36 protein-coding genes and 1 other RNA gene are annotated in these 45040 nt (G+C 42.7%); 23 read left to right on the top strand and 14 right to left on the bottom strand.

Annotated elements, in window-relative coordinates:
* Positions 1–418: 418 nt before the first annotated feature.
* The 6 genes from L1D51_RS06080 to map form a co-directional block, all read right to left on the bottom strand.
* Entirely contained in the window at positions 419–1495 is a 1077-nt protein-coding gene (locus L1D51_RS06080; protein WP_239963201.1) for an efflux RND transporter periplasmic adaptor subunit, read from the bottom strand.
* 11 nt (positions 1496–1506) lie between these two features.
* Positions 1507–4617, bottom strand: a complete 3111-nt coding sequence (locus tag L1D51_RS06075; protein WP_239963200.1) for an efflux RND transporter permease subunit — start codon at positions 4615–4617, stop codon at positions 1507–1509.
* A 192-nt stretch (positions 4618–4809) separates the two neighbouring features.
* Entirely contained in the window at positions 4810–5085 is a 276-nt protein-coding gene (locus L1D51_RS06070) for a hypothetical protein (RefSeq protein WP_239963199.1), read from the bottom strand.
* 312 nt (positions 5086–5397) lie between these two features.
* Positions 5398–6225 carry a 2,3,4,5-tetrahydropyridine-2,6-dicarboxylate N-succinyltransferase gene (gene dapD / locus L1D51_RS06065; RefSeq protein WP_054553126.1) on the bottom strand — a complete coding sequence of 276 codons (828 nt, stop codon included), beginning with the start codon at positions 6223–6225 and terminating at the stop codon, positions 5398–5400.
* 9 nt (positions 6226–6234) lie between these two features.
* A complete protein-coding gene (gene glnD, locus L1D51_RS06060; RefSeq protein ID WP_054553125.1) occupies positions 6235–8853 on the bottom strand; it encodes a [protein-PII] uridylyltransferase in 2619 nt (872 codons plus the stop codon).
* Positions 8854–8865: 12 nt separating this feature from the next.
* On the bottom strand, positions 8866–9675 hold the full coding sequence (gene map, locus L1D51_RS06055) for a type I methionyl aminopeptidase (protein WP_228482666.1): 810 nt from the start codon (positions 9673–9675) through the stop codon (positions 8866–8868).
* Between the two features lie 247 nt (positions 9676–9922).
* On the opposite strand from map, the gene rpsB reads away from it, so the two are divergent.
* The 14 genes from rpsB to L1D51_RS05985 all read left to right on the top strand — a co-directional run bounded on the left by rpsB (position 9923) and on the right by L1D51_RS05985 (position 23307).
* Entirely contained in the window at positions 9923–10651 is a 729-nt protein-coding gene (gene rpsB, locus L1D51_RS06050; protein ID WP_054562046.1) for a 30S ribosomal protein S2, read from the top strand.
* 103 nt (positions 10652–10754) lie between these two features.
* The gene (gene tsf / locus L1D51_RS06045; protein ID WP_054562045.1) at positions 10755–11606 is read left to right on the top strand and encodes a translation elongation factor Ts; all 852 of its coding nucleotides are present in this window, start codon (positions 10755–10757) and stop codon (positions 11604–11606) included.
* Between the two features lie 151 nt (positions 11607–11757).
* On the top strand, positions 11758–12507 hold the full coding sequence (pyrH, locus tag L1D51_RS06040) for a UMP kinase (RefSeq protein ID WP_054553317.1): 750 nt from the start codon (positions 11758–11760) through the stop codon (positions 12505–12507).
* A 14-nt stretch (positions 12508–12521) separates the two neighbouring features.
* Complete coding sequence (frr, locus tag L1D51_RS06035) at positions 12522–13079, top strand: ribosome recycling factor (RefSeq protein WP_054553121.1); 558 nt, start codon at positions 12522–12524, stop codon at positions 13077–13079.
* A gap of 104 nt (positions 13080–13183) precedes the next feature.
* Entirely contained in the window at positions 13184–13963 is a 780-nt protein-coding gene (uppS, locus tag L1D51_RS06030) for an undecaprenyl pyrophosphate synthase (RefSeq protein WP_054553120.1), read from the top strand.
* Between the two features lie 22 nt (positions 13964–13985).
* Entirely contained in the window at positions 13986–14852 is an 867-nt protein-coding gene (locus L1D51_RS06025; RefSeq protein WP_054553119.1) for a phosphatidate cytidylyltransferase, read from the top strand.
* A complete protein-coding gene (ispC, locus tag L1D51_RS06020) occupies positions 14849–16048 on the top strand; it encodes a 1-deoxy-D-xylulose-5-phosphate reductoisomerase (protein ID WP_055021936.1) in 1200 nt (399 codons plus the stop codon). Before L1D51_RS06025 ends, ispC begins: the two co-directional genes overlap by 4 nt.
* Before the next feature lies 1 nt (position 16049).
* On the top strand, positions 16050–17402 hold the full coding sequence (gene rseP, locus L1D51_RS06015) for a sigma E protease regulator RseP (protein WP_054562043.1): 1353 nt from the start codon (positions 16050–16052) through the stop codon (positions 17400–17402).
* 106 nt (positions 17403–17508) lie between these two features.
* Positions 17509–19980: an outer membrane protein assembly factor BamA gene (gene bamA, locus L1D51_RS06010; RefSeq protein ID WP_054562042.1), complete on the top strand. Its 2472-nt coding sequence runs from the start codon at positions 17509–17511 to the stop codon at positions 19978–19980.
* A 12-nt stretch (positions 19981–19992) separates the two neighbouring features.
* The gene (locus tag L1D51_RS06005; RefSeq protein ID WP_054553115.1) at positions 19993–20511 is read left to right on the top strand and encodes an OmpH/Skp family outer membrane protein; all 519 of its coding nucleotides are present in this window, start codon (positions 19993–19995) and stop codon (positions 20509–20511) included.
* A gap of 9 nt (positions 20512–20520) precedes the next feature.
* On the top strand, positions 20521–21561 hold the full coding sequence (lpxD, locus tag L1D51_RS06000) for a UDP-3-O-(3-hydroxymyristoyl)glucosamine N-acyltransferase (RefSeq protein ID WP_239963198.1): 1041 nt from the start codon (positions 20521–20523) through the stop codon (positions 21559–21561).
* Positions 21562–21571: 10 nt separating this feature from the next.
* Positions 21572–22024 (top strand): 3-hydroxyacyl-ACP dehydratase FabZ, encoded by a 453-nt coding sequence (gene fabZ, locus L1D51_RS05995; RefSeq protein WP_054562040.1) that lies wholly within the window; start codon positions 21572–21574, stop codon positions 22022–22024.
* A gap of 2 nt (positions 22025–22026) precedes the next feature.
* On the top strand, positions 22027–22797 hold the full coding sequence (gene lpxA / locus L1D51_RS05990) for an acyl-ACP--UDP-N-acetylglucosamine O-acyltransferase (RefSeq protein WP_054553112.1): 771 nt from the start codon (positions 22027–22029) through the stop codon (positions 22795–22797).
* 141 nt (positions 22798–22938) lie between these two features.
* Positions 22939–23307 carry a septal ring lytic transglycosylase RlpA family protein gene (locus tag L1D51_RS05985; protein WP_239963197.1) on the top strand — a complete coding sequence of 123 codons (369 nt, stop codon included), beginning with the start codon at positions 22939–22941 and terminating at the stop codon, positions 23305–23307.
* Here the strand turns inward: L1D51_RS05985 and cydC are convergent.
* The 5 genes from cydC to L1D51_RS05960 are packed head-to-tail and all read right to left on the bottom strand — an operon-like array spanning position 23304 to position 29694.
* Positions 23304–25064 (bottom strand): thiol reductant ABC exporter subunit CydC, encoded by a 1761-nt coding sequence (cydC, locus tag L1D51_RS05980; protein ID WP_239963196.1) that lies wholly within the window; start codon positions 25062–25064, stop codon positions 23304–23306. The two genes, L1D51_RS05985 and cydC, sit on opposite strands and share 4 nt — an antisense overlap.
* Positions 25057–26817, bottom strand: a complete 1761-nt coding sequence (cydD, locus tag L1D51_RS05975; protein WP_239963195.1) for a thiol reductant ABC exporter subunit CydD — start codon at positions 26815–26817, stop codon at positions 25057–25059. Before cydD ends, cydC begins: the two co-directional genes overlap by 8 nt.
* Positions 26807–26959 (bottom strand): cytochrome bd-I oxidase subunit CydX, encoded by a 153-nt coding sequence (gene cydX, locus L1D51_RS05970; RefSeq protein ID WP_054553108.1) that lies wholly within the window; start codon positions 26957–26959, stop codon positions 26807–26809. The genes cydD and cydX overlap by 11 nt, the downstream gene beginning before the upstream one ends.
* A gap of 12 nt (positions 26960–26971) precedes the next feature.
* Positions 26972–28111 carry a cytochrome d ubiquinol oxidase subunit II gene (gene cydB, locus L1D51_RS05965; RefSeq protein WP_055021939.1) on the bottom strand — a complete coding sequence of 380 codons (1140 nt, stop codon included), beginning with the start codon at positions 28109–28111 and terminating at the stop codon, positions 26972–26974.
* On the bottom strand, positions 28108–29694 hold the full coding sequence (locus L1D51_RS05960; protein ID WP_054562035.1) for a cytochrome ubiquinol oxidase subunit I: 1587 nt from the start codon (positions 29692–29694) through the stop codon (positions 28108–28110). The genes cydB and L1D51_RS05960 overlap by 4 nt, the downstream gene beginning before the upstream one ends.
* Positions 29695–30116: 422 nt before the next feature.
* On the opposite strand from L1D51_RS05960, the gene lpxB reads away from it, so the two are divergent.
* The 6 genes from lpxB (at position 30117) to L1D51_RS05930 (ending at position 38072) form a co-directional block, all read left to right on the top strand.
* Entirely contained in the window at positions 30117–31274 is a 1158-nt protein-coding gene (gene lpxB, locus L1D51_RS05955) for a lipid-A-disaccharide synthase (protein ID WP_054553105.1), read from the top strand.
* Entirely contained in the window at positions 31264–31869 is a 606-nt protein-coding gene (gene rnhB, locus L1D51_RS05950; RefSeq protein ID WP_054562034.1) for a ribonuclease HII, read from the top strand. The genes lpxB and rnhB overlap by 11 nt, the downstream gene beginning before the upstream one ends.
* Positions 31869–35360 carry a DNA polymerase III subunit alpha gene (gene dnaE / locus L1D51_RS05945; RefSeq protein WP_055021942.1) on the top strand — a complete coding sequence of 1164 codons (3492 nt, stop codon included), beginning with the start codon at positions 31869–31871 and terminating at the stop codon, positions 35358–35360. Before rnhB ends, dnaE begins: the two co-directional genes overlap by 1 nt.
* A gap of 16 nt (positions 35361–35376) precedes the next feature.
* Entirely contained in the window at positions 35377–36333 is a 957-nt protein-coding gene (gene accA / locus L1D51_RS05940; RefSeq protein WP_054553102.1) for an acetyl-CoA carboxylase carboxyl transferase subunit alpha, read from the top strand.
* A gap of 91 nt (positions 36334–36424) precedes the next feature.
* Positions 36425–37735, top strand: a complete 1311-nt coding sequence (gene tilS, locus L1D51_RS05935; RefSeq protein ID WP_054562031.1) for a tRNA lysidine(34) synthetase TilS — start codon at positions 36425–36427, stop codon at positions 37733–37735.
* Entirely contained in the window at positions 37728–38072 is a 345-nt protein-coding gene (locus L1D51_RS05930; RefSeq protein ID WP_054562030.1) for a hypothetical protein, read from the top strand. The genes tilS and L1D51_RS05930 overlap by 8 nt, the downstream gene beginning before the upstream one ends.
* 25 nt (positions 38073–38097) lie before the next feature.
* On the opposite strand, the gene L1D51_RS05925 is transcribed toward L1D51_RS05930, so the two are convergent.
* Entirely contained in the window at positions 38098–38994 is an 897-nt protein-coding gene (locus tag L1D51_RS05925; protein WP_054562029.1) for a GGDEF domain-containing protein, read from the bottom strand.
* A 139-nt stretch (positions 38995–39133) separates the two neighbouring features.
* Here L1D51_RS05925 and L1D51_RS05920 point away from each other — a divergent pair, with 139 nt between their 5' ends.
* On the top strand, positions 39134–41107 hold the full coding sequence (locus L1D51_RS05920; protein ID WP_239963194.1) for a monovalent cation:proton antiporter family protein: 1974 nt from the start codon (positions 39134–39136) through the stop codon (positions 41105–41107).
* A 7-nt stretch (positions 41108–41114) separates the two neighbouring features.
* Here L1D51_RS05920 and L1D51_RS05915 read toward each other — a convergent pair whose 3' ends face one another.
* Positions 41115–42260 (bottom strand): patatin-like phospholipase family protein, encoded by a 1146-nt coding sequence (locus L1D51_RS05915; RefSeq protein WP_054562027.1) that lies wholly within the window; start codon positions 42258–42260, stop codon positions 41115–41117.
* A gap of 134 nt (positions 42261–42394) precedes the next feature.
* Between L1D51_RS05915 and L1D51_RS05910 the strand changes: the two genes are divergently transcribed.
* Positions 42395–43258, top strand: a complete 864-nt coding sequence (locus L1D51_RS05910; protein WP_239963193.1) for a DUF3014 domain-containing protein — start codon at positions 42395–42397, stop codon at positions 43256–43258.
* A gap of 136 nt (positions 43259–43394) precedes the next feature.
* Positions 43395–43491: signal recognition particle sRNA small type (gene ffs, locus L1D51_RS05905), an RNA gene on the top strand.
* Between the two features lie 442 nt (positions 43492–43933).
* Here the strand turns inward: ffs and L1D51_RS05900 are convergent.
* Positions 43934–44908, bottom strand: a complete 975-nt coding sequence (locus L1D51_RS05900) for a transposase (RefSeq protein WP_239963192.1) — start codon at positions 44906–44908, stop codon at positions 43934–43936.
* Between the last annotated feature and the right edge of the window lie 132 nt (positions 44909–45040).

Genomic DNA, 45040 nt, shown 5'->3' with positions numbered 1-45040 from the left:
ATATTTATTGGATTAATCTTATTGTTTAATTTTACCTTTATTAGGTTTGAGAAAAAGAAAAGTGATAAAGGGTCAACTAAATAGGTCGCCTCTTATAATTCAATTCCATTAAATCTAAAGTGTTGTTTACAAAATTATCGTCATAACGTTTACCAAATTATTTATCATAAAATTTGGCAGGGTTATGACGGTTTTTCCCACGCTTTTATCGAACGATTTTTTAGTCAGGCCAAATTTCCACTATACGTTATCTCATACCCGGTCATAACATTTACCAAAAAATAAAGGGGTCTTGTCTTGCTTTTTGCTTCCTAGAAAGTCAAAAACAAGCGCAACTCTTAATAATCATTACTACCCTTTATCATAACTGCCAGCTCTTAAAATATTAAATAGCTGGCAGTCATCTCAAGCCTTGCAGTTATTGCTTTACCTGAACTTCGACTTCTTGCCCGGTTTGTAGTTGCTCGGCGCCGCGTACTGCCACTTTATCGCCTGCATTTAAAGTGATGTTAGAAGTCGGGGTGACTTCAACCAGTTTATCTTTGCCATTACCGACTTTTACGGGAATTTGCAGGGCTTTGTTGTCGTTGTCGATTTTGACGATATGGGTGCCTTTTTTGCGTAAAATCAGCGCATCGCGATTCACCAGTAGTACGTCCCCTTTGCTTTTTAGTGGCACGGCTACATCAACCAGTTGGCCAATTGCCCATGTTTGCTCGGCATCATTTGCTAGTAGGGCACGTACTTCTACGGTTTGTGAACGCGGATCGGTTGATGGGATCACCGCTGTTATGGTGGCTGTTGTCATATCAGGGGCTGATAAGTCGCCGGCTTGAATTGGTAACTCTATGCCTTTGTGTAAAAACTTTAAGTATTTAACAGGTACATACAAACGCACTTCTAAGTTATTAATATCGAGCAGAGTGACCAGTTCATCTGCGCGATTTATTTCGCGACCAGCGCGTTTAAAACGCTCGCTGATCACGCCATCAAATGGGGCGCGCACTGTTGCACGCGAAAGCTGATCGTCTATTACTTTTAATTCAACCTTAGCCAGTGCGATATCAGATAACGCAAGATCATGCTTATTTTGCATATCATCGACTTGGCTTGCTGCAGCACTGCTGGCTTTGGCGAGTTTTTGTAAACGAGCGAGTTCTTGTTGATATAAACGTAAGTTTATTTTGGCGCGATTGAGCATTTCTTGTTGGCGTGCTTTTTCAAGTTCAAGCGGTAAGGTATCCATACGAACTAGGGTGTCGCCACTTTTAACCAGAGTACCTGGCTCAACAACATATAATAAACGGCCGCTTACGCCTGCTGTTAGGGTTACATCATCTTTGCCATACAAAGTGCCGCTTACTTCAATTTCGCTTGTCAGCGGGGCTTGTGTGACGGTTTCTACTGTAACAGGTACGACTGCAAAGGCGTTAAATGCGATAAGGCTGAATAGCGCACAAAAGCGAGCGGTTAATTTACGAAAAGGTGTGTTCATTGTTTTAATACTCATTGATTCGATACCAAGCTTAAAGGCGTTTTTTCTGGTTGCTGTTTGTTATTAACGGGCGGCAGCTGTCTGCCAACTTGTAATAAACTTGGCATTAATATCAGGGTGAATAGGGCGCTAATGGCCATGCCGCCGACAATCACAGTGGCAAGGCCACGGTAAATTTCTGATCCTACCCCCGGCATTAGCATCAGTGGCAGCATGCCAAATAAGCTGGTTAAGGTACTTAAGTAAACGGGTCTTGCGCGCAGCAGAACTGCTTGGCGAACTGCGTCTTCTCGACTGAGTCCTGCGGCCATCGCAACGCGGCTTTGGTCAACCAATAAAATGGCATTATTTACCACCAGACCCAGCAAGATAATAAAGCCAATCATGGTTAGTAAGTCGAGCGATTGGAAGGTAAATAAGTTAAGTACAAATAAAGCCAGTACACCGCCTGCAATTGCCAATGGCATGACAAGTAAAACTAACGCGCTGTCTTTGGCTGACTTAAACAATGCGGTCATTAGCAAGAATAAAATAAACAGAGCCAAGATAAAGTTGATAGTCATTTCTTGCATGGCTGAATTCATCTTTTGTGCGTTACCCGCCAAAATCGCGCCAGAGCTGTCAGGCAAGCTTGCACGAACTTTTGGCATAACTTGCTCTGAGAGAATAGTTTGCGCTTGTTGCAAGCTCATGTCTGCTGGTGGCGTGACAACAATACTCACGGTACGGCGGCCATTAACACGTCTAAGTTGGGTTGGGCCTACGGTGCGCTCAATATTGGCAAGTTCGCCTAAAGTTTGAATACCTGATTGCGGGGTTACAATAGGCAGTGCTTTAAGCTCCTCTGGAGTTTGCCACGGTATACCGCGCAAAATCACGTTCATGCGTTCGTTGCCATCAAAGTATTCATTAACAAATAACCCACCTGTATAGGCTTGCACTGCTTGAGATACATCACGACGAGTTAGCCCTGCTTGGGTTATACGGCGGTCATTAGGTGTGAGCCTAAGTTCTGGCTCTGCCATATCGAGTCGTGGTTGTGGCCTTGCAGTGGCATTCGGCATTGCGTCGGTGACAGCTTGCAGCGCCACATTAGCACCGGCTATTAGCTCGTCCATATTCGGACCCGTTAAATCGATATTGATATTGCGACCATCACCGCCATTAGCAACTTGGATCATCGACCCTCTAAAGAAGAATACTTGGGTGTCGGGCAAATCAATGAAGATCTCTTCTCGGGCAACCTTCATTAATTCTTCAACACGTTGCGGATCGGCAGAATAAATAAAGCCGCCAGCGTTCGAACCAAAAGCATAAAAGTTAAAATCTTTAATTCCCGGCTCTTTTTCACCTGTGTAATAAGGCATTAAACGCTTTTTAATACGCATCAGCAGCTCTTCTTCCATAAACTGCACATTGCCGCCAGGCGGGGTATTTAAGTTAAAGAAAAAGCCATCGGTTGGTGCGCGCGGCATAAAATCAGTTTTCGGGAGCATGGTCATGGTCGCGACGAGTGAGCCACCCAATAACGACACTATCCATACTATTTGTTTAACGCGGGTATTGGTAAGCGCCATGATGAAGTTAGTTAGCTTCTGCCAATATTCACGATAAGGATCCGCTTTTAGCTCTTTGTCTGGCCAAAAATGGTTAGCCAACGGAATAAGTGTAATTGCGCAAATCATAGAGGCAATAACAGCAATAGATAAGGTGAGCGCCAAATCAGAGAATAACTGCCCCTCAATACCTGCCATAAATAAAATTGGCAAGAAGATAGCAACGCTAGTGGTGGTTGAAGCAAATAAAGCGCCAGTTACTTGAGCTGCGCCTTTTAGCGCGGCTTTTTTACTATCAAAGCCTTCACTTCTGAGCCTTGCGATGTTTTCTTGCACAATGATGGCGGCATCAAGTACTAAGCCAACCGCAAAGGCAAGACCCGCCAGTGAAATAACATTTAAACTGCGGTCAAAAATATTTAACGTTAAAAACGCGACTAATAAAGAAACAGGAATTGTCGCTGCAATGACAAACGTGGCCTTTAAGCCCCTAAAGAACAACCACAAGATTAAACACGACAGCAGAACACCTAGGCCTAAGTTACTTTTAACCAACGACAAAGCATTACGAATATGCACTGAGGCATCAAAACTTAATTCAATCGATAAGCCATTCTCAGCCAGCGGCCCTTCGTTTAGCTCTTTAATGGCAAGGTTAATTTCGTCGAGTAGGGCAACGGTATTGGCTTCGTTAGCGCGCGAAATACGAATGTAATACGCGGGTTTACCATTTCGACCACTCATCCCTAAACGGTCAGAAAAAGTGCGCTCTACACTTGCGATATCGCCAAGGTAAATGGGTCTATCGCCTGAATAACCAACGCGCATTTGTGCCATGCTTGATAAATCATATTGCCCAGTAAAACGTACGGTATATTGACGACGGCCAACATTGGCAAGGCCACCAGAGGTATCGCGTGAGCTGGCTAATACGTTACTGATTTGGTCAAGGCTGACACCAAGTGCAGCGGCTTTGTGAGGGTCAAAGGTAATACGTAATTCTTTTGGTCGCTCACTGGCTAAGTCAACGCGGGCAACACCAGGAATACGTGCCAAACGGGGCTCAACAAATTCATCGATTTGTTTTTGGAACTGCGCCATGTCTAAATCAAGGCTGTCGCTATTAAAATCTTTTGGGGTGACCAGTAACGTTGCTGCGGCTTCACCATTATTACCGCCAGCAAACACCACAGGATCAAATGCATCTAACGGCAGGGGCGGCGCTTGGTTAAGGCTTGTTAACACATCAAGCATGGCCTGTTGCATGTTTTGCCCAACAGCAAAAGTCAACGTGATCGAGCCATTGCCACGGTTAATGTAAGTATTAACCTCTAGAGCACCCGGAGTGTTTTTTACTGCGTTCTCGAGCGGCTCAATGATCACCGATTCAATCTCTTCAGGTGCAGCTTGGCGCCAGCCAGAGAAAATAGTGATCTGCGGTTGCTCAATATCTGGTGTGAGCTGAATTGGCAGCTTAAAAATACTCAACATGCCAAACAACATAATCAACACCAAGATGACAATAACACTCGCAGGGTTTTTCAGCGAACTACGTGTCAGATTCATTGTGTGTGTTCCAAAATCAGTTTGTGTGCATTGTAGTGCGATGTAAAAAAAGTGCCAGTGAGGTAAATGAAATGTGTTTCAGAAGTAACGCTGAATAGCCGTAATTAAGCGATAAAATGTGTATTTGAAATAAGATGTAACAATTTAGCTGAGGCGCTTTAAGTTTTAAGCATTAAGTAATAGCGCCTGAAACTAGTGAGCAGTATCTTTTCGGCTAAGGGAAGCCACATTTTGCTCAAACACACGTTTTACTTCTGCACTGTAGTGATTGTGGTCGTTAATGGTGATAAATGGGTTCGTAAAACTAACATCACAGAAAACCGTATAACACTGGATTTTAACTGCAACTCGATCTGGGGTTGCAAGGCCATCTAAGGTTGTTTGCAATGCTTCAAAAACATAATCTTTATTAACCTGCGATGTTAAAGCAACTTCAAGTTCTTTAACTTCTATGCGATGTGAATTCATATCAGTTACAAAAAATTCGTATAGGTAACTACGTGATACAAACAGCAAGATTGCCACAAGGTAGAATAACCCTGTGTAATAAAATAACTCCGTGTGGGTAAAACTCCGAAAAGACTTAAACATTTTCACTATTGATTTGTTTGTTTTTTATACTAAAACATATTTGCGGGTATATCTCAACAAACTAGCTAAAAATCATTGCATTACAGATAATAAAAAAGCGCGAAACTAGCTAGCATCGCGCTTCTTAACCTCTAAAACTTAAAGCTGACGGCTGACGGCTGACGGCTGACGGCTTAAAGCTCAGTCTTGTTATTCATCAATCGAGCGAAGTAGGGCATTAATACCTACTTTTTCGCGAGTTTGCTGATCTACTTTTTTCACGATGATGGCAGCATATAGGCTGTGTGAACCATCTTTTGACGGTAAAGAACCAGGAACAACAACTGCACCAGCTGGTACTCGGCCGTAATGGATTTCGCCAGTTTCACGGTCATAGATACGTGTGCTTTGGCTGATGTAAACACCCATCGAGATAACGGCGCCTTCTTCAACTACAACACCTTCAACAATTTCAGAACGTGCGCCAATAAAGCAGTTGTCTTCAATAATAGTTGGGTTAGCTTGTAGTGGCTCAAGCACACCACCAATGCCTACACCGCCCGATAAGTGAACGTTTTTACCAATTTGTGCACATGAGCCAACCGTTGCCCATGTATCAACCATGGTACCTTCATCAACGTAGGCGCCAATGTTGACATAAGATGGCATTAACACCACATTTTTACCTACAAAGCTGCCTTTACGTGCCACAGCATTAGGCACAACACGCATGCCGCCCTGTTGGAATTGCTCTGGAGTATAGTCGCTAAATTTAAGTGGTACTTTGTCGTAAAACTGATTAACACCATCGCTCATTGGTTGGTTATCACGAATACGGAAAGACAGTAGCACCGCTTTTTTTAACCATTGATGTACAACCCACTCACCACTGATTTTTTCAGCAACACGTGCAGCACCGCTATCAAGTAATTCAAGCGCGTCGATAATAGCTTGTTTTACTTCACTTGATACCGTGCTTGGGCTGATGCTATCGCGGTTGTCCCAGGCGTTTTCGATCATGGTTTTTAAATCTGACATAAGATCCTCTTATTCGGTTTCTGCGTTGAGTTTTTTACGCAATGCTTGATGAATTTTAGCCTGTTCTTCGTCTGTTAATGCTTGGTATTCGTTATTTGATACCACGAAGAAATCTTCTGCACGCTCACCAACTGTGGTGATCCGTGCGGCATGAATATGTAATAAGTGCGCTTGAAATACTTCCGCAATTTTTGTTAATAGACCCGGAATATCCACCGCTTGAATTTCAATTAAGCTGCGATCTTTACGGGCATGCGGTCTAAGCACAATTTTTGGTTTGATATTAAAGTCTTTGAAGCGCTGAGAGCGATTCTTTTTAAGGCGAATTTTCTTTTTCGGGTCGCTAATTGCAAGATCTAAAGCACGTTTAATGCCTTGCGAACGGTTACTCGCAATCGGGTCACCATTGACCTCTAAAATAACAAAGCTAAATAGCACGTAGCCATCTTTTGTGGTCAGTACCTGCGCATGTTGAATCTGTGCTTTTTTCGAACCAATCACACTAACTAAACGTGAGAATAAACTGCCCGAGTAAGGGCTATAAGCAAATACTTGTGTACCACCATGCATTGCGGTGTTAGACACGGCAACGCTAGGCTGGCTTAAATCGTCACAGCTTAGTAAGTGCTCTGTGTGCCACGAAATCTGTTGCTCGCTAAAAGCAGTAAAATAATTGGCTTTAAAGCGACTCCAAATTAAGTCGATTTGATCTTCGTTACAACCATGGTTCAGTAAGCGCTGTTTGGCTTGCTGTTTTTTATCACGTATTTGATCACGTTGGTCCATTGGGTTTTCAAGCCCTAAACGAAGCGCGCGCTGGGTGTGTAAATACAGCTCACGTAGTAGGGTATTTTTCCAATCGTTCCATAGGTTATCGTTAGTTGCGCGAATATCGGCCAAGGTTAAGCAGTACAAGTAATCAAGTTGACGCTCATTTTTCACCTTACTTGCAAAGTCTTTAATCACATCTGGGTCATTAATATCTTTGCGCTGCGCTGTAACCGACATAAGTAAGTGATTAGCCACTAACCACGAAATCAGCTTGCCATCTGAGGCTGGGAAGCGGTGTAGCTTAGCAAACGCGATTGCATCAACTGAGCCAAGCTCAGAGTGATCGCCACCACGGCCTTTAGCAATATCGTGGAAAATACCGGCTAAATAAAGTAACTCAGGCTTGTCCATGCGAGTGACAATTTCACTACATAACGGAAATTCGCTGACTTTTGATTTATCAAAGTACTTATAAATATTGTTGATGAGTTTATGGGTATGTTCATCCACGGTGTAGGCATGGAATAAATCAAACTGCATTTGCCCAAAAATATTACGCCACTGTGGTAAGTAGGCAGCAATAATGCCGTGCTTGTGCATCAGCGTAAATGCGCGGCCCATACCGTTAGGGTGTTTGATTAAACGCAAAAATGCTTCGCGACAGGCGGCGTAGTCTTGTAAATCACCCAATAAACGACGGCGAACTTGGCGCATTGTACGTATGGTACTTGGGTAAATATGGGTGATCTCTGGGTTATCAGCAATATGCTCGAACAACACAAATAGCTGATCACGGCGGAAGAACACCGATGGATTCTTAACACGAATTTGATGGCCAATACGCTCAAAGTTACGGTCAAGCTCAATCACAGGTAACTCACCGGCACCCGGTAAAATGCTTTGCTCAAAGTATGAAAGCAGCATTTGGTTAAGCTCACGTACGCGGCTCATGATCCTAAATAAGCGTTTCATCATGCGCTCGACCGAGGCTTTACCGTCACTACCAAAGCCAAGAATTTCAGCGGCGTTAGGCTGATGATCGAACAATAAGCGGTTTTCAGAGCGACCCGCAGCGATGTGCAGCGCAAAACGAATGTTCCATAGGTTTTCTAAACACTCAGACAGCTCTTGGTATTCTTCGTGAGTAAGATAGCCGTGATTTATGAGTTCTTGTAATGTTTCGGCTCTAAAGTGCTTTTTAGCAACCCAAATAATGGTCTGTAAGTCGCGCAGGCCACCCGGGTTTTCTTTGATATTCGGCTCAAGGTTATAAGCCGTACCATGGCATTTTTTATGGCGTAAACTTTGTTCTTGTACTTTTGCCAAAAAGAATTCGTCTGAGCGCCAAATAGGCGTATCTATTAAATGATTTTTTAATTTTTCGAATTCGATATGGTTACCGAAAATTAATCGGCTTTCGAGTAAGCTGGTGGCAAATGTCACATCTTCGCGTTTTTGTTCTAATGCTTGTTCTATAGTGCGAACGCTGTGACCAATTTCTAAATTTAGATCCCAAAGCATGGTAACGAACTGGCCAATTTTTTCGCACACGGCTTCACTTGGCTGCTCGCTTACTAGCAACATAAAGTCGATATCGGAATAGGGGTGTAGTTCGCCACGACCATAACCACCCACAGCAATCAGGGCAAGATCACTTTCGTGAGCAAGATCGTAATCGTGAAACAGTTTAATTAATAAGCGGTCGATAAACTCAGCGCGGGCATTAATTAAGTTGCTAACGGGTTGTTTTGAGAATTCGTTCTGTAGCCATTTATAAAAATAACTAGAACAGTCGCGATAATCGCTAAGTTGCTCAGCTTGGCTGAGCAACTTTTTTACTTTATTGGGTAATGCCACTGGGGCTGGCTCCTAGTGTTCGATGATCCTGTCAATAGTATCATCTGATCGGAGCGTTAAAATTTCAACACCATTTTCAGTCACTAACAGTGTATGTTCCCACTGTGCAGACAGTGAACGGTCTTTTGTTACGACAGTCCAGTTGTCTTTTAGTAGCTTACATTGGCGTTTACCAGCATTAACCATAGGCTCGATTGTTAAGCACATACCTGCTTTTAATACTTCGCCAGTACCTGCTTTACCATAGTGCATTACTTGTGGCTCTTCGTGGAACTCAGCACCAATGCCGTGACCACAATATTCACGAACGATTGAATAGCTAAAGCCCTCTGCGTATTTTTGAATTGCAGCACCAATATCACCTAAGCGTACGCCTGGTTTTACCATTTTAATCGCAAGGTAAAGGCTTTCTTGTGTGATATCAGCAAGACGCTTGCCTTGAATGTTAGGCGTACCAACGTGGAACATCTTCGATGTATCACCGTGATAGCCATCTTTGATCACAGTTACGTCGATATTTACGCTATCGCCTTCTTTAAGTGGTTTGTCATTTGGAATACCGTGACAAATTACATGGTTCACAGAGGTGCAAATTGATTTTGGGAAACCGTGATAATTAAGCGGTGCTGGAATAGCATCTTGAACATTAACAATATAATCATGACAAATTGTATTTAGTTCATCTGTGGTTACACCTGGCACCACATGCGGTTCTATCATTTCTAGTACCTCGGCGGCTAAGCGCCCGGCAACACGCATTTTTTCGATTTCTTCAGGGGTCTTGATCACAGCACTCATTGAGGCTCCAAAGTTGTTTTTCAGGTCAGTTTTTAGTGCACAAATTTTGCACTAGACGTTGAGTTTTCAATTTTAATATGGTATAAAGCGCGCCGTCTTTTTACAAATAAATTCTTAACTGATTTTTTGTATTTAAGGCAAACACAATTTTATTTTAACACACACACGTATCGTCACATACACTTGGGTGCACTTAAGTTACAATTTAACTACGGTGTTGGTGCTATGGGATATGTGGAGGCCTAACCCTAAATTATAGAGGATTATACAAATGGCAAACGTTTCAATGCGCGATATGCTTCAAGCTGGTGTTCACTTTGGTCACCAGGCACGTTACTGGAACCCTAAGATGAAGCCTTTCATCTTCGGCGCTCGTAACCGTGTTCATATCATCAACCTAGAGCAAACTGTACCAATGTTCAACGAAGCACTTAAGTTCTTATCGAACGCAGCTTCTAACAAAGGTAAAGTACTTTTCGTTGGTACTAAGCGCGCAGCAAGCGAAGCAGTTAAAGAAGCAGCGATCCAAAGCGAGCAGTTCTACGTAAACCACCGTTGGTTAGGTGGTATGTTGACTAACTGGAAAACAGTTCGTCAATCAATCAAGCGTCTTAAAGACCTTGAAGCGCAAAGCCAAGACGGTACTTTCGAGAAATTAACTAAGAAAGAAGCGTTAATGCTTACTCGTGAAATGGAAAAGCTTGAAAAGAGCCTTGGTGGTATCAAAGACATGGGCGGTCTTCCTGACGCGCTTTTCGTTATCGATGCAGACCACGAGCACATCGCTATCCGTGAAGCTAACAACCTAGGTATTCCAGTTGTTGCTATCGTTGATACTAACTCTAACCCAGACGGTGTTGATTACATCGTACCTGGTAACGACGATGCGATCCGTGCTATCCAACTTTACACAGGCGCTGTATCAGCTGCGATCACTGAAGGTCGTGAGAACAACATCGTTGCTCAAGCTGAGAAAGACGACTTCGTAGAAGCTGAGTAATTAGCTGTCATCAAGTCTTCATCTATTTAAGGTGAAGACTTGTTATTCTTGTTAAGCGGCCTATACCGCTTCCCTATAACAGAATTCAATTGAGGATATTCTAATGGCTGTAACTGCTGCCCTAGTTAAAGAATTACGCGAGCGTACTGGCGCTGGCATGATGGATTGTAAAAAAGCGTTAACTGAAACTAACGGTGACATCGAGTTAGCGATCGAAAACATGCGTAAGAGCGGTGCTGCAAAGGCTGCTAAAAAAGCAGGTAACATCGCTGCTGAAGGTACAATCTTAATCAAAGAAGGTAACGGTTTCGCTGCACTTCTTGAAGTTAACTGTCAAACTGACTTCGTTGCTAAAGACGCTAACTTCCTTGGTTTCGCTAACCAAGTTCTTGACGCTGCTGCAGAAACTAAAGCAGACATCGAAGCACTTAAAGCACAATTCGAAGAAACTCGTGTTGCTCTAGTTGCTAAAATCGGTGAAAACATCAACGTTCGTCGCGTTGAGTACATCGACGGTGACAAGCTTTCTTCTTACCGCCACGGCGACCGTATCGGTGTTGTTGTAGTTGGTGAAGCTGACGAAGAAACACTTAAGCAAGTTGCTATGCACGTAGCTGCGTCTAAGCCTGAGTTCGTAAACCCAGAAGACGTACCAGCTGACGTTGTTGAAAAAGAAAAAGCAGTTCAAATCGATATCGCGATGAACGAAGGCAAGCCTGCTGAAATCGCTGAGAAAATGGTTATCGGTCGTATGAAGAAATTCACTGGTGAGATCTCTCTTACTGGTCAAGCTTTCATCATGGAACCTAAAAAATCAGTTGGCGAAATTCTTAAAGAGAAAGGCGCAACTGTTTCTAACTTCATCCGTTTAGAAGTTGGTGAAGGTATCGAGCGTAAAGAAGAAGACTTCGCTGCTGAAGTAGCTGCTCAAATCGCTGCTGCAAAAGGCGAGTAATTTTCTAACTTAGTGACGTAGGGCAATAAGATGAAATTAATCTGCTATTAGCTTTTGCGTCACTGATGAAAATTCTTTAAAATAACCGCGTTTTATGTGTAACCATAGCGCGGTTATTTTTTATCTCATTACTAAGGCTGGCCCAAATATTATGACTATCAATCGTAAACCTATTTTTAGACGTGTTCTTCTTAAACTTAGCGGTGAAGCATTAATGGGAGACGAAGGCTTCGGCATCGACCCAAAAGTACTTGACCGTATGGCTCAAGAAATTAAAGAACTTGTAGAGCTCGACGTAGAAGTAGGTTTAGTTATCGGTGGCGGTAACTTCTTGCGTGGTGGTTCATTAGCAGAAGCGGGTATGAACCGCGTAGTTGGCGACCACATGGGTATGCTTGCGACTGTAATGAATGGTTTAGCAATGCGTGATGCACTGCACCGTGCATTTGTAAATTGTCGTTTAATGTCTGCTATCCCACTTAACGGTGTGTGTGATGCTTACAACTGGGCAGAAGCTATCAGCCTATTAAAATCTGGCCGCGTTGTAATTTTCTCAGCGGGTACAGGTAACCCATTCTTCACGACTGACTCAGCAGCGTGTTTACGTGGTATTGAAATTGAAGCAGATACTGTAATCAAAGCGACTAAAGTGGATGGTGTTTACTCTGATGACCCAGTGAAAAACCCAGACGCTACACTATATCGCCACTTAAGCTACAATGAAATCATTGATAAAGAGCTTAAGGTTATGGATTTAGCTGCATTTACGCTGGCGCGTGACCACAACATGCCATTAAGCGTATTTAACATGAATAAATCAGGCGCGCTTAAGCGTGTTATTATGGGCGAAGATGAAGGAACGCTTATCTCTTCACAAGCCTCAGATGAAACTAGCAAATAGATTAGGATTGAACCGTGATTAACGATATCAAAAAAGATGCGTCAGAACGTATGCAAAAAAGTGTTGCGGCACTAGGCAGTCAATTATCTAAAATTCGCACAGGCCGTGCGCACCCTGCATTACTTGACGGTATTCAAGTGTCTTACTACGGTGCAGACACACCATTAAACCAAGTTGCTAACGTAACAATTGAAGACTCACGTACACTTGCAATTAGCGTGTTCGATAAGTCACTAGCTCAAGCAGTAGAAAAAGCGATTATGGCTTCAGATTTAGGTTTAAACCCAATGTCTGCAGGCACTGTTATTCGTGTTCCACTTCCTCCACTAACAGAAGAGCGTCGTAAAGACCTGATTAAAATCGTACGTGGTGAAGTTGAAAGCGGCCGTGTTGCTGTACGTAACATCCGTCGTGACGCAAATGGCGACATTAAGAGCTTATTGAAAGAAAAAGACATTTCTGAAGATGAAGCACGTCAAGCAGAAGACGAGATCCAAAAGCTTACTGATAAGTTCATCAAAGAGATGGACGCACAACTAGCTGCAAAAGAAGCTGAGTTAATGGAAATCTAATCGCTGCTGTTTATCTTTCAGACATTGATTCTGCAAGTAAACAGGCGCAACTAAATTTATTAGTTTTGAAACGCCGTCTAGGGTATACTAGACGGCGTTTTTTTATGGAATACTCGATATTTATGGTTCTTAACGCTGATAAAATTTCCCAGCAAAGTTTGCCTAAGCATGTCGCTATAATCATGGATGGCAACGGACGTTGGGCACAAGCGAAAAATCGCCCACGTGTTTATGGGCACAAAAAGGGCGTTGATGCGGTTCGTCAATCAGTGCAATTTTGTACTCGCTTAGGTATACAGTCGTTAACACTATTCGCATTTAGTAGCGAAAATTGGCGACGTCCAGAAGACGAAGTAAATACGCTCATGGAGCTATTTTTATTTGTACTGGGCAAAGAAGTTAAAAAACTTCATAAAAATAATGTAAAGCTAAACATAATTGGTGATTTATCACGCTTTTCAGAAGGTTTGCGCAATAAAGTTGATGCAGCCCATGAATTAACTCGTAATAATACGGGTCTACAGTTAAACGTGGCAGCTAATTATGGTGGACGTTGGGATATTACTAACGCCGCAACAACGCTTGCGAAAAAAGTCGCAGCCGGTGAAATGGCCGCAGAAGATATTACTGAAGAGCTAATGGCTGAACAAATGAGTATGGCCGACCAAGGTGAGCTTGATTTAATGATCCGCACCGGTGGAGATTTACGCATCAGTAACTTCCTTTTATGGCAAGCGGCTTATGCTGAGCTTTACTTTACCGATACGCTTTGGCCAGACTTCAATGAAGCTGCATTTGCTGACGCTATCGCATGTTACGTTGCCAGAGAGCGACGATTTGGTTGTACAGGCGAACAAATAAAACAATTACTCGCCGAGACCTAATTACTAGTTGAAGGTACACACATTGCTAAAACAACGAATTTTAACCTCGCTCGTGTTGGCACCACTTGCACTTATTTTGGTTTTTTATACCCCATTAACACTATTTAGTTATATCGCCGCCGGTATTGTTTTACTCGGTGCATGGGAGTGGTCTGCATTTATGGGCCTATGCGATAAAGTTAAACGTTTTGGATTTGTTGCAGCAACGGCTGCATTTTTGGCATTACTGAACTGGCATTGGCCCATTGAATCACTTTGGCAAAATGGTCAATTAGTGGGTGATGCAAACTACCTATTTACCTTGTCATTTGCATGGTGGATTGTGGCAACTTATTTAGTTTGGCGCTACCCAGCTATGGCAAAGGCTTGGAATGAAGGCATTGTAATGCGTGCGATTGCAGGCTTTTTAACGCTAGTGCCACTTTGGCTTGCACTAAATACACTACGTAGCGCAGGTTATGGCGAATCTACTCACTTTGGTTCAATGTTAATTTTAGTTGTACTTGGTATTGTGTGGAGCGCAGATATTGGTGCTTACTTTACTGGTAAGAACTTAGGTAAACGTAAACTAATGCCAAAGGTAAGTCCCAATAAAACAATTGAAGGTTTATTAGGTGGTGTAGTGGCTTCGGTTGTTTTTGTTTTAGCCTTTTGCCATTTCACTAATGTTGATATGAGTGTTTGGCCAATCTATGCCGTGATGACGGCATTTATCGCGTTATTCTCAGCGGTAGGCGATTTACTCGAAAGTATGTTTAAACGTGAAGTTGGCTTGAAAGACAGCGGTTCATGTTTACCAGGTCATGGCGGTATTTTAGATCGTATCGATAGCTTAACCGCAGCTGCGCCAATCTTTGTACTTTGCTACGCATGGACACTGAGTTTATGAGCAAAGTAGAGCAACTTGTCGTACTGGGCGCAACTGGTTCAATCGGTTTAAGCACCTTAGATGTTGTTTCTAGAAACCCAGAGCGCTTTGCGGTTTTTGCTTTAGCGGCGGGTAAAAATGCCGAGCAAATGGCTGAACTGTGTGTCGCACATCAGCCTAAGTTTGCTGTAATGGCTGATCAACAAGCCGCTAGTGCGCTATCAAATTTACTTGCAAATAGCTCGTGTAACACACAGGTGCTAGCAGGTGTTGATGCGATGTGTGAGCTTGCTGCACATACCGATGTTGATGCAGTGATGTCGGCGATAGTAGGTGCAGCGGGTCTGTTACCGACTCTAAGTGCAGTTGAAGCAGGCAAAAAAGTGTTGCTAGCGAATAAAGAGTCGCTAGTTATGTCGGGTCAGTTGTTTATTGATAAAGTAAAACAACATGGCGCCACTTTACTGCCTATCGATAGCGAACATAATGCGATTTTCCAATGTATGCCAGCATCATTACAAAATGCATCTGGCCTACTTGCCGACAATGGCGTGAGTAAAATCTTGCTTACAGGTTCTGGTGGTCCTTTCTTAAAACGTGATTTATCGACACTACCATCAGTGACTGTTGCAGAAGCAGTGGCACATCCAAACTGGTCAATGGGACAAAAGATTTCTGTCGACTCAGCGACTATGATGAATAAAGGCCTAGAGTTTATAGAAGCCAAGTGGCTGTTTAACTGCTGTGCCAGTGATATTGAAGTGGTGATCCACCCACAAAGTATTATTCACTCTATGGTGCAATATCAAGATGGCTCAGTGCTTGCGCAAATGGGCAATCCAGATATGCGCACACCAATTGCTCATGCTTTAGCTTTTCCTGAGCGTGTCGATGCGGGTGTAAAACCGCTCGATTTTTCACAAATGGCAGATTTTACTTTCACTAAACCAGATTATGCTCGTTACCCTAATTTAAAACTTGCCATTGATGCGTGTGAAATGGGGCAAGGTGCAACCACCACAGTAAATGCGGCGAATGAAATAGCGGTTGCAGCATTTCTAAATGGTCAAATCGGCTTTACAGATATTTATCGAGTTAACGCTGAAACGCTTAATGCAACACAAAATATCAACGTGCAGACCCTCGATGAGATTTTAGCTTGCGACCAAGCTGCACGTGTAAAAGCGACTGAGTTTTTAAAAAGAGGCATCAACTAGCATGTTTGATTTTTTCTGGAATCTTGGCTCATTTATTCTTGCTCTGGGTATTTTAGTGACTGTGCATGAATATGGTCATTTCTGGGTTGCGCGAAAAGCCGGCGTGAAAGTGCTGCGTTTTTCAATTGGCTTTGGTAAGCCGTTGATCAAGTGGTACGACAAACAGCAAACCGAATATGTGATTGCAGCAATCCCACTAGGTGGTTATGTCAAAATGCTTGATGAGCGTGTTGACGAAGTCCCGCCAGAGCAGCGACATTTATCATTTAATGCTAAATCAGTAAAAGCACGTATTGCGATTGTGGCTGCTGGCCCGATGGCAAACTTTTTATTCGCTATTTTTGCCCTTGCTGTAATGTATATGGTCGGCGTTCAGTCATTAAAACCTGTGGTGGGTGAGGTGTCTCAAGGCAGCCGTGCCGCAGCTGCTAATATTCAGCCAAATCAGCAAATTATTAAAATTGGTGAAGACGATATCAATACTTGGCAAGATGCAACATTCTCGCTAATGAGCCGCTTAGGTGAGCAAAGTGTTGTGGTAACGCTTCGTGATCAGAATTATCAAAAGCATGTGCGTACTCTTAACTTAGATGGTTGGAAATTAGATCAACAAGACGTACCACCATTAACCTCGATTGGCATTGTGCCGTTTCGTCCTAAAGCACTTTTAGAAGTGGCAATGATCAGTAAAGGCTCGGCGGCAGAAGCTGCAGGCTTACAGATTAAAGACAAAATTCTTGCTGTAAATGGTGAAAATATCAGCAGTTGGACCCAGTTAGTTTCACTAATTCAGCAATCACCTAACAAATCCTTACAATTTAGTGTACAAAGGCAAGATAGTATAAAAGAGCTGTCAGTGACGCCACAAAGCAGAACCAATGATGCGGGCGTTGCTCAGGGCTTTTTAGGTGTGTCTCCAGTGGTTGAGCCATGGCCAGAAAACTATATTGAAACTAGACATTATGGCCCTGTCGATAGTATTGTGCTGGGCATACAAGAAACATGGCGTTTAATTACCCTTAGTTTTGACATGATTGGTAATTTAATTACCGGTCAGGTGTCGGTTAAAAATTTAAGTGGCCCGGTGGGCATTGCAGTTGGCGCGGGAACTAGCGTAAGCTATGGCTTGGTTGCATTTTTAAGCTTTTTAGCATTAATTAGTGTAAACCTTGGCGTATTTAACTTATTACCGCTGCCAGTGCTAGATGGTGGGCACTTAATGTATTACATAATTGAACTTTTTCGCAAAAAGCCGGTCTCTGAAAAGACGCAAGAATTTGGTTTTAAAGTGGGGGCCTTGCTGCTTCTGTTTTTAACATGTTTCGCTTTGTTCAATGATGTATCGCGTTTATAACAAGTAAGCGAAAAATTCCAATTTGAACACGATTGTAAAACACCGCAAAAGTTAAATTTATAAGGTGTTGAGCGGTAATACAGTTGTAAAGGATAAAGATAACAAAATGGCTATAAAAAAACATTTGGCAGTTTCAAGTTTATTAGGTGCTAGCTTTGCAGCCCTAGGCCAAAACTCCTTTATTGTAGATGATTTAAAAGTTGAAGGTTTACAGCGTGTTGCACTGGGTGCAGCGTTAACGCATATTCCGATCAACGTGGGCGATAATATTGATGAGTACACAATTTCTAGAACCATAAAGGCTCTCTATCGTTCAGGTCACTTTGACAATATTAAAGCATTACGTGATGGCAACAGTGTTATCTTCCGAGTGACTGAGCGCCCAACGATCAGCATGATCGAATTTGATGGCAATAAAGACATCAAAGATGAGCAACTTAATGAGTCGCTAGACCAGCAAGATATCCGTACTGGTGAGCCGCTTGATAAAACAGTCCTTGATAACATTGAAAAAGGCTTAGTTGAATTCTTCCACAGTATTGGTAAATACAATGCAAAAGTGGATGTAAGCATTACTAAGTTACCGCGTAACCGTGTAAAACTTTTATTCACATTTGATGAAGGTGACGCAGCGTCAATTCGTCAAATCAACTTGGTTGGTAACGAGCTTTTCTCAGATGAAGAGCTTCTTAAGTTAGCCGAGTCTCAACAAGATTTGCCTTGGTGGCAGTTCATGTCGAGCGACCGTTATCAAAAGCAAACTATCGAAGGCGATTTAGAGAAAATCCGCAGTTACTACCTAGACCGTGGTTACCTACGTTTTAATATCGATTCGACACAAGTATCAGTTAGCCCTGAGCGTGATTCTGTTTATGTAACAGCAAATATCACCGAAGGTGTTAAATACAAAGTTAAAGGCTTTGACTTTATTGGTGACTTGTTAGGCCGTGAAGAGCTTATTAAGAGTGTTATCCCGCTAAAAACTGGCGAGCTTTATAACGGCTCTGTGGTGACATCATCAGAAGAGTTTATCAAAAGCTACTTAGCACGTTTTGGTTATGCCAATGCTGAAGTACGTACCATCCCTGAGATTGATGACGAAAACAAAGAAGTTCAATTAACGCTTTCTGTTAATCCGGGCAAACGTGTTTATGTTCGTCGTATCATTGTGGGCGGTAACCAAAATACTTCTGATGAAGTGGTTCGTCGTGAAATGACACAGCTTGAAGGTGCATGGTTATCAAACCAAAGCCTTGAGCGCTCTAAACTGCAAATCCAGCGTTTACCTTACATGGAAAGCGTTGATTTTAATGTTGTACCAGTACCAGGTGTAGATGACCAAGTTGATGTAGATTTTACTGTGAAAGAACAATCTGCAGGTAGCTTTAACGCAGGCCTTGCTTATGGTTCTTACTTGGGTCTGCAATTTAACATTGGTGTGAGTGAATCAAACTTCTTAGGTACCGGTAACCAAATTGGTTTCAACATCAATACTTCACGTGGTTCCGAGCGTATTAGTGTGTCATACACTGACCCTTACTTTACGCCAGACGGTGTATCGCAAGGTAGTAGTATCTTCTACAGTAACTATGATGCAAGTAAATTCAGCCTAATCGACTATAAATCGAAGAGTTATGGTATTGGTACAAACATTGGTTTCCCAATCGATGCTGTAAACCGTATTAACTTTGGTGTTCGTTGGGTGCAAGAAGAGCTGTCTGATATTGCAGAATACGAGCAAACACGTGTTATTCGTGAAACATTCTTAGACCCTGAAAATCCAGACGCAGGCTTTGACTTTACTAAGTACGAGTTAAGTGCAGGTTGGTCACGTGTAACTGTTAACCGTGGTTTATTCCCAACAGCAGGTTCGCGCCAATCTCTTAACTTAACTGCGACAACGCCAAACTCTGATTTACAGTACTTTAAGCTAAATTATGACTCGCGTTTCTACTGGCCAATCAGTAATGACCACCGCTGGGTGTTCTCAACGCGTGCGGCACTTGGTTACGGTAATGGTTACGGTACAACCAATGGTTATGACCAAACACTGCCGTTCCAAGAGTTCTTCAGAATTACTGAAATGGAACTACGTGGCTTTGACCGTAATACGATCTTACCACGTGCTGTATCACGTTTTCCGCAAAGCATTCCTGGTACACCGTTACCTGATGGTACGACAACAGGTAGCATTGGTGGTGCATCAGAATTTGACCAATTACAAACAGCAGGCCGAATTGGTGGTAATGCCAAAGCGGTAGCAGGGATGGAGCTTATTGTTCCAACACCTTTCTTAGATGAAGAAAACACCAGCTCTGTACGTACTAGCTTCTTCGTAGATGCTGCAAATGTATGGGATACAGAGTTTAATATTGACCGTTATCAAAACCTTTCAACAGATGAACGTGCAAAATTGGATGATTACTCAGATCCAATGCGCTTTAGGGTTTCAACCGGTCTTTCTCTACAATGGATCTCTCCTATGGGTCCAATGCTGATCAGTTTTGCGTATCCATTGCAAAAAGAAGAAGATGACGATACGAAGACCATCAGCTTTAACATTAGTAATACATTCTAAAGGAGTTTTTTCGTGAATAAATCAATTAAATCAACAGCTTTTGCACTACTTGCTACTTTATCTATGGGTCTATCTACTAACGCATTCGCGCACAAAGTAGGTATCGTTGATATGCAAGAAATCTACAAGCAAATCCCACAAATGGCGAAAGTAGAGCAAACTTTAGAAGCTGAATTCTCAGAGCGTCGTCAAGAACTAGAAAAACTTCAAGGTGATATCCGTTTTGAAGCTGAAAAGTTCAAGCGTGAAGCAACAACGATGAGCGACAAGCAAAAAGAAGAATTACGTACTAAGATCCAAGGTATGCAGCAGCAACTTGCTGAAAAAGGTCGTCCTTTAGAGCAAGAAATCAAAATGCGTCAAAACCAAGAACTAGCTAAAGTTCAAAAGTTAATCTTAGATGCAATCGAAGAAGTAGCGAAAGCTGGCAAATTCGATGAAGTTAAAGTTAAAGAAACAACGATTTATGTTAACCCTAAAACTGTCGATGACTTATCAAGCAAAGTTGTTGAAAAAGTAAGTAAGCAATAGAAATCATATATGCAAAACTACACGCTTTCGCAGATAGCGGATCTTCTGGGCGCTGACCTTCAAGGTGACGGCGCCACAGAGATTAAAAAAATATCTACACTTGCAAATGCCCAACATGGGCATATTGCATTTTTAGCGAACAAGAAATATCGCTCGCAATTAGAAGATACTCAAGCAAGTGCGGTGATTTTATCACCAGCAGATGCTGAGTACTTTTCGGGTAATAAGCTCATTGTTGCTAATCCTTATGTTTGTTACGCCAAACTTGCTCAGCTAATGGATACCACACCGCGCCCAGCAGTGACCGGTATTCACCCAAGTGCAGTCATTCACGATTCAGCCTCTATTGGCGATAATGTCGCGATCGCCGCCAATGTGGTGATCGAAGCGGGTGCTGTAATTGCAAACGATGTGCAGATTGGCCCAGGCTGTTTTATTGGTGAGCACGCAAAAATTGGCCAAGGCACTAAGCTTTGGGCAAATGTAAGCGTTTACCATGAAGTAGAGATTGGCAGCGACTGTTTATTCCAAGCGAATACGGTAGTGGGCAGTGATGGTTTTGGTTACGCTAACGAGCGTGGCGAATGGGTGAAAATACCGCAACTTGGCCGAGTAATCATCGGTGATAAGGTTGAGGTAGGCGCGTCTACTACGATTGACCGTGGTGCGCTAGACGATACTATCATCCATAGTAATGTAATTATCGATAATCAATGTCAAATAGCGCATAATGTCGAGATCGGTTCGGGTACAGCGGTTGCTGGTTGTACGGTATTTGCCGGCAGCACAGTGATCGGTAGGAATTGTCAGATTGGCGGTATGGTTGCAATTAATGGTCACATTAGCGTATGCGATGGTGCTATAATCACCGGCATGAGTATGGTGACTAAGGCAATCACAGAACCTGGAATTTATTCTTCAGGCTTGCCACATCTAACCAACAAAGAATGGCGACGTAGTATTGCCCATATCCGTAACCTTGGCGATATGAAAGACCGCATTAAAGCACTTGAGTCACTGACTAAGTCACTCAATATTGAAGACAAATAAGGATGCTATTTTGGCAAATGAATTAAATAGTCTTGATATCCAGGATATCTTGAGTTTACTTCCGCATCGTTACCCGATGCTACTTGTTGACCGTGTACTTGATTACACGCCAGGCGAGTCGTTACATGCTATTAAAAATGTAACAGTGAACGAACCTATTTTTACGGGTCATTTTCCTAATCAACCTATCTTTCCAGGTGTGTTGATTTTAGAAGCAATGGCTCAAGCAACTGGCTTACTTGGTTTTAAGACAGTTGAAAATCGTAGCGATAACGAACTATATTTATTCGCAGCGATCGACAATGCGCGATTCAAACAGCCGGTATTACCTGGCGATACTATGCATTTGCATGTAGAGTTTGTAAAAGAGCGCCGCAATATATGGAAATTTGCAGCAGAAGCAAAAGTTGACGGCAAAGTAGTGTGTACTGCCGAAATCATGTGTGCGAGAAGAGAGTTTTAATAGTGATCCATCCTACGGCGATAATCGAACCAGGTGCAAAACTTGGAAATAACGTATCAGTTGGCCCTTACAGCTATATCGGTAACGATGTAACTATTGGTGATAACTGTATCATCGAATCTCATGTGGTTGTAAAAGGCCCATCGACGATTGGTTCTGGTAACCATATTTTCCAATTTGCTTCGGTCGGTGAAGCTTGCCAAGACAAAAAGTATGCGAATGAGCCAACGACTTTGATCATTGGTGACAACAACGTGATCCGTGAGTGTGCGACAATTCACCGTGGTACGATTCAAGACCAAGGTGTAACAAAAATTGGTAGCAACAACTTATTTATGGCTTACACACACGTTGCACATGATGCAGTTGTGGGCGATAACGTTATTTTTGCTAACAATGCCTCTGTTGCTGGCCACGTACACGTAGGTGACTGGGTGATCCTTGCAGGTAATTCAGGTGTTCACCAGTTCTGTAAAATTGGTTCACATGCCTTTGTAGGTATGTACTCAGGCGTTAATAAAGATGTACCGCCATTTGTAACTACTATTGGTACACCGGCAGGCCCTGTAGCAATCAATACTGAAGGCATGAAACGCCGTGGCTTTGAAAGCGATGAAATCATGGCAACACGCCGAGCATATAAAACGCTTTATCGTAAGAGCTTAGGTGTTGAAGAAGCAATCGCTGAGCTAAGTGAAGATGCTGCGAAGTACCCAGCTGTTCAGCTGATGATAGACTTCGTGAAAAGCTCTGAGCGCGGAATTATTCGCTAATCATAAGCGAACTTCTATAAAAGCCACCGTAAGGTGGCTTTTTTGTTTTTATACTCATTCGCTTAATTAGGTAACTTGATATAGTTCAGGTTTTGCTAAGTCAGTGCTTGCTATCTTCACGGCAAAAAAGGATCTACTAATATGAACAAACTCATCGTTTTTGCATTATTAAGCTTAATTATAACTGGTTGTAGTAGTGTGCCTTCGGTATCTAAAGGAGCAATAGAAAAAGGCAAAGCCAGTTATTACGCTGATAAATATCATGGCCGAACGACAGCAAGTGGTGAGGTGTTTAATCAACGGGCATTGAGCGCGGCTCATCAAACGCTTGGTTTTGGAAGCAGGGTAAAAGTTACTAATCTTAGTAATAATAAAAGCGTGATTGTTACTATTAATGACCGCGGCCCATTTATCCGCGGTCGTATTATCGACTTATCAAAAAAGGCGTTTTCAAAAATTGCCTCAGTCAAGCAAGGTGTGATTGACGTCACCGTTGAGCAGCTCGATTAAAAACGGGTAATAAGCTCTACGTAGTCGGCTTCATTCGCCACTAATTCAGCATGACTCGCAAAGGCTCTTACTTGTCCTTGCTCTAACCAAATAACCTTATCAACACGACTTAGCATTGCAGGGTCATGGGTAATGGTCAGCATAGTTTTATTTGCCCATATTCTCTCAACTGTAGTCAGCAAGTTTTGCTTAGTGTGATTATCTAAGCTCTCTGTTGGTTCATCAAGAATGATTAAATTACCTTGCCTTAATAGAGCTTGGGCAATAGCAATACGACGTGACTGACCATGAGAAAGCTTTCTGCCTGCGGTTCCTAAACGAGTGTTTAGCCCATCTTTTAAGTTACTAAGCCAAGAGCCAAGTTCAGCTTGTTCACAGGCCTCAATAAGCCTCTCATCTGTCGCATCAAAAGCTGCATAGCGAAGGTTTTCACGTAGCGTGCCATCAAAAATATGATGCTGCTGGGCAACTATCGTTAGCTGCTTAAAGCGTGTTGCAGTGCTCAAGCTTTCAAGTTCAAAGCTATCTTGTTTGGTGGTGAGCTTTAATGAGCCTGATTGCAGCGGCCAAAGGCCCGTGAGTAAGTTAACTAGGGTGGTTTTGCCACTGCCACTGGCACCGACTAGGGCAACTTTACTGCCGGGTGTAATCGCAAAATTGATATTGCTAAGGGCTTTACTTTTTGCCCCCAAGTATTGGTAATTGACCTCGCTTAGCTCAAGACCAAGCCCTGATTTGTCAGCTAATTGGTTTGCTAGCTGATCATCTAGGTTGTTTGGCTTTTCGGCTAAGCTGCTGTGTTTATCTTCAAGATCAAACAGTCGCTTTGCGGCACTTAAAGTAAGCGGCAATTCAATAAATGCCGTAGGCAGGGTGAGCACGGTTTCAAAGCTTGCTAATACAAATAACGCGAGCATCGCCAGTTCAACGTTTTTCATAGTCCCCATTGCAACCAGTGGAATTATCATAAATACACTGGCCAGCATGGTAAGTTGAATCACCAAAGTGCTTAAACCATTACTATTTGCCACGGCTTTGTGGCGATTATAGAGCTGGTTGTTGTATTGTTTACTGAGTGAGTCACAATGCGCTAATTGCGCCGCCTGTGCTTGATAGACAGCAAGCTCTCTGGCACCTGATAGTGTATCGGCAAGTTCAGCTCTTAACTCGGCTGAAAGTTGGGTTTCAGTATCCGCTTGTTGATGAAGCTTATGGCTTAACAATACGGGAAGCAGCACGCCAATAATCATCAGTGAAGTAAAGCAAACTAATGCGACCTCAGCGTTATACATGGCCATGAAGGCCATTACTATAGGAATGCTGATCAAGGCGACAATAATCGGCAGCAGCACATTGAGGTAGAATTTATCCAGCGCATCGACATCATTCTGTAGCCGGTTAAATAAATCGCTACTACGACTCATTGCTAAGTCAACGTTGTTCAGTTGGCTCAGAGTCTTGAACATGTTTACGCGAATTTCGCTCAGCAATAAAAAGGTAGCATTATGAGTTATCATCCGCTCACCGTAACGAGACGCTGTGCGCACGATAGCTAAAAAGCGGATCACTCCAGCAGGGGTAAAGTAATTCATCTGCACACCAGCAATGCCCGCCGCTGCCATGGCTGCTAAAAACCACCCAGATATAGCGAGCAAGCCCACATTAGCGAGTACCGTTAAGCTTGCTAAAAAAGCCCCTAAAAGCAACATGCCAGTATGAGGTTTGCACAGTTTTAATAGACGTATAAAGTTATGCATGGGTGTCACCTTGGCTCACAAGTTTAGCAAATAGGCCTGCTTGCTCAGTCAGTTGCTGGTACTGACCAGATTCAACAATGTGACCTTGTTGCATAACGTAAATATTATCGGCGTGTTTTACCGTATTCAGTCGGTGAGCAATAACCAGTACTAAATGGTCTTTTGCATAATCGCGGATTGCTTGGTTGATTACATGCTCTGTTTGGCTGTCTAAGTGAGCGGTAGGCTCATCTAACATCAGCACTGGGGCATTCTTCAAAAATGCACGGGCAAGGGCTATGCGCTGTTTTTGCCCTCCAGAGAGGCCTTCTCCTTGTTCACCGAGCAAGGTATCAAAGCCATCAGGTAGTGCAGTAATAAACTCAAGTGCACCTGCTTTACTTGCTGCTTCATCGAGCTCTGCTTGGCTTGCATCGGGTTTAGCTAAACGCAGGTTGTCTGCAACGGTTCGATAAAATAACGTGGCTTGCTGTGGGATCCATGCCAGCTGTGCTTGCCAATCAGCTAATGCAGTATCACTCAGTGGTTGCTCGTTAATGCTAATGGCACTATTGGCCTGATGATGAAAACCCAATAGGCAATCAAACAAGGTACTTTTACCCGAACCACTTTCACCCACAAAGGCAATTAAGCCTGAGCTTGGTAAGCTTAAGTTGATATCAGTTACCCCTTCGTTTGTTTCAGGATAGTGAAAGGTAAGCGCACTCAGCTGTATATCTTTTATCGGTAACTCAAGCTTAGATGACCCGACATGTTCATCAGCGTCGCTTTGATTGATTATGTCGACCATATCAGCAGCGGCGCTGATCCCTTCAAGTTTTGCATGATAGTGAGTACCCATTTGTCTAAGTGGTAAGTAAAACTCAGGGGCCAGTAGTAACACCACAAATCCAGTGGCAAAATCGAGCGTACCAAAAAATAATCTAAAGCCAATGATCACAGCAACAAGGGCCACACTAATGGTGGCTAAAAACTCAAGGGCGAAAGACGATAAAAAGGCGACTTTCAATACACCCATGGTTGCTCCACGGTAATCATCAGAAATCTGACTGATGCTATTTAGCTCACGCTTGGTTGCATTGAAGAGCTTGAGTTGAGTCAGGCCTTGTAATCGGTCAAAAAAGTAATTACCAAGTACCGCCAGTTGTTGCCAGCGTTCTTGGTTTAATTGCTCTGCTTTATGGCCCACTAAAATCATAAAAAAGGGGATAAGTGGCGCTGTTAAAAGGAAGATGAGGCCTGCTTTGTAATCGGTTGGAAAAATCACCACCAATATCGCTAATGGAATAAGCGCGCTGTAAGCCACACTCGGAATGTAGTTTGCGTAATATTGATGCAGTGCTTCCACCCCATTATGTAAGGTGTTAAGTGTTGCGCCGTGACCTTTTTGTTCACTGTAGGCTGGCCCAAGTTTGCTGAGCTTTTCTAGCAGTGTATTACGCATCACGTTTTTTATCTTTAACGCGGCGAGGTTACTCACCCGTTCACTTAGGGCAACCAACAAAGCACGAACTAAAATTAGCCCTGCCAGCGGCCATAATAATGGGCTTACGGCTTGCAAGTTTGCTTGTTCAAACATGACTTGATGAGCCGCGTTTGCAAGAAGATAACAAGAGGCAATCATTAATAGGGCGTTGAGTGTGCCCAAACTAATGCTTAATTTAAGAAGCCCTGAAGCGGACTGGCTATACTGCTTTAAAAAAGCGCGCAGCGTTTGCTGCTGCGCGCGATTTGGTCGGGGTTTAGTTGTCATCGGTGTTTTTGAGTCTCGCGTACAGCTCTAGCTCATCATCAGCAATCGAATCTTTATGTTGGTGAAATTCGTACCACATTACGTTGATCACCCCAAGTGTACAGGCTAATAGAACACCTAAAATCCAGGCAAAATACCACATATTTAAATCTCCTTAATAGCTACCGTGAGTGTTGTTTTCAATTTCACTAATCGTTACTTTGCGCCACATCTTCACATAACACCATGTTGTGTAGATAAGAATAAGTGGTACAAAAATAACCGCAGCGATAAACATCACGTTAAGTGTCATATGGCTCGAAACCGCATCCCACATAGTTAAACTAATATTTGGGTTGTTGCTCGAAGGCATCACAAACGGAAACATTGACATACCCGCTGTTAAAATCACACCTGCAAGCATTAAGCTTGACGCAGCCAATGCCATTGCTGGTTTTTGTAATTTAGATAATACAATTGCCAGTGCCGCCATCACGAATGCTAGGGCAGGGAACAGCATGGTTAATGGCATTTTTGTATAGTTATCAAGCCATGCACCCGGTGCCTGCGTTACTGTTTTAGCAAGCGGGTTTGCAAACCCTTGAGTATCGCCCATGCTAACGATTTTATAACCGTCAATTTGTGATACCCACACACCAGCTAAGGCAAACAATACAATAAACGCCATCAGTGCATATTGACCATATTGTGCTGAGCGTTTAGCAACCTCTGCATCAGTACGAAGTTGTAACCACATACCAGCGTGACCAACCAGCATCAGTACACTCACTAAGCCAACTACAATGGCAAATGGGTTTAATAACGCAAAGAATGAACCTTGATAACTGACACGCAGTAGGTCGTCGATATGATAAGGCACGCCCAGTAATAAGTTACCAAATGCCACACCAAATACTAAAGCAGGAATAAAGCTGCCAGCAAATAGGCCCCAATCCCAGTTATTACGCCAACGTGGTGAATCTATTTTTGAGCGATAATCAAAACCAAGCGGTCTGAAAAATAACGCAAATAACACCAGCATCATAGCAAAGTAAAAGCCAGAGAAAGCGGCCGCGTAAACCATAGGCCAAGCCGCAAACAGTGCGCCCCCAGCGGTTATGAACCAAACTTGGTTACCATCCCAGTGAGCACCAATGGTGTTAATAACTGTACGGCGTTCAACATCGGTTTTACCAACTAGGCGAAGCAAAATTGCCACACCCATATCCATGCCATCGGTCACTGCAAAGCCAATTAGTAAGACACCAATTAACAGCCACCAGATTAGTTTTAGTGTTTCGTAATCAAAAATCATGACTGAGCTCCTTGGCTTGCAAGTGAATCCGCTTTAGCAAGTTCATGGTGATATTTACCGGTATGAAGTGAGCTTGGGCCTTGTTTAATAAAGCGAAGCATCAGCCAGCCTTCTACAGCAGCAAGACCTGTATAGAAAACTAAGAAACCAGTAATACTAATCAATAAGTCATTCACCGTGAGTGACGAGGTTGCCAAGAAGGTCGGTAAAATTTCCGAAATTGCCCACGGTTGGCGGCCGTACTCCGCAACAATCCAACCAAATTCAATGGCAATCCAAGGCAGAGGAATACTCCATACCGCAGCCCATAATAACCAGCGCTTTTGCTCAATAATGCGGTGTGCGTTGTAATAAAATGCAAGGACGAATACACCAAGCATGATCACGCCACAGCCAACCATGATTCTAAATGACCAGAACATAGGGCCGACTTGAGGGATTGAGTCTTTCACTGCTTTTTGAATGTGCTCTTCTGTTGCATCTACCACGTTAGGGGTATAGCGCTTAAGTAGCAGACCATAGCCAAGGTCGTCTTTTAAGGTATCGAACTTTGCAATGTTTTCTGGTGTGTCTTCACCGCCACGAAGCTTTTCTAAGTATTCGTATGCAATCATGCCATTGCGAATACGTACTTCGTGCTGCTCTTCAAGGTCTTTAATACCCGTTACTTGCTCGTCGATAGAGCGAGTCGCAATGATACCCAGTGCATAGGGGATTTTTACAGCGGCGTGGGTGACTTGTTCTTCTGAGTCAGGAATACCAACCAAAGTAAATGCGGCAGGGGCTTCTTCGGTATGCCACTCAGCTTCAATGGTTGCGAGTTTGACTTTTTGCACCTCGCCAACTTCGTAGCCAGATTCATCACCAAGTAAAATAACACAAAGAATAGACGCTAAACCAAACCCTGAAGCAACCGAGAACGAACGCTTAGCAAAAGCAAGGTCGCGACCTTTTAAGATGTACCAGCTACTAATACCAAGTACAAACATAGATGCTGCAACATAACCTGCTGATACGGTATGAATAAACTTAACCTGTGCGACTGGGTTAAATACCAATTCAGCAAAGCTAGTCATTTCCATGCGCATGGTTTGGTAGTTAAATTCAGCACCTACTGGGTTTTGCATCCAACCATTTGCTACTAAAATCCATAACGCAGATAAGTTAGTCCCTAAAGCCATTAAGAAGGTAGCACCTAGATGCTGACGTTTACTCAAACGCTCCCAGCCTAAAAAGAACATACCGACAAAGGTTGATTCTAAGAAGAAAGCCATTAAGCCTTCAATCGCTAGCGGTGCGCCAAATATATCGCCCACATAGTGAGAGTAATAAGACCAGTTGGTACCAAACTCAAACTCCATGGTTAGACCTGTTGCCACACCAATCGCAAAGTTAATACCAAACAACTTACCCCAGAACTTAGTCATATCACGATAAATTTCGCGACCTGTCATCACGTAAACGGATTCCATGATCACTAAAATCCACGTCATACCTAAGGTAAGGGGAACAAATAGGAAGTGAAATAGGGCAGTGATTGCAAATTGCAATCGCGATAGATCCACAAATGTTTCATCTATCATTGTTTAGCTCCTTGTTAGCGGGTGCGGTAGACACGACAAATATTGATTATGAAGTTTCAGTAATTATTGAAACTTTGCAAATATTAAACCTGTATTCATTTTAGTCAATAGGAAAATACGAAATAAAGATGAATTAATCCTGCTCACCTTTTCTACAGATTAGAGATAAAGCTCTAAAGTTTCAAATATTTAATCGTTATAAAAAGCCGTTTTGCTATGGCTTATTTTATTCTTTTTTAAGCTCTTTTTAGATAGTAGCGAGTAAACCTGCAGGCTACACGCGCAAATAAATGCTCAACCAATGAGCAAGTAGGCAGGCTAATTTCGATTTCTAGTATTTATTAACTCTGTGACATTTATCCGACTGCTAAAACACGGTAAACTCGTTTTTATTAGTGCCAAAAGTTGCGAATTATCAACGAATGAAAGAACAAACAAAGCCGTTACGTATTGCCTTGGTGGCAGGTGAGTTATCAGGTGATATTTTAGGTGAAGGGCTAGTAAAAGCACTTAAACGCCGTTTTCCGGATGCCATATTTGAAGGGATTGCAGGCCCGCGTATGCAAGCGGCTGGCTGTAAAACATTATTCGATATGGACGAATTATCTGTAATGGGCCTAGTTGAAGTACTAGGCCGATTACCGCGCCTACTAAAAATACGCAAACAATTGGTGCAGCATTTTATCGACAACCCACCAGATGTATTTATTGGTATCGATGCCCCTGACTTTAACTTACGTGTCGAAAAACCGTTAAAAGAGGCGGGTATTAAAACAGTACAATATGTTAGCCCATCAGTGTGGGCGTGGCGCGAAAAACGTATTCATAAAATCAGTGCCGCCACTAATTTAGTGCTGGCATTATTACCGTTCGAAAAAGCCTTTTACGATAAGCACGATGTACCTTGTACCTTTGTGGGTCATACTTTGGCTGATGATATTGCCCTTGAGCACGACCAAACCGAGGCTCGTAACCAACTAGGTTTAGCACAAACTGATAAAGTACTTGCGTTGTTACCAGGTAGCCGAGGTTCTGAAGTAGGGCTTTTAAGCGAAACCTACATTGAAACAGCGGCTAAATTGCAAGCGCAAAACCCTGACCTTAAAATTGTGGTTCCGTTAGTCAATGAAAAACGAAAAGCACAGTTTTGTGAAATTTTAGAAAAAACAGCCCCTGATCTAAAACTGCAATTATTGGATGGTCAGTCAAACCTTGCAATGCAAGCGGCTGATGCCATTTTACTTGCCTCAGGAACCGCAACGCTTGAAGGTATGCTGTACAAAAAGCCGATGGTTGTGGGCTACAAAATTAAGCCACTGAGTTACTGGATTTTCAAAACCTTATTTACTTTTAACATTAAGTATTTCTCGTTGCCTAATTTATTAGCCGATGAAGAACTCGTTCCAGAATACTTACAAACTGAATGTAATGTTGAAAACCTATCGGCTGCGCTAACACCTATGTTGAATACCGATAACAGCGAACTAAAAGCGCGCTTTTTAGCCATACATAAAAACATTAGATTAAATGCCAATGAACAAGCTGCAGCGGCAGTCGCGGAGTTACTAAATGCAAATTGAACGACCGAATGTTAATTATATTGCTGGTGTAGATGAAGTTGGCCGTGGTCCATTAGTGGGTGATGTTGTTACCGCTGCGGTAATATTGGACCCAAATAAGCCTATTGCAGGGTTAGCAGATTCTAAAAAGTTATCAGACAAAAAACGTCAATTATTAGCTGCAGAAATAAAAGAAAAAGCCCTGTGCTATGCTATTGGTCGTTGTAGTCCAAGCGAGATTGATGAGTTAAATATTTTGCATGCCACTATGCTCGCGATGAGCCGCGCGGTTGAAGGCTTAAGCGTAAAGCCTGAGTTTGTCTTTATTGATGGTAACCGTGTGCCTAGCCAATTAACTGTGCCAGCACAGGCGGTAGTAAAAGGCGATAGCCTAGTTGAAGAGATTTCGGCAGCATCTATTCTAGCGAAAGTTGCTCGTGACGAAGAAATGATTGAGCTTGATAAGCGTTACCCTGACTATGGTTTTGCAGGCCATAAAGGTTACCCAACTAAAGCACACTTTGCAGCACTTGAACAATACGGTGCTATTGCAGAGCATCGTAAAAGCTTTAAACCTGTTCAGCGCATTTTGGCGTTAAAAGGAGAGCAACTGTAATGCCTGCGCCACAATTTGTTCACTTACGTGTTCACTCAGATTTCTCAATGGTGGATGGCCTAGCTAAAACTAAGCCAATTGTCGCTAAAGCAGAAGAGCTGCAAATGCCTGCGTTGGCTATCACCGATCAGATGAACTTATGTGGTTTGGTGCGTTTTTATGGCGCTGCCCATGGCGCTGGTATTAAGCCTATTGTCGGCGCAGACTTTTGGTTAAGAAGCCCTGAATTTGAAGATGAACCTAGCCGAATTACTATCTTAGCGAAAGATAACGAAGGTTATAAAAACCTTACTTTATTGATCTCTAAAGCATACCAGCGCGGACATTTATTTCACCGCCCAGTGGTTGACCGTGAGTGGCTGGTGGAGCACAAAAAAGGCCTAATTTTATTATCTGGTGCTAAAGATGGCGACTTAGGTAAAGCCCTATTAAAAGGTAACCCTGGGCTTATTGAATCGGTCGTTAGCTTTTATAAGCAACATTTTAGCGATCATTATTACATTGAGCTTATTCGTACGGAACGTGCTTTAGAAGAAGACTATTTACACCTAGCTGTTGAGCTTGCTACAAAAGAGCAGTTACCTGTAGTGGCAACTAACGAAGTGGTGTTTTTAAAACCAGAAAACTTTGAAGCCCATGAAATACGCGTGGCAATCCATGACGGTTACACCTTAGAAGATAAACGTAGACCAAAACGTTTTTCTGAGCAGCAATATCTTAAAACAGCAGAGCAAATGGCTGAGCTATTTAGCGATATTCCTGAAGCGTTAGAAAACACCGTTGAAATTGCTAAGCGCTGTAATGTGACCGTGCAGCTAGGAACTTACTTCTTACCAGATTACCCAACCGGTTCGCTGAAAATTGAAGACTTCTTGGTTAAGGTCTCTGAAGATGGCCTTGAAGAGCGTTTACAGTTTTTATTCCCAGATGAGCAAGAGCGTAAAGAGAAACGTGGCGAGTATGATGAGCGTCTGAAAATAGAGCTCGACGTAATCAACCAAATGGGTTTCCCGGGTTACTTCTTGATCGTAATGGAGTTCATTCAGTGGAGTAAAGATAACAATATTCCGGTAGGTCCAGGGCGTGGTTCTGGTGCTGGTTCATTGGTTGCTTATGCACTGAAGATCACCGACCTTGATCCGCTTGAATTTGACTTACTATTCGAACGTTTCTTGAACCCAGAACGTATCTCAATGCCCGATTTCGACGTCGATTTCTGTATGGATAGGCGTGATGAGGTAATTGATCACGTAGCGGCACTTTATGGTCGTGACGCGGTATCTCAGATCATTACCTTTGGTACCATGGCTGCAAAAGCGGTTATCCGTGACGTAGGCCGTGTACTTGGTCACCCTTACGGCTTTGTTGATCGTATTTCTAAACTAGTACCGGGCGATCCGGGCATGACCTTGGCTAAAGCGTTTGATGTTGAGCCGCGTTTACAAGAAGCCTACGACGGTGATGAAGAGGTTAAAGAGCTTATTGATATGTGTCGCATCCTTGAAGGCTGTACACGTAACGCCGGTAAGCACGCTGGTGGTGTTGTAATATCACCAACCACTATCACTGACTTTGCTGCTCTTTATTGTGATGATGAGGGTAAATTCCCGGTAACGCAATTTGATAAAAACGACGTTGAGACGGCGGGTTTAGTTAAATTCGACTTCTTAGGTTTAAGAACACTTACCATCTTGCAGTGGGCAATTGATATGACTAACGAGCGCTTAGCCCGAGAGGGTAAAGAGCCGGTTGATATCAACGCTATTCCACTTGATGATAAGCCAAGTATTGAGTTATTGCTACGCGCCGAAACCACCGCGGTATTCCAGTTAGAATCTCGTGGTATGAAAGACCTTATTCGTCGTCTAAAGCCCGACTGCTTCGAAGATATGATCGCACTGGTAGCACTATTCCGCCCTGGTCCATTGCAATCAGGCATGGTAGATAACTTTATCGACCGTAAGCATGGCCGCGAAGAGCTATCTTACCCAGATGTGCAGTGGCAACACGATAGCTTGATACCCATTCTAGAACCGACCTACGGTATCATTCTTTATCAAGAACAGGTAATGCAGATTGCGCAGGTACTGGCTGGTTATACGCTAGGTGGCGCTGACATGCTGCGTCGTGCGATGGGTAAGAAAAAACCAGAGGAGATGGCAAAGCAACGTTCAACCTTCGAAGAAGGAGCTGTTAATAACGGAGTTGACGGCGAACTTGCAATGAAAATCTTCGACTTGGTAGAGAAGTTCGCAGGTTATGGTTTTAACAAATCTCACTCAGCTGCTTATGCCTTAGTATCGTACCAAACGTTGTGGATGAAAACCCACTACCCAGCAGAGTTTATGGCTGCGGTAATGTCGGCGGATATGGATAACACCGATAAAATTGTTACCTTGGTAGATGAATGTGAAAACATGAAACTGACCTTGTTACCGCCAGATGTAAATGCCGGTGAGTACAAGTTTACGGTTAATCTACAAGGTGAAATTGTTTACGGTATCGGTGCCATTAAAGGGGTTGGTGAGGCGCCTGTTGAAGCTATTTTAGAAGCCCGTAGCGAAGGTGGCCCGTTTAAGGACTTATTTGATTTTTGTGCCCGTGTTGACTTAAAGCGTTTAAACAAGCGAGTTGTTGAAAAGCTCATTTATGCCGGAGCGCTCGATCAACTTGGCCCAGATAAAACCCAACCTGGCCGTGCAACCTTATTAGCAAGCTTAAAAGATGCTATGCGAGCGGCCGATCAGCATCATAAGGCTGAGTCATTAGGGCAGGCAGATTTATTTGGATTACTTGCCACAGAGCCAGATGAAGTTGAACAAGCATTTATCAAAGCCACAGATTTAACCGACAATGAGTGGCTAGATGGTGAGAAAGAAACTTTAGGTCTGTATTTAACTGGCCACCCAATTAATCAGTATCGTAAAGAGTTAAAGCATTATACATCAGGAAGGCTGGTCGATTTACAACCCACTAACCGCGATGTGCAGTCAACGGCTGCAGGCTTAGTGATTTCTGCCCGTACCTTGATAAACAAAAAGGGAAATCGATGGGGTCTTGTAACTTTAGATGACAAGAGTGCCCGTATTGATGTACGCTTATTCCCAGAACAGTTTGAAATGTACCAAGATTTGCTGCAAGTAAACAATATCTTGGTAATATCTGGACAGGTCAGCTTTGATAACTTCTCTGGTGGCATTACAATGACCGCTAGAGACATATGCACCATCGCTGAGGCGCGAGAAAAACGTATAAAAGCGATTAAAATGACCTTGAATATGGTGCAGATCGAGGCGAACTTCTTCGATAATTTACAAAAAGTACTGGAACCTTATAAGTTTGGTACTTGTCCTATTAAAGTATTCTATCAACGTCCGGATGCGTTGGCTGAGATTACCTTAGGAACCGAATGGTGTGTTACGCCGAGTGATGACTTGCTTCATAAGTTATCGCTGATGGCGGCGCAAGATGTAGAACTAGAATTTAATTAATTAGGTAGTTTAGAGCATGAGCCTCAATTATCTTGATTTTGAGCTTCCAATCGCAGAATTAGAAGCAAAAATTGAAGAATTACAAAATGTAAGCCGCGCTGGCGAATTAGACCTTGGATTAGAAGAGGAAGTCAGTCGATTAAAAGAGAAAAGTGCTGAAATGAAAGAGAAAATTTTCTCTGAATTAGGTGCTTGGCAGGTTTCTCAGTTAGCCCGTCATCCGTTGCGTCCTTATACTCGTGATTACATCGAGCGCATTTTCACGGAATTTGACGAACTAGCAGGCGACCGTACTTTTGCTAACGATCCAGCTATTTTAGGTGGTGTTGCACGTTTTGAAGGTCAACCAGTGATGGTTATTGGCCAACAAAAAGGGCGTGACACGGCTGAAAAAATTAAACGCAACTTTGGTATGCCAAAGCCAGAAGGTTACCGTAAAGCATTACGCTTAATGGAAATGGCTGAGCGTTTCAAAATGCCAATCATGACATTTATCGACACTCCAGGTGCATACCCAGGTGTTGGCGCTGAAGAGCGTGGTCAAAGTGAAGCTATTGCGCGTAACCTTAAAGTGATGGCTGCGTTAAAAGTACCAACTATCTGTACTGTTATCGGTGAAGGTGGTTCTGGTGGTGCATTAGCAATTGGTGTGGGCGACCGCGTTAACATGTTGCAATACAGCACTTACTCTGTAATTTCGCCAGAAGGTTGTGCATCAATCTTATGGAAAAGCGCAGACAAGGCACCATTAGCAGCAGAAGCCATGGGTGTAACAGCTGCACGTGTTAAAGAGCTTGATTTAATCAACAACGTAATTGATGAGCCACTTGGTGGCGCACATCGTAATTACGATGCGATGGCGCGTAACCTTAAAAACCAACTTAAGCGTGATCTAGCTGACTTACAAGGCCTTTCACTAGATGAAATGCTTGATCAGCGTTACAAACGTTTAATGTCGTTTGGCTATTGCTAAACACAGCTTAAAATTGAAAAAAGCCGCTTTTGCGGCTTTTTTTGTTTTATAATGCCGATAACAAAGACGCTTGTATACTCATTGGTTTTAAATGCAAACATCAGATCTATACCACCATTTTTTAGCACAATTGCAGCCTTTACTGAACGCTCAGCAAAGTAGCTTTAGCGTTGCCTTATCTGGCGGTGTTGATTCGGTTGTATTGTTACATTTAATAAAACAAGCTCAACAGCAGCACTCAGAACTTAAAATTGAAGCTGTGTATGTTAATCATGGTTTGAGCAAGTATGCTGATAAGTGGCAGGGGTTTTGCCAATCGCTGTGTGAAGAGCTCGATGTCGCATTTAAAGCGGTGCACGTTGAAATTTATGAGCGCTCGCGTACATCACTTGAGGCACAAGCAAGAGAGGCTCGTTACCAAGCACTAGACGAAAACTGTATACCAGGTAGTGTAATACTGCTTGGTCAGCACTTAAATGATCAACTTGAGACCTTCTTACTTCGTCTAAAGCGTGGTTCTGGCTTGCAGGGTTTAGCATCGATGCCACAAACGCGATTGTTAGCGTCTGGGCGTGTATGTTTTAGACCGCTGATTAATATCACTCGTGAGCAAATTGAACAATTTGCCAGTGAATTTGCTATTACCCATATCACCGATGATTCAAATGTTGATGAGCGCTTTGACCGCAATTTTTTACGTCATCAGGTTCTGCCCATTTTAACGGAGCGTTTTCAAGGGTTTGAAAAAAGTGCAGCGCGCAGTATTCGGCTGTTACAAAAGCAGCAATCACTGCTCGATGAATATACTCAAAGCGACCTTACAAACTGCCAAAATTCACAGGGTGGTTTAAGCTGCGATGCAATTGCGGGGTTTAGTAAGCCCAGACAAGCAAACCTTGTACGTGCGTGGCTGAATCAGTTTACCCATCAACTACCTTCAGAGAATCAGCTACAGCAAATTATTGAGCAAGGTTTAACGGCAAAAACTGATGCCCAGTTAAAAATTTGTTTGCAAAGCGGCGATGTTCGTCGGCATCAGCAACATTGGTACTTTGTGAAAGAGCAGGCAATACCTGAGGCGATGGATATTGCTTTGCAAAGCGTTGAACTGATTGGTGGCCGAAAACTAATAGTGAAAGCGGGTAAGGGTATTAGACAACCAAAGCCGGATGAGCAAGTAAGGGTTGAATTTAATAAGCCACAAGCGCGTATAAAGCCTTTGCATAAACCCGGCTCAAATACTTTAAAGCATTGGTTTAAAGATGCCAAAGTAGCTCCTTGGTTACGTGCGCAGACACCACTAATTTTTTATAACGATCAACTTGTGCAAGTAGTTGGCTACTTTATTAGTGAGCAGCACAGTGTTGAAGATGGAATTCTATGGGAGACACTCTATGAGTGAACAACCACATGTTGGTTTATCACTAGTTAATAAGGCACCACTTGGCTTTGCGTTGTCGGTGCTAGTAGCTGTAGTTGCCGGTTTTGCTTATGCAGAGCTGACAATAAATACACTTTTTTATGCACTAGCTGGCGGCTTAGTTTGCTCATTATTGCTGTTAGGTTACTGGTCAGGCAAAGGCGGTATTTTCTTTATTCTGGGCGTACTTACGCCGTTGGCTTTAGTGATGGTATCGCCCCTTACCACCATGGCTGCCTTGCTTTACTTATTAAGCGGCTTCTTCGCTGGTTTTTGGTTAGTATTACTTGGTTATAAATTTATAAACAAAAAAGCCTAGCGGGGGATGCTAGGCTTTTACTCAATTAGTAAGCTCTTGCGCAGTTTCTTCCTGCAGCTTTTGCCTTGTAAAGACCTTTGTCAGCACGGGCAAACACTTCGTTTTCGCAGTCTTGGTTATTGGCGAGTGTATAACCAATGCTTGATGTTACATCATATTGAGCCATCAACCCTGAGCTAGCAACCAAACTCATAATACGATCAGCAATTACCTTATTAGTGGTGAATTCAGGGTCGTCGATTAATAATGCAAATTCATCTCCACCAAAGCGGAAAATTGAGTCAGTGCCACGCACGCTAGTGCGTAATACATTAGCAAATTCTTGCAGTACATCATCGCCAATTTTATGACCAAAGTTATCGTTAACTTGTTTAAAGTTATCTAAATCAAGAAGCATTAAACTAAATGGACGATGCTGACGGCGGCAACGTTCTAGCTTTTGTGCCAAGCTGTCATTAAATTGACTACGGTTGTTTAAGCCTGTTAGCGCATCTTTAGTCGCTAAACGTAATACGCGGGTATACATAAGCGCATTACGTAATGGGTAAACAAGTGCTGTATGAAGCTGTTTTAATTTTGCTTCAATCGCTTTACCCATAGGGAACTGGCTAAAATAAATTAACTGCCCTAAGCGTTCACTTTCGATATCTAAATCAAAAGAGTACGGTGTTTGACTGGTATCGCTGCCAGCACTTTGTGACACTCCGAGTGCAGATTGGAACTGTAATCCAGATAAATTGATCAGTTGTTTTGCGTGTTCGGCAAAAATTGTCAAAATTTCTTCGATTGATAACGTAGTTTGTAATCTTGCGACCAAATCGTGTGGACTATTTGTTTCATTTATTCGGTAATGCTCTGCCGAAAACGGCAGAAACTCGCCTCGCGCAGACACCCGCTGCGTCAAAATATGGACATTTTCCATGATAATTCTCCCCCCGGAGTGTTTAGATACTCATACTTAGCGAGATTTGTGCCACATTTTTAAACTGGCTGAAAAACAGATGGTTGCTATATTTAAGGTAGGGTACAGCTTTATCATCAAGTAGAAGGGAGTTTATTGCTTGCAAAATGTGCTGATTCAAGTGTTTGGCTTGCTCGTCGCTGCCGTATTATTTGTTTGGTTCTTCAAACGAATTGGTTTACCACCTATTCTTGCTTATCTTGCCACCGGCGTGTTGGCGGGGAGTCATGGTATTGGCTGGATGGCGCAAAGCCACGAAATGCACTTTGTTGCCGAACTTGGCATTGTATTTTTACTGTTTAGCTTAGGGCTTGAGTTTTCGTTGCCGCGTTTAATGGCAATGCGAAATATTGTTTTTGGCCTTGGCTCCTTACAGGTCGTGGTGACCAGTATTGTATTTATGCTGATTTTACTGCTGTTAGAGCACAGCCTTTTAAATAGTTTTACCATCGCCAGTTTAATGGCGCTATCTTCAACGGCGGTAGTGGTTAAGTTACTTAAAGAGTCTGGAGATTTAAACCAGCGCCGCGGCCAGTTGGCAATAGGGGTGTTGCTATTTCAAGATATTGCTGTTGTCCCTCTACTAATTGTTTACCCTCTACTGGCTCAAAGTGGCTCTGAAGAAATTGCTGGAGCATTGGCTTTTGCACTCACTAAAGGCGCTTTAGTGTGTATTTTATTGTTCGGCATAGGTAAATGGATTTTGCCTAAAGTGTTTAGCGAAATAGCGCTGGTAAGAACCGATGAGCTATTTATGCTAACGACTTTATTGGTTGCCTTGTTTGCCGCAGGCCTGACTTACCTATTTGGTTTATCGATGGCGTTAGGCGCCTTTTTAGCCGGCATGATGTTAGGAGAAAGCCATTATCGTCACCAACTAGAAGCCGATATTAGACCGTTTCGCGATATTTTGATGGGGCTATTCTTTGTGACCGTCGGTATGCAGTTAGATGTGCTTTATGTACTTCATAGTTGGTACTGGATCATCGCTGTATTAATTGGTTTATTGCTATTTAAAATAGCAGTTCTCGCAATTTCTGCGCAAGTGATGGGGGAGCGTAAGCAAGATGCGGTATCGGCGGGTATTATGCTTTGGCAAATGGGAGAATTTGGCTTTGTGTTAATTGCACTTGCTTCGCAGCATTTGCTGATAAGCTCAGAGCAAGCTTCGTTTTTAATAGCAGTTGGCGTACTTTCAATGGCGCTAACGCCTTACCTTATTGAAAAAACACCGCTTATTCTTAAAAAACTTGGCCTTTTAAGCCATGCAGGGCAGTATTGGCAGCAGCCTGCGACAAGTAGCCCCTTGTATCAAAATCATATTGTGATTTGTGGCTTTTCTCGTGTGGGGCAAACCGTAGCACGCTTTTTAAAACCAGAAGCTATTGAATACGTCGCGGTTGAAAGCAACCCCATCTTATTGCAAGAAGCAAAAGCGGCTGGCGAGCCAGTTATTTTTGGCCATGTAAATCAAAAAGATATTTTAAAATCAGCGGGTGTAGAGCGGGCAAGGCTAGTCATTATTACTTTTACTGATTTTGAGCAAACACAGATTGTTGTTGATGCCATCAAGCAGATAGCCCCTGACGTGAAAATACTGGTACGGATGCGAGATGATACCGAAATGGAAACGCTTAAAGAGCTTGGTGTTACTGAGGTGGTGCCTGAAACACTCGAAGCAAGTTTGATGCTGGTTTCGCATGTGCTGTATATGTCTGGCGTGCCGATGACACGGATCATACGCCGAGTAAGTAAAGAGCGGCGTAATCGTTATAAGTTCTTAAATGGCTTTTTCACTGGCGATAAACTCGATGGCGAAGAGGCAAGTTCAGATAGGCTTGAGTATTTACATGTTATAGCTCTGCCAGAACACGCTTATGCGGTTAATCAGAAAATTAGTGAGCTTAAACTTGAGCAGCGCCGTGTGTCGGTTAGAGCACTGCGCCGACAAGACCGAGAAATTGACGCACCTTCATCACAAACTATTTTATTGGCAGGCGATATTTTAGTGTTACAAGGCAAGCCTCGCCGAGTAGAGCGGGTAGAAAGGTTTTTACTCGATGGTATGGAGTAGCTTTTAGCTACTCCAGCTCTAAGAATTTACGAATTTCAGGTAGCTTTTTAAGGCCATCTTGGTAGCCAATTTCAATGAGCTTTTGGGTATAACGTTTTTCAAACAGTAAGTAGCTCGTTAAACTCGATTGCGAACGTTTCTTCACGCCTATCATGCGTAGTAACAGTTTGATTGCCATAGGCATGTCATCATAAAACTGAGCTGCGATTGCATTAAAGTTTTGCGATGGGTTGATCACGCATGTTTCGATTTGTTTTAACTCTTGGTGTTTGTCGCGGGCAGGTAACAGGCTCAGCGTGCGATTGATACGCTGTAAACGCTCTAAATCAGACTGTAGGGTGTCGGTAAATACGCTATCGAGTAAGTGACCTGCAATATTAGAAAGGCCTGGGTAATGAGGCTGATAACCCGGCGGATGCAATTCTTTTGGCTCATCCACACCAATGATAAAGATTTTTTCAGCACCTAAGTGAACCGACGGACTCAGTGGTGAAAGTTGGTGAATAGAGCCATCGCCAAAATAGTGGTTATAAACATTCACGCTCGGGAACACCATGGGAATAGCGCTCGATGCCATTAAGTGCTCAACATTAATGCGGGTTGCTTGCCCCTCACGCTTTGCTCTGCGCCACGGCTTTTGTGTAAGTGACTGAAAAAAGGCCACAGAGTCACCCGTGGTATAGCTCGAAGCGGTAATCGATACTGCATCTAGGTAGTTTTTATGTAGATTTCGTTCGATACGCGATAAATCGAGTATTTCGTGTAGTAACTTTCTAAGAGGCTTATTATTTAGCAAGCTCGCAGGTGGGTGATTAATATGTTCAGATTGAAAACTCGTAAGCATGTTGCGAGTAATATGCAAAAACACACTTAAAAAGTCGCTTTTATAAACCTGAGAAGTCGAAAAATTCTTCCACACCCATTCAAGTTTTTTGCATGCTAAATGCGCACACGATGCATAACATGCTAATGCAGCGGAATTAATTGCGCCAGCTGATGTCCCATTAATAATAGTAAAGGGCAGCGGTGCTGTGCGAGGCATGCTTTGCGTAATCGCTTTAAGCACACCAACTTGATAAGCCGCTCGCGCGCCACCACCTGTTAGTAATAAAGCGATTTTAGAGTGCTGTGTTTTTTTTAACTTACTGCTCATGGTTGCATTTAAATAGTTGTGCGTCTTTACTTTATTTATCAACTGTAAGTCTTTAAGCTAGAAGAAGCAAAGATTAGCTCAAGGCTAAATGGTTTTTTCGTATTTTTATCTGTTTTATTTTTAAGGGAGTGTCTATGTCAGAGCATTCGTCAGAGCCTGAAGTACAAAAGGGTTCATCAAATAACAACCTGATTTTCGCGGTGGTTGTGCTTATTCTTGTTGCTGGTGTGGCAGCGTTTATTTTATTGAAGCCTGAAGATAAACCAGTGCAAGTTGTTGAAGATATTGTTGCAGAAGAAGCGCCAGTTGTTGAGTACCAAGAGCCTGAACCAGAGCCTGAAGTGACAGAGCCTGAGCCAGAACCAGTTGTAGTGGACACTGCTCCAGAGCGCACTCCAGAGCCAGTTCCAGAAGTTGAACCATTACCAACGTTAAATGAAAGCGATGAAGTGGTTGTTGCCCGTATGGATGAGTTACTAACTGACCAAGTGATGAGCTTAATGGTGACCGACGATCTTATTCGCCGTGGTGTTGTGTATGTTGATAACATCGCCAAAGGTAAAGTGGCATTAAGCCATGCACCTGTAGAGCGCCCTAAAGAGTCATTTAAAGTTATTGAGGGCGACATTTTAACAATCGACCCAAATAGTTATGAGCGCTACACGCCATACGTAAAACTATTTACCAGCCTGAGCGCGGCCCAAGTAATTCGTATGTATGATGAATACAAACCACTTATCAACGAAGCTTATGCAGAAATTGGCTACGAAGGTGATGCATTCACAGGCACGCTAGAAGAGGCTATTGACGTACTACTTGATACGCCAGAGCCAAAAGGTGATATGCCACTTGTTCGCAACTCAGTTACGTATCAATATGCTTACTCTGAGTGGGAAAACCTACCTGATGCGCAAAAACAATTACTGCGTATGGGCCCAGAAAATATGAAAAAAGTGAAAGCAGCACTGCGCAACATCAAAGCTGAACTTGAAAAGTAAGCGATAACCCCCTTAATGACAGTGCGATTGTATACCAAGTATGCAATCGCACTTTCTTTTTCGAATATCCCTTGAATAACAGGCTAAAAGTAGAGATAATCCCTCCCGCGCCAAACAAGGCCCTCAATGGTAGTCTTATTGGTCCTCTCGCAACACTAGCAGGTGAACCTGGTCAGGCCCGGAAGGGAGCAGCCACAGCGTGTGACGTGTGTGCCGAGATGCGGCTGGTAAGACTGCCACCCAAAATCTCCTTTGGGTGACTTTCTTCATTTAAATTCCATTTTAAACCTTTCTTTAGAACTCTTTTTTATTCTGTATTAATTAAACTTAACTTTAAGTATGTTTTTTTAAGTTATCGAGACATCCACTTTAGAGTTAATTAGACACACACATTAAAAATGTGAACTTCGTTTTTATGTACATGATTGATTTGAAGGAGACACTGTTAGTCAGGTACAGGTTATAAAAACTATTAAGACACCCACTATAGTAGGAGTTTTTAATAGCTAACTCTAAGAGCAACTAGTTTAGTCGCTCAAAATTAATTAACTAAATTAATCTATACATCAAAATGTTATGTTTACAAGATTTTGTAGGGCATTGCCTGAACAGTACCTGACTTTGGGCAAGCTTAGCCCAAGGGTAAGGCTACTTTAAACATTTTCGAGCTTCGGCTTAGGAAAATAGTGCGCGACTAGTGCTAATAGAGCTTCTTCGTTTTCGTTTCATATGATTTGTATAAGCTGTGATTGCTTGTTCTTTACCTGCAGTATTTTTAAATGAGCGGGTAAAGGAAGTGGTGAGTGTGAGCCAGTTGTCAGTACAAATATTTAGTCTTTCAAGTATTGGTAACGCATTTTCTGTGATTTTCCCAGGCTTATTTTCTCGTATTGAACGGCCTGTCCAATCTACAAGTTGCAGATATGTCTTGAGCTCAAATGGTAGTCCCTTAGGCATATGTTTTCGTGGTTTACCTGCAAAGCGCATAAGTGATTTCGGTTGCTTATTCTTTTGAGCTGCATTAATTCTAGATTTAATACTGGTGTAGTCAGATTGCTCGGGTAAATCAGCCGCTTTTGCTCTAACAGGATTTAAATCTACATAAGCGAGGCAAGCGGCAAGTGCTGCTTCATCAAGTAAAGCTTGTGATTTAAAGCGACCTTCCCAAAACCGTCCTTTGCATTCATCTTCTTGATTCGCTTTTCGTGCAATACTTTCATTAAGCACGCGCATAAACCAACTAATGCTGCTGAGCCTCTCACGATATATATTTATTCTGGTATTAACCGCAGCGAGCTCGGTTTGTGTTAGCAATTCGCCATTTAAGAATCGTTGGCAAAGGAATGTACTTTTGAATAATTTGTGCCATCTAATAAGAATCGCTTTATTATTTAGACGCTTAGCTTTTGCTATATCAATGTGAAGAACCAGATGAGTGTGATTACTCATTACAGCGTAGGCGCAAATATCAATACAAAATATTCGCCCAAGTTGAAGTAGTTTCTTTTCAACCCAATCGCGCCTATGTTCATATGAACGACCCGTTAGTGGATCTTTTCCGCACAAATAAGCGCGACGAACGCAGCGTGAAATACAATGGTAATAAGGCGTGTTTGAAACGCTAATCAAGTTTCTACGTGGGGTTGCCATGCTCTTCTCCTCCATGAGTTGAACAATTTAAGTTTAGTCATAATTATGAGAAGTGAGAAATATTAAATTGGGTGTCTAGTTAGAGGTTATTTTTTCATAGGTTTAACTCTGTGAAGTAATAGAAATTAATAT

Source organism: Pseudoalteromonas shioyasakiensis (assembly GCF_022398475.1).
Classification (GTDB): Bacteria; Pseudomonadota; Gammaproteobacteria; order Enterobacterales; family Alteromonadaceae; genus Pseudoalteromonas.
The sequence above is the reverse complement of the archived record's forward strand: the minus strand, read 5'-3'. Positions and strand labels throughout refer to the sequence as shown.

Coding starts and splice junctions, on each gene's coding strand:
- L1D51_RS06080 (WP_239963201.1), bottom strand. CDS start 1,495: ATGAACACACCTTTTCGTAAATTAACCGCTCGCTTTTGTGCGCTATTC.
- L1D51_RS06075 (WP_239963200.1), bottom strand. CDS start 4,617: ATGAATCTGACACGTAGTTCGCTGAAAAACCCTGCGAGTGTTATTGTC.
- L1D51_RS06070 (WP_239963199.1), bottom strand. CDS start 5,085: ATGAATTCACATCGCATAGAAGTTAAAGAACTTGAAGTTGCTTTAACA.
- dapD (WP_054553126.1), bottom strand. CDS start 6,225: ATGTCAGATTTAAAAACCATGATCGAAAACGCCTGGGACAACCGCGAT.
- rpsB (WP_054562046.1), top strand. CDS start 9,923: ATGGCAAACGTTTCAATGCGCGATATGCTTCAAGCTGGTGTTCACTTT.
- tsf (WP_054562045.1), top strand. CDS start 10,755: ATGGCTGTAACTGCTGCCCTAGTTAAAGAATTACGCGAGCGTACTGGC.
- pyrH (WP_054553317.1), top strand. CDS start 11,758: ATGACTATCAATCGTAAACCTATTTTTAGACGTGTTCTTCTTAAACTT.
- uppS (WP_054553120.1), top strand. CDS start 13,184: ATGGAATACTCGATATTTATGGTTCTTAACGCTGATAAAATTTCCCAG.
- ispC (WP_055021936.1), top strand. CDS start 14,849: ATGAGCAAAGTAGAGCAACTTGTCGTACTGGGCGCAACTGGTTCAATC.
- rseP (WP_054562043.1), top strand. CDS start 16,050: ATGTTTGATTTTTTCTGGAATCTTGGCTCATTTATTCTTGCTCTGGGT.
- bamA (WP_054562042.1), top strand. CDS start 17,509: ATGGCTATAAAAAAACATTTGGCAGTTTCAAGTTTATTAGGTGCTAGC.
- lpxD (WP_239963198.1), top strand. CDS start 20,521: ATGCAAAACTACACGCTTTCGCAGATAGCGGATCTTCTGGGCGCTGAC.
- L1D51_RS05985 (WP_239963197.1), top strand. CDS start 22,939: ATGAACAAACTCATCGTTTTTGCATTATTAAGCTTAATTATAACTGGT.
- cydC (WP_239963196.1), bottom strand. CDS start 25,064: ATGCATAACTTTATACGTCTATTAAAACTGTGCAAACCTCATACTGGC.
- cydD (WP_239963195.1), bottom strand. CDS start 26,817: ATGACAACTAAACCCCGACCAAATCGCGCGCAGCAGCAAACGCTGCGC.
- cydX (WP_054553108.1), bottom strand. CDS start 26,959: ATGTGGTATTTTGCCTGGATTTTAGGTGTTCTATTAGCCTGTACACTT.
- cydB (WP_055021939.1), bottom strand. CDS start 28,111: ATGATTTTTGATTACGAAACACTAAAACTAATCTGGTGGCTGTTAATT.
- L1D51_RS05960 (WP_054562035.1), bottom strand. CDS start 29,694: ATGATAGATGAAACATTTGTGGATCTATCGCGATTGCAATTTGCAATC.
- lpxB (WP_054553105.1), top strand. CDS start 30,117: ATGAAAGAACAAACAAAGCCGTTACGTATTGCCTTGGTGGCAGGTGAG.
- rnhB (WP_054562034.1), top strand. CDS start 31,264: ATGCAAATTGAACGACCGAATGTTAATTATATTGCTGGTGTAGATGAA.
- dnaE (WP_055021942.1), top strand. CDS start 31,869: ATGCCTGCGCCACAATTTGTTCACTTACGTGTTCACTCAGATTTCTCA.
- accA (WP_054553102.1), top strand. CDS start 35,377: ATGAGCCTCAATTATCTTGATTTTGAGCTTCCAATCGCAGAATTAGAA.
- tilS (WP_054562031.1), top strand. CDS start 36,425: ATGCAAACATCAGATCTATACCACCATTTTTTAGCACAATTGCAGCCT.
- L1D51_RS05930 (WP_054562030.1), top strand. CDS start 37,728: ATGAGTGAACAACCACATGTTGGTTTATCACTAGTTAATAAGGCACCA.
- L1D51_RS05925 (WP_054562029.1), bottom strand. CDS start 38,994: ATGGAAAATGTCCATATTTTGACGCAGCGGGTGTCTGCGCGAGGCGAG.
- L1D51_RS05915 (WP_054562027.1), bottom strand. CDS start 42,260: ATGAGCAGTAAGTTAAAAAAAACACAGCACTCTAAAATCGCTTTATTA.
- L1D51_RS05910 (WP_239963193.1), top strand. CDS start 42,395: ATGTCAGAGCATTCGTCAGAGCCTGAAGTACAAAAGGGTTCATCAAAT.
- L1D51_RS05900 (WP_239963192.1), bottom strand. CDS start 44,908: ATGGCAACCCCACGTAGAAACTTGATTAGCGTTTCAAACACGCCTTAT.